This is a genomic window from Ruegeria sp. CDSA077 (assembly GCF_059612265.1).
On sequence record NZ_JBXWQG010000006.1, the window covers coordinates 109582 to 165263 of the forward strand.

Annotated in this window: 57 protein-coding genes, 1 other RNA gene and 1 riboswitch (1 of these 59 running past the window's edge); of the genes, 31 read left to right on the forward strand and 27 right to left on the reverse strand. The window is 58.1% G+C overall.

The genetic code is table 11. From position 1 onward, the window contains the following. Positions 1-50 precede the first annotated feature (50 nt). Positions 51-953 carry an EamA family transporter RarD gene (gene rarD, locus AC2FLE_RS13500; protein ID WP_496697633.1) on the forward strand — a complete coding sequence of 301 codons (903 nt, stop codon included), beginning with the start codon at positions 51-53 and terminating at the stop codon, positions 951-953. Here the strand turns inward: rarD and AC2FLE_RS13505 are convergent. Both AC2FLE_RS13505 and AC2FLE_RS13510 read right to left on the reverse strand, forming a co-directional pair. Next, positions 944-1660, reverse strand: a complete 717-nt coding sequence (locus AC2FLE_RS13505) for an SGNH/GDSL hydrolase family protein (protein WP_496697635.1) — start codon at positions 1658-1660, stop codon at positions 944-946. The genes rarD and AC2FLE_RS13505 overlap by 10 nt on opposite strands. Next, positions 1657-2067 (reverse strand): nuclear transport factor 2 family protein, encoded by a 411-nt coding sequence (locus AC2FLE_RS13510; RefSeq protein WP_142637264.1) that lies wholly within the window; start codon positions 2065-2067, stop codon positions 1657-1659. Before AC2FLE_RS13510 ends, AC2FLE_RS13505 begins: the two co-directional genes overlap by 4 nt. A 60-nt stretch (positions 2068-2127) precedes the next feature. Between AC2FLE_RS13510 and AC2FLE_RS13515 the strand changes: the two genes are divergently transcribed. Next, positions 2128-2811, forward strand: coding sequence for an RluA family pseudouridine synthase (locus AC2FLE_RS13515; protein ID WP_496697705.1), 684 nt, complete (start codon positions 2128-2130; stop codon positions 2809-2811). Positions 2812-2813: 2 nt separating this feature from the next. Here AC2FLE_RS13515 and AC2FLE_RS13520 read toward each other — a convergent pair whose 3' ends face one another. After that, entirely contained in the window at positions 2814-2999 is a 186-nt protein-coding gene (locus AC2FLE_RS13520; RefSeq protein WP_496697636.1) for a hypothetical protein, read from the reverse strand. Positions 3000-3102: 103 nt separating this feature from the next. Between AC2FLE_RS13520 and AC2FLE_RS13525 the strand changes: the two genes are divergently transcribed. The 4 genes from AC2FLE_RS13525 (at position 3103) to AC2FLE_RS13540 (ending at position 6080) form a co-directional block, all read left to right on the forward strand. Next, a complete protein-coding gene (locus tag AC2FLE_RS13525) occupies positions 3103-3795 on the forward strand; it encodes a helix-turn-helix transcriptional regulator (protein ID WP_271949714.1) in 693 nt (230 codons plus the stop codon). Between the two features lie 117 nt (positions 3796-3912). Beyond that, positions 3913-4584, forward strand: a complete 672-nt coding sequence (locus AC2FLE_RS13530) for a YiaD family glycine zipper/OmpA-like lipoprotein (protein WP_142637036.1) — start codon at positions 3913-3915, stop codon at positions 4582-4584. A gap of 115 nt (positions 4585-4699) precedes the next feature. Beyond that, positions 4700-5242, forward strand: coding sequence for an NADPH-dependent FMN reductase (locus AC2FLE_RS13535; protein WP_496692496.1), 543 nt, complete (start codon positions 4700-4702; stop codon positions 5240-5242). A 49-nt stretch (positions 5243-5291) separates the two neighbouring features. After that, the gene (locus AC2FLE_RS13540) at positions 5292-6080 is read left to right on the forward strand and encodes an HTD2 family dehydratase (RefSeq protein ID WP_496697638.1); all 789 of its coding nucleotides are present in this window, start codon (positions 5292-5294) and stop codon (positions 6078-6080) included. On the opposite strand, the gene AC2FLE_RS13545 is transcribed toward AC2FLE_RS13540, so the two are convergent. Beyond that, complete coding sequence (locus AC2FLE_RS13545) at positions 6072-6551, reverse strand: GNAT family N-acetyltransferase (RefSeq protein WP_496697640.1); 480 nt, start codon at positions 6549-6551, stop codon at positions 6072-6074. The genes AC2FLE_RS13540 and AC2FLE_RS13545 overlap by 9 nt on opposite strands. Further along, positions 6548-7588, reverse strand: coding sequence for an NAD(P)/FAD-dependent oxidoreductase (locus AC2FLE_RS13550; protein WP_496697641.1), 1041 nt, complete (start codon positions 7586-7588; stop codon positions 6548-6550). Before AC2FLE_RS13550 ends, AC2FLE_RS13545 begins: the two co-directional genes overlap by 4 nt. Before the next feature lie 49 nt (positions 7589-7637). Between AC2FLE_RS13550 and mnmC2 the strand changes: the two genes are divergently transcribed. Next, positions 7638-8303, forward strand: coding sequence for a tRNA (5-methylaminomethyl-2-thiouridine)(34)-methyltransferase MnmC2 (mnmC2, locus tag AC2FLE_RS13555; RefSeq protein ID WP_496697643.1), 666 nt, complete (start codon positions 7638-7640; stop codon positions 8301-8303). After that, on the forward strand, positions 8300-9169 hold the full coding sequence (locus AC2FLE_RS13560; protein ID WP_496697645.1) for a DMT family transporter: 870 nt from the start codon (positions 8300-8302) through the stop codon (positions 9167-9169). Before mnmC2 ends, AC2FLE_RS13560 begins: the two co-directional genes overlap by 4 nt. On the opposite strand, the gene AC2FLE_RS13565 is transcribed toward AC2FLE_RS13560, so the two are convergent. Then, on the reverse strand, positions 9143-11107 hold the full coding sequence (locus AC2FLE_RS13565) for a lytic transglycosylase domain-containing protein (protein ID WP_496697707.1): 1965 nt from the start codon (positions 11105-11107) through the stop codon (positions 9143-9145). The genes AC2FLE_RS13560 and AC2FLE_RS13565 overlap by 27 nt on opposite strands. A gap of 133 nt (positions 11108-11240) precedes the next feature. Between AC2FLE_RS13565 and dapA the strand changes: the two genes are divergently transcribed. After that, positions 11241-12113: a 4-hydroxy-tetrahydrodipicolinate synthase gene (gene dapA / locus AC2FLE_RS13570; RefSeq protein ID WP_496697646.1), complete on the forward strand. Its 873-nt coding sequence runs from the start codon at positions 11241-11243 to the stop codon at positions 12111-12113. Between the two features lie 99 nt (positions 12114-12212). Here the strand turns inward: dapA and AC2FLE_RS13575 are convergent, their stop codons facing one another. The 6 genes from AC2FLE_RS13575 to pdxR form a co-directional block, all read right to left on the reverse strand. Beyond that, on the reverse strand, positions 12213-13085 hold the full coding sequence (locus AC2FLE_RS13575; protein WP_496697648.1) for a dimethyl sulfoxide reductase anchor subunit family protein: 873 nt from the start codon (positions 13083-13085) through the stop codon (positions 12213-12215). Then, complete coding sequence (locus tag AC2FLE_RS13580; RefSeq protein ID WP_271949727.1) at positions 13085-13834, reverse strand: 4Fe-4S dicluster domain-containing protein; 750 nt, start codon at positions 13832-13834, stop codon at positions 13085-13087. The genes AC2FLE_RS13575 and AC2FLE_RS13580 overlap by 1 nt, the downstream gene beginning before the upstream one ends. Then, positions 13831-16644 carry a molybdopterin oxidoreductase family protein gene (locus AC2FLE_RS13585; RefSeq protein WP_496697650.1) on the reverse strand — a complete coding sequence of 938 codons (2814 nt, stop codon included), beginning with the start codon at positions 16642-16644 and terminating at the stop codon, positions 13831-13833. The genes AC2FLE_RS13580 and AC2FLE_RS13585 overlap by 4 nt, the downstream gene beginning before the upstream one ends. A gap of 87 nt (positions 16645-16731) precedes the next feature. Continuing rightward, positions 16732-17745 carry a phosphate acetyltransferase gene (gene pta / locus AC2FLE_RS13590; protein WP_496697652.1) on the reverse strand — a complete coding sequence of 338 codons (1014 nt, stop codon included), beginning with the start codon at positions 17743-17745 and terminating at the stop codon, positions 16732-16734. 5 nt (positions 17746-17750) lie between these two features. Next, positions 17751-19529: a sulfoacetaldehyde acetyltransferase gene (gene xsc / locus AC2FLE_RS13595; RefSeq protein WP_142637005.1), complete on the reverse strand. Its 1779-nt coding sequence runs from the start codon at positions 19527-19529 to the stop codon at positions 17751-17753. 126 nt (positions 19530-19655) lie between these two features. After that, entirely contained in the window at positions 19656-21116 is a 1461-nt protein-coding gene (gene pdxR, locus AC2FLE_RS13600) for a MocR-like pyridoxine biosynthesis transcription factor PdxR (RefSeq protein ID WP_496697654.1), read from the reverse strand. 135 nt (positions 21117-21251) lie between these two features. Between pdxR and AC2FLE_RS13605 the strand changes: the two genes are divergently transcribed. Next, complete coding sequence (locus AC2FLE_RS13605; protein WP_142637001.1) at positions 21252-21560, forward strand: ArsR/SmtB family transcription factor; 309 nt, start codon at positions 21252-21254, stop codon at positions 21558-21560. Beyond that, positions 21553-22584: a permease gene (locus AC2FLE_RS13610; RefSeq protein WP_496697656.1), complete on the forward strand. Its 1032-nt coding sequence runs from the start codon at positions 21553-21555 to the stop codon at positions 22582-22584. The genes AC2FLE_RS13605 and AC2FLE_RS13610 overlap by 8 nt, the downstream gene beginning before the upstream one ends. A gap of 42 nt (positions 22585-22626) precedes the next feature. Here the strand turns inward: AC2FLE_RS13610 and AC2FLE_RS13615 are convergent, their stop codons facing one another. Together AC2FLE_RS13615 and AC2FLE_RS13620 are read right to left on the reverse strand one after the other, a co-directional pair. Next, positions 22627-23016 (reverse strand): hypothetical protein, encoded by a 390-nt coding sequence (locus AC2FLE_RS13615; protein WP_496697657.1) that lies wholly within the window; start codon positions 23014-23016, stop codon positions 22627-22629. Between the two features lie 51 nt (positions 23017-23067). Further along, positions 23068-23826, reverse strand: coding sequence for a DUF1013 domain-containing protein (locus tag AC2FLE_RS13620; protein ID WP_142636995.1), 759 nt, complete (start codon positions 23824-23826; stop codon positions 23068-23070). A 130-nt stretch (positions 23827-23956) separates the two neighbouring features. On the opposite strand from AC2FLE_RS13620, the gene AC2FLE_RS13625 reads away from it, so the two are divergent. Then, the gene (locus AC2FLE_RS13625; protein ID WP_496697658.1) at positions 23957-24586 is read left to right on the forward strand and encodes a ribonuclease T2 family protein; all 630 of its coding nucleotides are present in this window, start codon (positions 23957-23959) and stop codon (positions 24584-24586) included. Positions 24587-24727: 141 nt separating this feature from the next. Here AC2FLE_RS13625 and AC2FLE_RS13630 read toward each other — a convergent pair whose 3' ends face one another. The 4 genes from AC2FLE_RS13630 to AC2FLE_RS13645 all read right to left on the reverse strand — a co-directional run bounded on the left by AC2FLE_RS13630 (position 24728) and on the right by AC2FLE_RS13645 (position 28378). Then, positions 24728-25093 carry a thermonuclease family protein gene (locus tag AC2FLE_RS13630; protein WP_281995398.1) on the reverse strand — a complete coding sequence of 122 codons (366 nt, stop codon included), beginning with the start codon at positions 25091-25093 and terminating at the stop codon, positions 24728-24730. A 295-nt stretch (positions 25094-25388) separates the two neighbouring features. After that, positions 25389-25982 (reverse strand): recombination mediator RecR, encoded by a 594-nt coding sequence (recR, locus tag AC2FLE_RS13635; protein WP_142636989.1) that lies wholly within the window; start codon positions 25980-25982, stop codon positions 25389-25391. A gap of 64 nt (positions 25983-26046) precedes the next feature. Further along, entirely contained in the window at positions 26047-26391 is a 345-nt protein-coding gene (locus AC2FLE_RS13640) for a YbaB/EbfC family nucleoid-associated protein (RefSeq protein WP_142636987.1), read from the reverse strand. Between the two features lie 235 nt (positions 26392-26626). Next, positions 26627-28378: a DNA polymerase III subunit gamma/tau gene (locus AC2FLE_RS13645; RefSeq protein ID WP_496697659.1), complete on the reverse strand. Its 1752-nt coding sequence runs from the start codon at positions 28376-28378 to the stop codon at positions 26627-26629. 156 nt (positions 28379-28534) lie between these two features. On the opposite strand from AC2FLE_RS13645, the gene AC2FLE_RS13650 reads away from it, so the two are divergent. After that, a complete protein-coding gene (locus AC2FLE_RS13650) occupies positions 28535-29035 on the forward strand; it encodes a protein-tyrosine phosphatase family protein (RefSeq protein WP_496697660.1) in 501 nt (166 codons plus the stop codon). 1 nt (position 29036) lies between these two features. Here the strand turns inward: AC2FLE_RS13650 and AC2FLE_RS13655 are convergent, their stop codons facing one another. After that, positions 29037-29441, reverse strand: coding sequence for a hypothetical protein (locus AC2FLE_RS13655; RefSeq protein ID WP_496697661.1), 405 nt, complete (start codon positions 29439-29441; stop codon positions 29037-29039). Between the two features lie 83 nt (positions 29442-29524). Next, positions 29525-29744, reverse strand: a riboswitch (cobalamin riboswitch). 139 nt (positions 29745-29883) lie between these two features. Here AC2FLE_RS13655 and AC2FLE_RS13660 point away from each other — a divergent pair. Beyond that, the gene (locus AC2FLE_RS13660) at positions 29884-30741 is read left to right on the forward strand and encodes an alpha/beta hydrolase family protein (RefSeq protein ID WP_496697663.1); all 858 of its coding nucleotides are present in this window, start codon (positions 29884-29886) and stop codon (positions 30739-30741) included. Positions 30742-30765: 24 nt separating this feature from the next. Here the strand turns inward: AC2FLE_RS13660 and rsgA are convergent, their stop codons facing one another. The 3 genes from rsgA to AC2FLE_RS13675 all read right to left on the reverse strand — a co-directional run bounded on the left by rsgA (position 30766) and on the right by AC2FLE_RS13675 (position 33950). Beyond that, a complete protein-coding gene (gene rsgA / locus AC2FLE_RS13665) occupies positions 30766-31794 on the reverse strand; it encodes a ribosome small subunit-dependent GTPase A (protein WP_496697665.1) in 1029 nt (342 codons plus the stop codon). Between the two features lie 158 nt (positions 31795-31952). Beyond that, positions 31953-32051, reverse strand: an RNA gene (gene ffs / locus AC2FLE_RS13670) — signal recognition particle sRNA small type. A gap of 39 nt (positions 32052-32090) precedes the next feature. Continuing rightward, positions 32091-33950 carry a 5'-nucleotidase C-terminal domain-containing protein gene (locus tag AC2FLE_RS13675; RefSeq protein ID WP_496697666.1) on the reverse strand — a complete coding sequence of 620 codons (1860 nt, stop codon included), beginning with the start codon at positions 33948-33950 and terminating at the stop codon, positions 32091-32093. Between the two features lie 177 nt (positions 33951-34127). On the opposite strand from AC2FLE_RS13675, the gene nudC reads away from it, so the two are divergent. Genes nudC through AC2FLE_RS13690 form a run of 3 tightly spaced genes read left to right on the forward strand, consistent with a single transcriptional unit; the run spans position 34128 to position 36108 of the window. After that, complete coding sequence (gene nudC, locus AC2FLE_RS13680; RefSeq protein WP_496697668.1) at positions 34128-35108, forward strand: NAD(+) diphosphatase; 981 nt, start codon at positions 34128-34130, stop codon at positions 35106-35108. Positions 35109-35148: 40 nt separating this feature from the next. Continuing rightward, positions 35149-35616: an SRPBCC family protein gene (locus AC2FLE_RS13685; RefSeq protein WP_142636970.1), complete on the forward strand. Its 468-nt coding sequence runs from the start codon at positions 35149-35151 to the stop codon at positions 35614-35616. A gap of 24 nt (positions 35617-35640) precedes the next feature. Next, the gene (locus tag AC2FLE_RS13690) at positions 35641-36108 is read left to right on the forward strand and encodes a GNAT family N-acetyltransferase (RefSeq protein WP_496697670.1); all 468 of its coding nucleotides are present in this window, start codon (positions 35641-35643) and stop codon (positions 36106-36108) included. A 1-nt stretch (position 36109) separates the two neighbouring features. Here AC2FLE_RS13690 and AC2FLE_RS13695 read toward each other — a convergent pair whose 3' ends face one another. Continuing rightward, complete coding sequence (locus tag AC2FLE_RS13695) at positions 36110-36943, reverse strand: prephenate dehydratase (RefSeq protein ID WP_271949791.1); 834 nt, start codon at positions 36941-36943, stop codon at positions 36110-36112. A gap of 119 nt (positions 36944-37062) precedes the next feature. On the opposite strand from AC2FLE_RS13695, the gene AC2FLE_RS13700 reads away from it, so the two are divergent. The 5 genes from AC2FLE_RS13700 (at position 37063) to AC2FLE_RS13720 (ending at position 43427) form a co-directional block, all read left to right on the forward strand. Continuing rightward, positions 37063-37572 (forward strand): c-type cytochrome, encoded by a 510-nt coding sequence (locus AC2FLE_RS13700; RefSeq protein ID WP_496697708.1) that lies wholly within the window; start codon positions 37063-37065, stop codon positions 37570-37572. 174 nt (positions 37573-37746) lie between these two features. Next, entirely contained in the window at positions 37747-39651 is a 1905-nt protein-coding gene (locus tag AC2FLE_RS13705; RefSeq protein ID WP_496697671.1) for an extracellular solute-binding protein, read from the forward strand. Between the two features lie 9 nt (positions 39652-39660). After that, the gene (locus AC2FLE_RS13710; RefSeq protein WP_142636962.1) at positions 39661-40746 is read left to right on the forward strand and encodes a microcin C ABC transporter permease YejB; all 1086 of its coding nucleotides are present in this window, start codon (positions 39661-39663) and stop codon (positions 40744-40746) included. Then, entirely contained in the window at positions 40747-41853 is a 1107-nt protein-coding gene (locus tag AC2FLE_RS13715) for an ABC transporter permease (protein WP_142636960.1), read from the forward strand. It abuts the gene before it with no gap. Next, positions 41850-43427 (forward strand): ABC transporter ATP-binding protein, encoded by a 1578-nt coding sequence (locus AC2FLE_RS13720; RefSeq protein ID WP_496697673.1) that lies wholly within the window; start codon positions 41850-41852, stop codon positions 43425-43427. Before AC2FLE_RS13715 ends, AC2FLE_RS13720 begins: the two co-directional genes overlap by 4 nt. A gap of 19 nt (positions 43428-43446) precedes the next feature. On the opposite strand, the gene AC2FLE_RS13725 is transcribed toward AC2FLE_RS13720, so the two are convergent. Beyond that, complete coding sequence (locus AC2FLE_RS13725; RefSeq protein WP_496697674.1) at positions 43447-45375, reverse strand: elongation factor G; 1929 nt, start codon at positions 45373-45375, stop codon at positions 43447-43449. Positions 45376-45582: 207 nt separating this feature from the next. Next, a complete protein-coding gene (gene hemN / locus AC2FLE_RS13730) occupies positions 45583-46938 on the reverse strand; it encodes an oxygen-independent coproporphyrinogen III oxidase (RefSeq protein WP_496697676.1) in 1356 nt (451 codons plus the stop codon). Between the two features lie 61 nt (positions 46939-46999). Here hemN and fnrL point away from each other — a divergent pair, with 61 nt between their 5' ends. After that, positions 47000-47743 carry a transcriptional regulator FnrL gene (gene fnrL, locus AC2FLE_RS13735; protein ID WP_281973102.1) on the forward strand — a complete coding sequence of 248 codons (744 nt, stop codon included), beginning with the start codon at positions 47000-47002 and terminating at the stop codon, positions 47741-47743. 72 nt (positions 47744-47815) lie between these two features. Beyond that, complete coding sequence (locus tag AC2FLE_RS13740; RefSeq protein ID WP_142636950.1) at positions 47816-48070, forward strand: GlsB/YeaQ/YmgE family stress response membrane protein; 255 nt, start codon at positions 47816-47818, stop codon at positions 48068-48070. A gap of 28 nt (positions 48071-48098) precedes the next feature. On the opposite strand, the gene AC2FLE_RS13745 is transcribed toward AC2FLE_RS13740, so the two are convergent. Beyond that, complete coding sequence (locus AC2FLE_RS13745) at positions 48099-48938, reverse strand: universal stress protein (protein ID WP_142636947.1); 840 nt, start codon at positions 48936-48938, stop codon at positions 48099-48101. A 195-nt stretch (positions 48939-49133) separates the two neighbouring features. On the opposite strand from AC2FLE_RS13745, the gene ccoN reads away from it, so the two are divergent. Genes ccoN through ccoP form a run of 4 tightly spaced genes read left to right on the forward strand, consistent with a single transcriptional unit; the run spans position 49134 to position 52568 of the window. After that, on the forward strand, positions 49134-50741 hold the full coding sequence (ccoN, locus tag AC2FLE_RS13750) for a cytochrome-c oxidase, cbb3-type subunit I (protein WP_142636945.1): 1608 nt from the start codon (positions 49134-49136) through the stop codon (positions 50739-50741). Positions 50742-50755: 14 nt separating this feature from the next. Next, positions 50756-51484, forward strand: coding sequence for a cytochrome-c oxidase, cbb3-type subunit II (ccoO, locus tag AC2FLE_RS13755; protein WP_142636943.1), 729 nt, complete (start codon positions 50756-50758; stop codon positions 51482-51484). An 11-nt stretch (positions 51485-51495) separates the two neighbouring features. Then, complete coding sequence (locus AC2FLE_RS13760; protein WP_142636941.1) at positions 51496-51708, forward strand: cbb3-type cytochrome oxidase subunit 3; 213 nt, start codon at positions 51496-51498, stop codon at positions 51706-51708. Beyond that, positions 51705-52568: a cytochrome-c oxidase, cbb3-type subunit III gene (ccoP, locus tag AC2FLE_RS13765; protein WP_496697679.1), complete on the forward strand. Its 864-nt coding sequence runs from the start codon at positions 51705-51707 to the stop codon at positions 52566-52568. The genes AC2FLE_RS13760 and ccoP overlap by 4 nt, the downstream gene beginning before the upstream one ends. A gap of 103 nt (positions 52569-52671) precedes the next feature. Here the strand turns inward: ccoP and AC2FLE_RS13770 are convergent, their stop codons facing one another. Next, a complete protein-coding gene (locus AC2FLE_RS13770) occupies positions 52672-52854 on the reverse strand; it encodes a hypothetical protein (RefSeq protein WP_496697681.1) in 183 nt (60 codons plus the stop codon). A gap of 100 nt (positions 52855-52954) precedes the next feature. On the opposite strand from AC2FLE_RS13770, the gene AC2FLE_RS13775 reads away from it, so the two are divergent. The 3 genes from AC2FLE_RS13775 to AC2FLE_RS13785 form a co-directional block, all read left to right on the forward strand. Then, positions 52955-53830 (forward strand): LysR family transcriptional regulator, encoded by an 876-nt coding sequence (locus AC2FLE_RS13775; RefSeq protein ID WP_496697682.1) that lies wholly within the window; start codon positions 52955-52957, stop codon positions 53828-53830. 100 nt (positions 53831-53930) lie between these two features. Then, positions 53931-55358 (forward strand): cytochrome c oxidase accessory protein CcoG, encoded by a 1428-nt coding sequence (gene ccoG, locus AC2FLE_RS13780; RefSeq protein ID WP_281973105.1) that lies wholly within the window; start codon positions 53931-53933, stop codon positions 55356-55358. Between the two features lie 2 nt (positions 55359-55360). Continuing rightward, positions 55361-55682, forward strand: the 5' portion of a protein-coding gene (locus AC2FLE_RS13785; RefSeq protein ID WP_496697684.1) for a FixH family protein. The gene runs 137 nt beyond the window's last position; the window shows 322 of its 459 coding nt (coding positions 1-322); its start codon is at positions 55361-55363; the stop codon falls past the right edge of the window.

The following is a 55682-nucleotide window of genomic DNA, read 5'->3' on the forward strand; positions in this document are numbered from 1 at the left end:
AAGCATGTCTGGATTACCGTAAAGACGACCGGTACCCCCGGAGACCCGCAATGGCCAACGCAACACCCACACAGAATGCCGATACGCCAAAAGGCCTTGTTCTGGCGGTTACGGCCTATGTTTTGTGGGGCTTCTTGCCCATATACATGAAGGCGATGGCCCATATCGCGCCGGTTGAGGTTGTGGCGCATCGTATCATCTGGTCTGTACCCGTTGCCGGACTATTGCTGATCGCACTGGGGCGGACGCGGGATCTGAAGTCAGCTTTGCGCGATCCCAAGATGCTGGGCATGGCCTGTCTGACGGCTGCATTGATATCGGTGAACTGGGCGATCTATGTCTGGGCCATAGCCAGTGGGCATGCGCTGGACGCAGCGCTGGGCTATTACATAAATCCGCTGTTCAGTATCGCGCTGGGCGCGGTGCTGCTGCGCGAACCTTTGAACCGGACGCAGCTGATTGCTGTTGGGTTGGCCGCAGCCGGGGTGGTGGTTCTTGTTGTAGAGGCCGGAAGCCTGCCTTGGGCGGCGCTGGGGCTTATGTTCAGCTGGGGGTTCTACGCCTTCTTCAAACGCTCACTCCCGATCGGGCCAAATCAGGGGTTCTTGCTGGAAGTGCTGATCCTGCTGATCCCCGCATTGGTTTATGTGACTTGGCTGGGGGTCAACGGGACGGGGCATTTCGGGCTGGTCGCAACCGACACCATGCTGCTGGCCGGGGCAGGGGTGGTGACCGCAGTGCCGTTGCTGATCTATGCCAATGGTGCCAAACTGGTGCGCCTGTCGACGATGGGTATCCTGCAATACATCGCGCCGACCATGATTTTTGTGACTGCCATCGCGGTTTTTGGAGAGCAGATTGACCGTGGCCGCATGATTGCGTTTCCGCTGATCTGGGCCGCACTTGTGGTCTATTCGATCCCGATGATCCGGCAGATACGCGCTCAGGCCTGACGCAACAATTCGGCGGCCTCATGCGCCCAGATCGCATAGGCTTTGGGGCTGGGATGATAGCCGTCCGGTGCGGCCAACGCCGGGTCATCGGGTAAATCAATGGACAGATGGCGGATTTGCGGGAAGCCGGTCGCAATCTGTTGCAGGCCTTGGTCCAGGCGGGCTGCCTGACGCCCCAGCACCCAGGCAAGCGGTTGCGGCAAGGCGGGAAACCGACCCATCTGGGGAACGGCCGTTACAATGACACGCCGGGCTCCAAGCTGGTCGGTGATCAGGTGCATCAGACGGGATTGGTGTTCGACAAACCGCTTTTTAGTGACGCCACGGGTGACGTCATTGACGCCAAGCGCCGTAATGACGGCATCAAATTGATCTGTCAGACCCTCAAGGCGTTTCAGTGTATCCAGCGTTGTATGCCCTGTCGTAGCCTCGAGCCGCCATTCGACACTGTGGCTTTTTGCTAGTTGTGCGACCAACTGCCCGGACAAAGCCTGCGCCTGGGTGCCAGCGCCAACACCTGCTGCCGAGCTGTCGCCTGCGATTAGCAACCGCAAACGCGGGCCGCGCCCTTCACGGCCTTCGCGCGGCCCGGTCGGTTCGGGCAGGAACCGCGCCTTTCGTCGAACTGAAATCCCCTGTGCCGCCAATAGTGGCAACAGCGGTAATCTCAGAAACTGATCAGCTCCGATCCGGGCAGGCTTGGTCAACCCAAAGCGTCCTTGAAATTGATAAAGCGAGGGTCTTTTGCCACGCGTGCCATCATCTCGGTGCGCAGGGCTGCAATGGTTTTAAGTGGGCGCATGACCACTTCGAACTTTTCGATCAAGCCTTCATCATTCAGCCGGATCAAGTCCACACCAACCGCATCCAGATCACCAACCTTGCACTGAAATTCCAGCGCCCAGTCTTTGCCTTCACCCATGATCCGACGATAGCTGAAGTCCGAGAATACCTGCCCCACATGCCCCAGCAGAGCCGCCACGGGTTCGCGCCCGGCCCAAGTGCTGTAGTAGGTCGGTGGCAGAAAACGCACGTCTTCGGCCAGAAACTCGTGAATCAGACTTTCATCGCCTTTTGTGATGACATCTTTTAGTTGTTCGATTGTCGGGTGCATGGTTTCTCCTCCGAGTTGTCGCATGATTTGCTGAACTATTCAGTTCAGGCAAGCACGACGTTGCGGGAGGTTGTCGCTTGCGATAGGCAGACCCGCATGAGCGAGACCTACGATCCCCCGAAAACACCGCTGGATGTGCTGCACGAAGATGCGCATCTGATTGTGGTGAACAAGCCTTCGGGGCTTTTGTCCGTACCGGGTCGCGGAGAGCATCTGGCCGATTGTCTGTTGACCCGTGTGCAGGCGGCGTTCCCGCAGGCCCTGCTTGTGCACCGGTTGGACCGCGACACTTCGGGCGTGATGGTTTTTGCCCAAACCCCTCATGCGCAGCGCAATCTGAGCATGCAGTTCGAACAGCGTCAAACTCGCAAGACTTATATTGCCCGCGTCTGGGGCATAGTAGAGTCAAAGACCGGAACTGTTGATCTGCCGTTGATTGTGGATTGGCCCAACAGGCCGCTGCAAATGGTGTGCCATGAGACCGGCAAACCTGCGGTGACGGATTGGCGCGTGGTCAAATATGAAGGTAACACTACCCGCATACGCCTGTTCCCGAAAAGCGGGCGCTCGCACCAGCTGCGGGTTCACATGCTGGCGCTAGGGCATCCGATTTTGGGTGATCCGTTCTATGCAAAAGGTGAGGCACGGGCCTTCCCGCGCCTCATGCTGCATTCCGAGGAATTGCGGCTGAAAAGCCCCGATAGCGGGACGTCGATGAAGTTTCGCGCCAAGGCCGGGTTCTAGGCTCAGGCGGGATTGGTCCAAAGCAGTTTGAGATTGCCCAGCGAAAACCGTCTGGTGCGTTTCTTTGGGGCGCAAGGCTGGCGGTTGGCCATGATCTCGCGTTCGATTTCAAAGGCGCGCAGGGTATGGTCCTGGGACCAGCGTCCCAGTTGCAGTGTCATCATTACGTGATTGTCGAGGCTGGGCATCAGTAATCTCCTGTGAATTGTTGAACCAGCATCCCACATCACTCCTGACAGCGCGTTGTCAGGGGGGTGTGCTAAGGTGTCAGCAGAGAAACCGGAGTTTGCCATGCGCCGTTCGTCCCGCCTGTTTGAAATCATCCAGATTCTGCGTGCCGCCGACGCTCCGGTTACTGCTGAGATGCTGGCGCAAAAGCTCGAAGTCTCGGTGCGCACGGTGTATCGCGACATCGCGGCACTGCAGGCCCAACGCACACCGATCGAGGGCGAAGCCGGCGTCGGGTATCTGATGCGGCGGGGCTATGACTTGCCACCACTGAACTTCGACGCTGAAGAGGTCGAGGCGCTTTGGGTCGGTCTGTCAATGCTGGCACGGACCGGCGACAGTACCCTGCAGGAAGCCGCCAAACGCATTTGCCGGAAAATAGAAGGCCTGCGCGCAAGTCCCGACTGGTTGCAGGTCGCGCCTTGGGGGGCTCCGGTTGATGATCCGGCCAAGGGCTGTATCCCGGTCGTGAATTACCGCGAAGCCATCCGGGACGAGCGCAAGCTTCGCCTCACATATGTCAGCTCGCAAGACGTTCGCTCCGAACGGGTCGTCCGTCCGGTTGCCCTGATCTATCACATCGAGTGCACGATGCTGGTTGCGTGGTGCGAATTGCGCAACGGTTTTCGCCATTTTCGGACCGATCGCGTCTGGGCCTGCGAAATGGTTGACGATCATTTCTGCGGCCAAGGGCAGCCGCTGCGGGAGATCTGGCAGGAGCAGAACCAATGGGGTTCCCCTGCCGAGGCCCATTGAGCGGCGGGTATTCGCCGATATCACCTGATTGTTGCTTGAGCCTGCGGGGGGGCAGCGCGATATACTGTGCCAAATAATGGGACCCGGCAAACGGGCCTCTGAGCAGAAGGTGATATCATGACGATTTCCAAGCTTGTTGTTTCTGCTGGGCTTTGCTCGGCCTTGTTCTTGGCGGGCTGCACCGACCCCGGAACGCTGAACTTGCCCTCGGACCCCAACCAAAATACCAAACAGGGTGCGCTTTTGGGTGGGTTGGTTGGTGCCGGTGTCGGGGCCATTGCGAACGACTCGGATCCGCTTCTGGGTGCGCTGGCTGGTGGTGCAATCGGTGCAGCAGGTGGCGGCCTTATCGGCAATCAACTGGACCGCCAGGCGGCTGAGTTGCGCCAGCAGCTGGCAAATGACGGCATCACAATCGTCAACGCGGGCGACCGCCTGATTGTTACCGTCCCCAACGACATCACCTTTGACACCGACAGCTCGACCGTGCGGCCTGCATTGCGTTCTGATTTGGTCCGGGTGGGTCAGAATTTGGTGAGATATCCCAACTCGGCCGTTCAGGTCATTGGCCATACGGACAGTGATGGCGAAGCCTCTTATAATCAGGCCCTATCTGAGCGTCGGGCTAGGTCCGTGGCGGATGTTCTGCAAGCCAATGGTGTGAACGGGGCCCGTATCAGCACCATCGGATTGGGTGAGAACCGACCTGCGGCCTCGAATCTCACACCCGAAGGGAAGGCGCGGAATCGTCGGGTTGATATCGAAATCATCCCCAACGGCAACACCTGATGTGACCGGGCACCGTCTAGGTGCCCGTTATTGCACATTGACTGCGCGTCAACTGGGCTTTGGCTGGCGGTGATCAGGGGCTACCTTCTGGAAAACGCCTGAACGGAGTGCTTTTATGTCCGAACCGATCCTTCTGAGCCTGTCAGGTTCACTGCGCCAAAATGCTACCAACCGAAAACTGCTTCGCGAGGCGGCGCGGCTGTTTGAGCCGGGCACTCATATCGAGGCCGATCTGAACTTGCCATTATATGACGGTGATCTTGAAGAAGGCGAAGGGGTTCCCGAGACCGTCCAGATTTTGGCGGATCAGATTGCCCGTGCGGATGCGGTCATCATTTCGACGCCGGAATATAATAAAGCGCCGTCAGGTGTGTTGAAGAATGCGCTGGACTGGGTCAGCCGCACCAAGGACAAGCCTTGGGCGAACAAGCCGGTTGCGGTGATGTCTGCCGCTGCGGGTCGTGCCGGCGGTGAACGTGCACAGATGATACTGCGCAGCTATATGGTTCCGTTCCAGACGCGCATCTTGCAAGGGCCGGAAATTCATCTGGCCGACAGTTCGAACGAATTCGACGCGCAGGGCAAGCTGGTTAACGAACGCTATGAAAACGCCCTTCGGACCTTGATGAAGAACTTGCGGTCAGAGGCCGGTTTCTGAAACTGCCGGTTTGCTTGCCCGTAGGGGGCAGGCCGCCTAATCTTGCGCTATGTCGATGGAAATTCAGACAGATGTGATGGACGCAGCCCGTGCTGGCGCGTTGCAGGTGGCGCTTGGGAAACAGGCAACTGTGAGGGGCGGCACTGCGTTGCCGCCGTTCTTTCATCACCTGTATTTCTGGACTCCGCAGCCACCCGGCCAACTTGGGCGCGACGGACATCCCAAAGTCGGGGGCCTGATCCCCGATATGGGCCTACCCCGCAGAATGTGGGCAGGCGGGCGCTTGGAGTTTTTCGCGCCTCTGATAGCAGGTCAGTTAGCCGAACGGCGATCGCTATGTGAAAGTTCGAGTTCGAAATCGGGACGCACCGGCCCCTTGGGCTTTGTCACGTTGCGCCACGAGGTTTGGCAGGGCGGTGCGCTGCGCCTGACCGAATGGCAGGATCTGGTTTACCGCCAAGACCCCTCGGCCGATACGGCCACCCCTCCGGCACCACTGGCCAGGCAAGATGAAACCGAACATCGCGAGCTGTCCTTCGACAGCACAATGCTGTTTCGCTACTCGGCCCTGACATTTAACGGACACCGCATTCACTATGACATCGACTATGCCCGTGATGTCGAAGGATATGCCGGGCTGGTCGTGCATGGCCCGCTTTTGGCGCAGCACCTGATGTTGTTTGCGGAAGATGTGATGGGCCCATTGGCGCAGTTTTCTTTCCGCGCAACCTCGGCATTGATGCATTTCGAAACTGCGAGCCTGTGCCGGAAGGGCAATACCCTGTGGGTGCGTGCGGCAGACGGGCGCCAATGTATGATTGCCGAAGCCTCAGCCTAAATGTTTCTGCATGGTAATCGAGGTCGCCCGGGTGAACCCGGGATGCTCCGTTTCCGCCGTTTTGACAAAGCCCATCCGGGCAAAGGAGGCATGGTTTTCGAACAATTCGACCCGTGTCTTCAGTTCCAGCGTCGCAAAACCTATTTCAACCGCCCGCGCGGATGCCAGATCGACCAGACGCTGTGCCAGCCCCTGACCACGTCGGGTTTCGTCCACAGCCAGTTTGCTCAGATACAGACTGTCCTGTTTGGGTGTCAGAAAGACGACCGCATCCGGGCGATTGCCTATGATCCAAACCTCGTGGTCGCGGGCCTGTTGCCGAAGCGTTTCCTCGGTCAGGCGATGCATTGACGAGGGCGGGTCTATACGCCCCTCCATGAATGCAAAGCTGTGGCGGATCAGGAGTAACACCTGTGGCAATATCGGATCGTCTGGTTGCAGGCGAACTGGGGTGTCGTCGAGGGAGGTCACAAAGAAGCCTCGGGTTGAAAATCTGCGGGGATTTCATCGCGCCCTTCAAGCACCAGTTCGGCCATGACTTCTGCCACTTTGGGCGCCATGCCAAAGCCGATCTTGAACCCTCCATTGGCGATGAATTCTCCGGCGTGCAGCGGATGTGCACCCAGCATCGGCGCACGGCTTTTGCTGCGGGCTCGGATCCCGGCCCAGCGTTCGATCACTTCGGCACCGTGCAGGACCGGAACCGCCCGCGTGGCCCGATCCAGGACATCATCCAGCGCCGCATCGGTGCTGGTTGGGTCGTCATAGTCCCGTTCCGAGGTCGATCCGATGGCCAATGTGCCATCCGCATGCGGGACAATGTGAACGGCATCTGCAAACAGCTGGGAAACGTCCCCGGCATCGAACCGCAGCAAAGCCGCCTGTCCCTTGACGCCATTGCCGACCGTTTTGCCAAAGGCGTCGTTCAGTTCTAGCAGGCCAGAAAGCCCAGTGGCGTGAATGATCTGCCCTTGATTGGCCGCATCGGTTTTGACCTCAACCCCCATCACCGCCAGCGCCGAAACCAGTGCAGAACATGCCCGCCTTGGGTGCATCCGGGCGCTAAGCGTGTCGTGGATCACAAAGCCAGTGGGGCTGGGAGGGCACCACGACCCGACCTCATCCATTGCAAAAACGCGCCATTCGGCCCGCCCCTGCCAAAGCTCTGCGGCGGTGACCGTACGTGCATGGGCCAGATCCAGCGTGCGGCTATCTGCGATGGGCTGCAGCCTACCCAACCGGGCATATCCGGCTGAGACGCCTCCGGTCACCTCAACCTGTTTCCAGAAGGGTTCGGCCATGATCAGGCTTTCGAATTGAAAAGCTTTCTTGGCATTCCAATTCTCGGGCACATGTGGTGCCAAAGCCCCGACCAAACCGCCGCTGGACCCTGCACCGGGCCCAAAAGGGTCAATGATCTGAACTTTTGCGCCGCGTCTTGCGCAGGCCCAGGCGATCGAAAGGCCAAAAATGCCCGCGCCTCGCACCGTCACATCGACCATTGCCATTCCCCTTTTCCTTGTTCAGTGTCGCGCCGCTTAGCTACAGGATTCCCCGATGGCAGACCAGCGCGCCGAACTGACTTGGAAAGACGGGCAGATACCCGTCTCGGACCGTTTCGACGACCCCTATTTCTCGTTGCAGAACGGGCGGGAGGAGACGCGGCATGTGTTTTTGGCGGGCAATGACCTGCCCGCGCGGTTTGCGCCGGGGTTTCACATTGCCGAGCTTGGGTTTGGCACCGGTCTGAACATGCTGACCGTCTGGTCCGAATGGGAAAAGGCTGGCCAAACGACCCCGCTGACATTCACCAGTTTCGAAGCCTATCCAATGGCACCGGACGACATGGCGCGCGCTCTGGCCGCCTTTCCCGAGCTGTCCCCTTGGGCCGACCGGTTCCTGTCCCAATGGCAGGGCGGTACCTGCGATCTGGGCACCCTGCGGCTTGAGGTTATCGAGGGCGACGCGCGGTCCACCCTGTCCGCATGGTCGGGGCAGGCCGATGCCTGGTTTCTGGACGGGTTCTCTCCGGCCAAGAACCCCGAACTTTGGGGTGCGGACCTGATGCAACAGGTATCCGACCACACGGCGCCCAATGGAACCGCCGCCACCTATACCGCCGCTGGGTTCGTCCGGCGCGGGCTCCAAGACGCGGGGTTCAACGTCACCCGCGCGCCGGGCTATGGGCGCAAGCGTCACATGACGCGGGCGGTCAAGCCATGACCCAACAGAACAACACTCGCGCCGGTATCGCGCTGATGATCGCGGCGACTGTGGTTTTTGCGCTGCAGGACGGTATCTCGCGCCATCTGGCCGGGACTTATAACACCTATATGGTCGTGATGATCCGCTATTGGTTCTTCGCAGCATTTGTCGTCGCTCTGGCGCTGCGTGCACCCGGCGGTATCGCGGCCACGGCCCGCACCAGTCAGCTTGGCCTGCAGATCCTGCGCGGGGTGCTTCTGGCCGGAGAGATTTGCGTCGCGGTCTATGCCTTTACCATCCTGGGCCTGATTGAAAGCCAGGCCGTGTTCATCTGCTACCCGCTGCTGGTGGCGGCACTCAGCGGCCCGGTTTTGGGCGAGAAAGTCGGTTGGCGCCGTTGGTCCGCCATCGGCGTGGGCTGCATCGGCGTGCTGATCATCCTGCAGCCGGGAGTGGGCGTCTTTAACCCTTGGGCGGTGATCCCGCTGATCTCGGCCCTGATGTTTGCCGTCTATGGCCTGCTGACCCGCTATGCGGCGCGGCGCGACACTACCGCCACCAGTTTTTTCTGGACCGGGATCGCCGGGGCGGTTGCCATGACGGCCGTGGGCGTGTGGTTTTGGGAACCTATGCAGGGCGGTGACTGGGTTTGGATGGGCCTACTCTGCCTGACCGGAGTTCTGGGACATTGGTTGTTGATTAAGTGCTACGAAATGGCCGAGGCCAGCGCCGTGCAGCCCTTTGCCTATTTTCACCTGATGTGGAGCGCCATTCTGGGAATCTCGGTCTTTGGTGAAAGCTTGCGACCCGCGGTTGTTGCAGGGGCCACATTGGTTATTGCCGCCGGACTGTTCACTTTATGGCGCGAACGACGCCAGAGTTGACCCGATCAGTTCCTCGGAAAATGGCACCGGCAACGCCTGCTGCCCCAACCGTGCGCGATACACAGGCAGGCTTTCGGCGACGCGCATGACATAGTTGCGGGTCTCGCTGAAGGGTATGAATTCGATCCAGTCGACGATATCGGCCTCACCCCGGCGCGGGTCACCATTGCGTTTCATCCACGAGATCGGCCTGCCCGGCCCGGCATTATACCCCGCAGCCATCATCACCACATTGCCGTTGAATTCTGCTGCCAGCTCGGACAGGTAATTCGCCCCCAGCTTGGCGTTATATCGCCAGTCCGAGGTCAGTTTTCCGGTTTGGTGGCTGCTTAGGATGCCCATATTCCGAGCCACAACTTTCGCCGTTGCGGGCATCACCTGCATAAGCCCGCGCGCGCCCGCGCCGCTGATGACAACCGGGTCAAACTCGCTTTCGCGCCGGGCGATTGCTAGCGTCATTTCCTTTGCCATAGGCAGGCCTAGATCTGCCACCGGATGAACCGGGTAATACGCGGCGGGCAGGACAACGCCGGTGGTCGCGGCGCGCTTGGCGATCATCACCGCCAGATGTGGTTCGTTCAGTTCGATGACCAAATCGCCCAGTTGACTTGCCTGAACGGGGTCGAGCCCCTCAACCAGATGGGTCAGGAACCGCTCGGATAGGTTTGCCTCACCTGCGCGCAACAGCAATAGCCCCGCTTCCAGAACGCTGGAATCGGCAAACTCCGCTTGTTTCCAGTGCGGTGCCCTTCGCGGGTTTGCCAGATCGCTGTCGAAGGGGCGCCCTATCCGTTCGGCGGCAAGAAGCCCGTAGAACGAGGTCTGGTGATCAGCACCCATGGCATAGGCCTCATAAGCCTTTTCCGCATCCCCCTGCGCGGCATAGGCCCGACCTAGCCAATACCCGCCGCGTCCCTTGGAAATCGGTGACTGCACCGCGCCCGAGAAGTTCTGGAAATGCCGCACAGCCGTTGCCGGATCATTCAACCGACGCAGGGCAAGGAATCCGGAAAGCCATTCAAGATCGGCATAAGCATAGCCCATGTCCGGCGTCATATGGTGTCTAGAGGCAATCTTGTATGCGCGGCTCACATCACCGTTGCGCATCTCAAGCCGTGCCAGTCGGCGACGGCCCTCGGCCCATTTGCCTGGCTCGCCCAGAGCATCCGGGCTGGATGACCGCGCCAGCATCAGATCAATCGCACTGTCATCTAGTTCCTTTTTATCTCGCCAGACAAAGCGGTCAAAGGCAAGCCCTGCCGATCCGGCCACGGATTCGGGAACCGCCCCTACTTTGGCATCAACACCCGGCGCACGTTTTTGCAATGCAATCCGTGCCTCGGCCAGCTTGCGCTGATCGTCATTCACCAATGGCAGCATTTGTCCTGCGCTGATCAGATGACCGTCCCACAGCATCCGGTCTAACCGCGCCGCGTGGTGGGGTTTCAGCAATGTCGCGAAGTTCTCGATATAGTCTTTCTGCAGGCCCGATCCCATCGGCATCGTACGCCAGGCGGTGACGATATCCGCCTGCGCATCGCCCTGTCGCCCTTTAGCCTTCAGCGCTACGGCGAAATTCAGCGCCCCTTCCGCTGTTTGCGGGGCAGTGCCGGCGTAGAATTTCAACACCCGGTCCGGGTCAGCTCCGGTAAAGGCGGGTTCGCTTTCGCGCCGTAACCATGCCAGCCCCGGCCAATCCGGCCTGCGGTTCAGAAATACCAGCACATCGCCCGAGCTTCCGAACCCCTCGCGCAGCCAATGCCATACGATGATGTCACGTGACACAGATCCGCGCGGACCTGCCTCTTGCAGCGCGGCGTTCCAATCGCCCTTGCGCATTTCATACATGCCAGCGCGCAGATCGCCCACCGAGTCGGCTTGGGCCGGCCCGAAGGATGCCAGAATCACCGCTGTCAAAAGCGCCAGAACGCGTGTCATGCCTTGCATTTCCCAACCAACCAAGGATAGAGCCATTTAGGATAAACCTTGCGCCGGCGGGATCAACACACATTGCTAGGAATGTGATTGCCCAAGGCGCAAAAATTGCTAACCGCACAGCAAGGAGCGTGTCATGTTCAAAGGCTCGATGCCAGCCCTCGTTACCCCGTTTTCGAATGGCGAGTTGGATCTGGGCACGCTCAAACGTTTGGTGGAATGGCAAATTCAGGAAGGCTCGACCGGTTTGGTGCCGGTGGGGACCACCGGTGAAAGCCCCACCCTCAGCCATGAAGAACACGAAACGGTGGTGGCAGAAGTTGTCAGTGCCGCAGCCGGTCGTGTCCCGGTGATCGCTGGTGCGGGTTCGAACAACACGGTCGAGGCGATCCGATTCGTTCAATTTGCGCAGCAAGTCGGCGCGAATGCCGCTCTAGTGGTGACCCCGTATTACAACAAGCCGACCCAGAAGGGCCTAATTCAGCATTTCCGCACCCTACATGATTGTGCCGATATTCCGATCATCATCTACAACATTCCGGGCCGTTCCGTCATCGACATGACGCCCCAGACGATGGGTGAGCTGGCCGAGTTGCCAAGGATCGTTGGGGTTAAAGACGCAACCGGAGATTTGGGGCGTGTCAGCCAACAGCGCGCCTCCTGCGGGCCTGAGTTCTGCCAACTGTCGGGCGAAGACGCCACGGCGCTGGGTTTCAATGCGCATGGTGGTGTGGGCTGTATCTCGGTCACGGCGAATGTTGCGCCCAAGCTATGTGCCGAATTTCAGCAGGCCACCCTGCAGGGGGATTATGCCAAAGCGCTGACTTATCAGGACCGCCTGATGCCTCTGCATGAGGCGATCTTTATCGAACCCGGTCTGGTCGGGGCCAAATACGCCCTCAGCAAGCTGGGCCTGTGCAGCGAAGAAGTTCGCTCGCCCCTGACCACGCTGGACGACAGCACCAAAACAGCCATCGACGCAGCCATGAACCACGCAGGTCTGCTGTAACCAGGGGTGTTCTTGGCCTCATCCGATCTTCATCTGGCCAAAAATACCTCGGGGGATGAATTGGCCTGTTAGGGCCAAGAAGGGGGCTGTCCCCCTTCTTTACCGTTTGCCGTAATACAGACCCACGACATGCTCGGCCTGCGCAAAGAACAGCCAGCGCGAAACTGCAACGCCTGCCATATGCGACAGCGCAGCCAGAAGAGCGAAGAAGTGGTTGAACGGCAGGATCAGCAGGATGACCGGCAATAGGAAGGCCAGCACAAACGAGATGACCCGCAATTTGTCCGCATGTTTCCTGCCAACCACGTGGACAAATTCGCGCAGAAGATAGTTTGTACCTGTATGTGGAGGCTCAAACGCACGCACTGCCCCGCGCTGCCCCAAACCCGTAGCGGTGCCAAGGTTTGTTCCTGAGTTCGCAAATGCCTTATCCCCTTGCCACCAGTAAAATGTCTGCGCAACGGCAGCGACCACCAACAGAGGAACGGCAAGGCTGACCTGACCGGCCAGAAGCGAGCCACCGGCAAGGCTGAAGCTTAGAAACATGATTGGTGTCAGTTTCATGTTCCAGCGTGGGATTGTCTTGAGCTGGGTGTAGATCATTGAGGTGGTGAAAACTGTTGCCAGCGAAAACAACGCGCCAAGGACGCCCAAAACACCCCAACGCTGACCAAAGATGACAGCGCCCAGCGCGTAGAAGCCCATAAGAATCAAGGCGATCACTGCGCACCAACCCTCACGGCTGAGCCAGCTTGACCGCCATTGGGTGAATGCTTTCCACGCACGTTCAGGATGGCCCAAGTGAAAGGTCGAGGCCATCAGCCCACCCACCGACAGGCCAAAGGCCATGGCATAGAATACGAAGGCCACCCACCCGGTGACATCCGGCATCCCAAGGCCCAGAAAAAACAGTAGCCCAAAGCCCAGACCGGACAAGGTGGTGAAGATAATGACGGATGGGGCCGGATGCATCAGAGCTTCTCCAGTGTCTTGTCGAGCCAACCCAGAAAGCCCTTGGGCTCTTCGGCTACCGGGGCCAGAAGGGGCGCGAGAATGTCGATCTGGTCCTCGATCTGATCTTTAGGGCGAGGTGGCAGGTATTTGTTGACGGGCTTGGTGCCCATTTCAGGCATCAGATCCATGCCACCACGTTCGGCGACCAATTTGCTGACATCGCTATCTGCGTCGCCCAGATCACCGAAATGGCGGGCTCCGGCGGGGCAGGTCCGCACACAGGATGGCACGCGGTCCACTTCGGGTATGTTCTCGTTATAGATGCGATCCACGCAGAGGGTGCATTTCTTCATCACGCCCTCGGCCATATCCATCTCACGCGCGCCGTAAGGGCAGGACCAGGCGCAAAGCCCGCAGCCGATACAGTCGCTTTCATTGACCAATACGATACCGTCCTCGACCCGCTTATAGCTGGCCCCAGTGGGGCAGACGGTGACGCAGGGCGCGTCCTCGCAATGGAGGCAGGATTTGGGGAAGTGGATCAGCTGGGCGTGACCCTGTTCGGGTTGGACCTCGTAGGAATGTACCCGGTTCAGGAAGGTGCCGGACGGGTTGCCGCCATAAGCGTCCTGATCCGACAGGGGCGCCCCGTAGTTTTCGGTGTTCCAGCCTTTGCAGGATATCACACAGGCATGGCAGCCGACACAGGTGTCCAGGTCGATGACCAGACCCATTTTCTTGTCTGTGGATTGGGGGAGCTGGGTCATTTTCCTACCTTCCACGCCAGATCTTTTGGTCCGGTGCCGACCGGTGATTTGATCGGTTTGAATTCGGGCTGGCTTTCTGCATCCGAAGGTGGCGTTGCCTTTTCGATCCTGACCTTCAGGTCGAACCAAGCCGCTTGGCCTGTAATCGGATCAGAATTGGCCCAACGCATTCCATCGCCTTTTGACGGCAGCAGTTCGTGGATCAGGTGGTTCAGCAAAAAGCCTTTGGTGGCCTCTGGTGCGTCTTCCTGCAGGGCCCAAGCACCTTTGCGTTTGCCTATGGCATTCCAAGTCCAGACAGTATTTTCATTCAGCGCGGCCATCTCCATGACCGGAACAGTAATTTCCCCGTGCGGAGACGTGACTTTGGCCCAGTCGCCGTCCTGCATCCCGTGTTCGCGCATCAGTTTGGTTGGCACATAAAGCGGGTTGCGCCCGTGTAGCTGGCGCAGCCAGGCGTTTTGGGTGCCCCATGAGTGATACATCGCCATCGGGCGCTGAGTCAGGGCATTGATGGTGAAACCTTCATTGCCCTGCTGATCGGTTTCGTACCAGATCGGCAGCGGATCCATGGTGTCCTTGAGGCGCTGGCGCAGATTTTCCGGCGGTTGCCGGTCCCCGTGGCCTTCGGCGGCCAGCTGGAACTTGCGCATCGGTTCTGAATAGAGCTGAAACAGATAGGGTTGCGGGCTGTCGTAGATTCCCATGCCCACGGCCCAATCCTGATAGGCAGCGTTCCAGGGTTTGTAGTAATCCGCCCCTTCGGGGATATGCGCGACGTAGAAGCCGCCATTTTCGATGTAGCGATTCAGCTGGTCGGGGTTGACCTCGCCACGACCTTCTTTGTCGCCATTTTCGCCTCGAAACCCGGCCAGCGGGCCGATACCGGGCTTTCGCTGATGGTTAACGATATAGTCAGCGTAGTCTTTCCACTTCGGCGTACCGTCTTCGTTGGTAAAGCCTGGCAAGCTCATGCGGTTGGCCAGTTCCACCAGCACCGACTGAAAGCCTCGCACGTCGCGGTCGGGCTCGATCACCGGCCAGCGGATTGCGTCGGCGGCGGCGTCTGCCTCGCAGATCGGGCGGTCGAGCAGCGAGATACAGTCGTGCCGTTCAAGATAGGTGGTGTCGGGCAGGATCAAGTCGGCATAGGCCACCATTTCCGAGGAATAGGCATCGGAATAAATGATATTGGGGATGACGTATTTGCCGTCTTCGGTCTTTGCGGTCAGCATCTCCATCACACCTTTGGTGTTCATGGAGGAGTTCCACGACATATTCGCCATATACATGAACAGCGTGTCGATCTTGTAGGGATCACCGGCGGCGGCGTTTGAGATTACCATATGCATCAGCCCATGGGCTGACATCGGGTTTTCCCATGTGAATGCTTTGTCGATCCGTTGGGGAGTGCCGCAGTCGTCCAGCAACAGGTCTTCGGGCCCGCGGGGGAAGCCTAGATGCGGGCCTTCCAGGGGTCTGCCGGGGCGGCGGTCGCCATGCGGGGTTGGGTGCGCCTCGACTGGTTTGGGATAGGGCGGTTTGAAGCGGAAACCGCCCGGAACTTCGACCGTGCCGAGGATGATCTGCAGCACGTGCAGCGCGCGGCAGGTCTGGAACCCGTTAGCATGGGCCGAGATGCCACGCATGGCGTGGAAGCTGACCGGGCGACCGATCATCTTAGCATGGGTTTCGCCGCGGAAATCGGTCCATTCCTGATCCAGCTCGATCGCCTCGTCAAAGGCGACGCGGGCGATTTCCGCCGCGATGGCGCGAATGCGACTGGCTGGGATGCCACAGCGGTCAGCCACGGCCTCAGGGGCGTGCTTGTCGCTTAGGTATTTCTCGGCCATCAGGTGGAAAACCGGGCGATGGGTGACGCCGTCCTTTTCGTAAGTAGCCGACAAGTCCGGGCGCACGCCCGGCTTGTCAAACGCAGTGAGTTCGCCTGTGGCCCGGTCGATCACCAGCGGTTTGCCGTCACTATCGCGCAAGAACAGACCCTTCTCGGGGCCTTCGGATGCGTTCACCAGAACAGGCGCGTTAGTATAGCGGCTGAGGTAATCCAGGTCGATCTTGCCGGCCTTCATCAACACATGGATCAGCGATAGAATGAATAACCCATCGGTGCCGGGGGTGATCCCGACCCAGTCATCGGCCACAGCGTTATAGCCTGATCGGATCGGGTTCACACCGATCACCCGTGCGCCGCGTGCCTTGATCTTGCCGATGCCCATCTTGATCGGGTTGCTGTCGTGGTCTTCGGCCACGCCGAACAGCATGAACAACTTGGTGTGGTCCCAGTCGGGCTGGCCAAACTCCCAAAACGCACCGCCCATCGTATAGATGCCGCCTGCTGCCATGTTGACGGAACAGAACCCGCCATGGGCGGCATAGTTTGGGGTTCCAAAATTCTGTGCCCAGAAGCTGGTGAAGCTTTGGCTTTGGTCGCGTCCGGTAAAGAAGGCCAGCTTGTGCGGTGCGGTTTCGTGCAGCTCGTTCATCCAGCCGACGGCGGTGCTGATTGCCTCGTCCCATTCGATCTCGCGGAACTCGCCCGATCCGCGCGGGCCGACACGGCGCAGCGGTTTGCGTAGGCGCGACGGCGCGTTGACCTGCATAATGCCTGCGCTGCCCTTGGCGCACAGAACGCCTTTGTTCACCGGGTGGTCTCGGTTGCCCTCGATATAGGCGACCTTGCCGTCTTTCATGTGAACGTTGATGCCACAGCGACAGGCGCACATGTAACAGGTGGTCTGCCGGATCTCGTCCGAGACTTTGGGCGAGGTGTCAATCACTGGCTGGTTCATAGGCGCCCCTGTAGTTTGCAGACCGGTATTCCCCCGAGCATTGCCGGGAACCGGAATAAAATTTGTTTTTCACGGACTTGTCGAGACTTATATTCCGTTTTCGCCATGTTGCGCTTGAACAGCAGTCACGGCGATCATGTGAAGGATGTCCTCTGCCGTACAGCCGCGCGATAGATCATTTGCCGGCTTGGCCAGGCCTTGTAGGACTGGCCCGATTGCCTCAACCCCTCCGATGCGCTGTGCGATCTTATAGCCCAGATTGCCCGCATTCAGGCTGGGGAAGACAAAGACATTCGCTTCGCCCTTCAGTGGCGAATCCGTCGCCTTTTGTGCCGCAACCTCGGGGACAAAGGCGGCATCGAACTGCAGCTCTCCGTCGATCAGAAGGTTCGGATCTTTTTCGCGTGCGATCCGGGTTGCCTCGACGACCTTGGATACTTTTGGGTGTTCGGCGCTTCCCGAGGTGGAAAAAGACAGCATTGCCACACGCGCCGTGTTTCCAGTCAAAGCTGAATAGGATGCGGCCGATGCGCGGGCAATTTCCGCCATTTCTTCGGCGTTTGGATCCACCACCAGGCCACAATCGGCAAAGATGCGCGCGCCTTTGACCTCGTGATGATCCTGGCAGAACAGCATGAGAAAAAAACTGGATACCATTGTTGTACCCGGCGCTGTTCCGATGATCTGCAACGCCGCGCGAACTGTCTCAGAGGTGGTTTCAACCGCTCCGCCCACGGTGCCATCAGCGATACCCTGATGCACCAGCATGGCGGCAAAGGTCAGCCTGTTGGTGATCTGTTGCCCTGCCTCTTCAAGGGTCATGCCCTTGTGCTTGCGGCGATTAAAGAGCGCTTCAGCCAGTTCCGAGGAGATTGAGGAATGCGCCGGGTCAAGAATGTCTATCCGAGTGGGATCAAATCCTTCATGCGCATCCAGAAGGGCCGAAATTTTGGCCCCGTCGCCGATCAGGATGATCCGTGCAACGTCCTCTTTTACGGCCCTGACCGCACCTTCCACAACGCGGGGATCATCGCCCTCTGACAGGGCGATGATCTTGTCCGACGCGCTGGCCGTCCCGAGAATGGCGCGCAGCGGTTTCACGCGGATTATACCCCGGCCTGCGGTTCCATGTCGTCATTGCTGATGCCTGCCACCGCGACCGGTTTCTTCATTGCGTCCCGACGGAAGGGCTCGCCCAGTTCCTGGTTGATCATGGCTTCGATCAGCGTGGTGATCCCATTCTTCTGATCCTCAATGGCCTGATTCAGGGCTGCAGTCAGCTCATCCTGTGTGCGGGCCACGACACCTTTCAGGCCACAGGCCTGAGCGATACCGGCATAGGACACTTTGGTGTCCAGTTCGGTTCCGACAAAGTTGTCGTCGAACCACAGGGTCGAGTTGCGCTTTTCAGCACCCCACTGATAGTTGCGGAAAACGATCTGGGTGACTGCGGGCCATTCATCGCGGCCGATTGCGGTCAGTTCGGTTACAGCAATACCAAAGGCGCCGTCACCCGAGAATCCAACGACAGGCACATCCGGGCAACCGATCTTGGCACCCATGACAGATGGCAATCCGTATCCACAGGGGCCGAACAGCCCGGGGGCCAGATATTTGCGGCCCGCTTCAAAGGATGGGTAGGCGTTGCCGATGGCACAGTTATTGCCGATGTCGGACGAGATGATCGCCTCTTTCGGCAGGGCTGCCTGAATGGCGCGCCACGCCATGCGCGGGCTCATCCAGTCGGGCTTGGCTGCACGGGCGCGTTCGTTCCAGGTTGTGCCCGGATCGTCCTGCTCGTGGTCCATCGAAGTCAATTCCTGCGCCCAGCGTGACTTGGTTTCCGCGATTTTCGCTTTGCGTGCATCGCGTCCTTCGTCACCTGCGGTGTCTGACAGCTGTGCCAGGATATTGGTTGCAACGGTGGCTGCGTCGCCAACAATACCGACAGATACCTTCTTGGTCAGGCCAATGCGGTCGGGGTTAATGTCAACCTGAATGATCTTTGCATTCGCCGGCCAGTATTCCATACCATAGCCAGGAAGAGTCGAGAACGGGTTCAGGCGAGTGCCGAGACACAGAACCACGTCTGCTTCTTTTATCAGCTCCATACCGGCTTTCGAGCCATTGTAACCCAACGGGCCAGCAAACAGCGGGTGCGAGCCCGGGAAGGCGTCATTGTGCTGGTAGCCAACACAAACCGGGGCGTCCAGACGCTCGGCCAGTGCTTTCGAGGCTTCGATGCCGCCCGCAGACAGAACCGTGCCCGCTCCGTTCAGGATGACAGGGTTCTTGGCATCCGACAGCAGCGCGGCGGCTTCGGTAACGGCTGATGCGCCGCCAGAAGGCAGTTCAAATTCAACTACGGCAGGCAGTTCGATATCCACAACCTGAGTGAAGAAATCACGTGGAACATTGATCTGTGCCGGTGCCGAGGCGCGCTTGGCTTTGGTGATAACGCGACTCAGAACTTCGGCCATCCGCGAAGGGTCGCGTACTTCTTCCTGGTAGCAGACGCAGTCTGCAAACATGCGCATCTGTTCCATCTCCTGGAAACCGCCCTGACCCATGGTCTTGTTTGCGGCCTGCGGGGTCACAAGCAGCAGCGGGGTGTGGTTCCAGTAGGCGGTTTTGACGGCAGTAACAAAGTTGGTGATCCCGGGTCCGTTCTGCGCGATCATCATCGACATTTTACCGGTGGCGCGTGTGTACCCGTCAGCCATCATCCCGCCCGAGCCTTCATGTGCGCAATCCCAGAACGTAATGCCAGCTTTTCCAAAAATATCCGAGATCGGCATCATCGCCGAACCGATGATCCCAAACGCATGCTCGATCCCGTGCATCTGCAGAACTTTAACAAAGGCCTCTTCGGTGGTCATTTTCATCTGATTTGTCTCCGCGGATTTGTGGATGAAGCCGGACGATCAGCCCAGCCTTTGGGTACGGTTGTGGCCCAAGGGACGGAATGGCGTTAGGTCCAAAACGAAATGCGGATTAGGTCCAGACGCGGGCTACTGCGTTTGGATGGCATCCGCGATCAGCTTCACGCCCGGAGCGATGCGGTCGGGCGCGATGGATGAGTATCCGAGCCGGTAGAAGTTCTGTGGCCTATCCGGCCCTGCGAAAAACGGTGCACCAGGCTCGATGTGAACGCTTTGGTTTTGCAGGCTGCGCGCCAGCTGGGACATGTCGACATGTTCGGGAGCGGACATCCACATCGAAGATCCGCCCATCACACCGCGCCCCGCCACCGACAGCCCGTATTCGTCGATAGCCTTGTCCATTGCATCCCGCCGCTTGGACAGCTCTTTGGACATGCGCCTGATCTGAGCATCGTAATGACCCAGAGACAGAAAATACGCTGCAGTGCGCTGAATGTGGCCCGGCGGGTGGCGCAGCACCAAAGAGCGCAGCGCGCGCGCCTCGCGGATAAATGGCTCGGATCCAACCATGTAACCAAGGCGCAATCCAGGGAACAGCGATTTTGAGAAGCTGCCCACATAGATGACACGTCCATCCCGGTCCATGGACTTCAGCGCGGGTGAGGGCGCCCCCAGAAACGCCATTTCGAATTCATAGTCATCCTCGACCACCATTGCGTCCAGATCCCGGGCACGATCCAAAAGTTGGCGGCGACGGGTGATCGGCATGGTTGCGGTTGTCGGACTCTGATGGCTGGGTGTGGTGAAAATGACATCCGTTTTATCGGGCAGCGCCTCGGGTGGCAGGCCATCCTTGTCCACGCCAATGGGTACGACCGCGCAGTCCCAATGGTTCAACAGGCTGCGCAGCGCATAGTAACAGGGGTCTTCGATGACGGCGGTGTGATTGTGAGTCAGCAGAATGCGCGACGCCAGCCAAAGTGCGTTCTGCGCCCCCAGTGTGATCAATATTTCTTCGGGGCGGGCCGAGATTCCACGGCGGGGCAGAGTGTGGCGGGCGATGAACTCGATCAGCAACGGATCGTCCTGATCGACATAGTCGCGGGTCAGCGATTCGAAATCCTTGTGCCCCAATGCCCGCACTGCACATAGCCGCCAGTTGGCATGATCGAACAGGGTTCGGTCCGCCTGACCATAGATAAAAGGATAGGTATAGTCCCGCCAATTCCAGGGCTTGGGCAACACATCTGAATCTACAAACCGGCGGGCCAGCGCCTTGTCCCAATCCACGGTCTCAGTGCCCCGTTGGATGGGCGTGTATTTAGGCGGTACTGGCGCATTTTCCGACACATAGTACCCAGATCGGCCCCGGGCGGTCAGGTAGTCATTGGCCAACAGCTCGGTATAAGCCAATGTCACGGTGATCCGGCTGACACCCAGATGCGTGGCCAGTTTACGCGACGAGGGCAGTTTTTCTCCGACATGGAACCGGCCTGACAGGATGCCTTCTGCAATCATCTGCTGAATCTGGGCCTGCAAGGTGCCTTGCCCATTCAGCTCTAGAAAGAAGGTATCTACTGAAATCCCCATAAGACCTTATAGAGTGGCCTTATTGATTGAGCAATCTGGACTCACGATCTTTTCACGAATTCTGACCAGAAATTGTTGACGGCAGCTTTCGATATATCTATATAACTAGAAATCTAGTTTATTGGAGTTGTGGATATGTGGGAAACCGCTGCAGCAGGATTCTCGGCGATGGGGTCAGAGGCGCGACTGAAAGTCCTCAAGACACTCGTTCGCGCCGGAGAGGCCGGGCTCACCGTAGGTGAAATCCAGGAGAGAACCGGCATTGCCCCGTCGACGCTGGCCCATCACCTCCGGTTTCTTGCGGCCGGTGATGTTGTCGAACAGGAAAAGATCGGGCGCACCACGATCAACCGTGCCCGGTATGACCATCTCAGAAACCTCGCGCAGTTCATTCTGTCGGAATGTTGTGCGGACGAAACTGGAAAGGCGGCAAACGATGGCTGACCTTACTCAGAGCCCTCGGGCCCCGTTCAAAACCGTCTTCGACCTGATCAAAACCCCATGGGCGGTGATTGTCGCCATTCTGATCGCGGTGGCGATACTCGACCCAGGCAATCTAACGGAGGTGATAACATTTGCCGGTAAGGCACTGGCCCATACCGGCCAATATATTCTGTTTGCTGTGCTGCTGTTGTCATACCTCAAGGCCACCGGTGCCGAAGTCATGGTGGCCCGAGCCTTTGAAGGCCGCGAGACGCGGATGATCCTTTTGGCTGCCCTGTTTGGCGGGTTGGCCCCATTCTGTTCCTGCGAGGTCATCCCGTTCATTGCTGGTTTACTGGCGCTTGGGGCGCCACTGTCTGCGGTTATGGCGTTCTGGCTCAGCTCTCCGCTGATCGACCCGCCGACGCTATTGATTACGGCTGGCGCATTGGGATGGCCCTTTGCTATCGGAAAAGCCGTAGCCGCAGTGGCACTTGGCCTGTTTGGCGGATTCGTCGTGCGCACCATGACGCGCAGCGGTGTGTTGACCCAACCTTTGCGGAACTACCAACCAACTGGATGCGGCAGTTGTGGACCTAAGCAAGAGGACAAACCGGTCTGGAAATTCTGGCATGACCCTGCGCGCCGGAATAGATTTCGTAGCGAGTTCTTTCGAAACGGCCTGTTCTTGTTGAAATGGCTGGCGCTTGCCTATGTTCTCGAGGCGTTGCTGATCAATTATGTACCCGCTGATCTGATCGCACGCGCGGTCGGAGGAGACGGCGTGTTGCCCATAATCATCGCAGCACTTGTTGGGATGCCGGCCTATCTGAACTCATACGTCGCGCCGCCGCTATTGGCAGGTCTGATGGAGCAGGGGATGAGCGCCGGGGCAGCAATGTCCTTTATGATCGCGGGTGCGGTCAGCTCGATCCCGGCCATGGCTGCGGTATGGTCGCTGGTCAGGCCGAAAGTGTTTGCGACCTATCTGGGTCTGGGAATAATCGGCGCAGTGATCGCAGGGATCATCTTTCAGATGATCTGAAGGAAAAACCGCCCGGTGTGGACACCGGGCGGTTTTGCTTTGTCAGCTTGCTTCGCAATAACGCGGAAGTTTGAAGCGATACCTTGGTTCGCCACTTTCCACATAGACCCGCTTTTCGACACAGGCGCTTTGGCCGACGGTCTGGGAAATCGGGGCCTCGGTCGAAGTGATCGACGTCGCGGACCCGTCGGGTAAACGTACCGAGGCAATCACCCCGTTCTTGAGGTCGCCGTTGATAGCGGTGGCGGACAGAACCGGGACGGTCATGAAGGCTTCGTGTTCATGCGTGCCGTCGTCGTTCAGCAACAGCAGGGCTGCGGCAACCGCGATAACGCCTAGGACACCGAACACGAGCAGGCCCCAGGTTCTTAGGAAGGCATAGATTGTCACGGCGCGGTGTGGGCCAAAAATGGCAGACAGTATGTTCAGCATCAGAGTCTCGTCAAAAAAGCCCCGGCCAGTCTGACCGGGGCTGTCTGCGTATCAGAAACGCGGATCGCTTTCGTCTTCATCCTCGGCCTCGCCTTTGGGCAAGTTGAAGAAACTGTCGGCGTCGATGATCGGCTCTTCTTTCTCCTCGGGGGAGTCATCAGACAACGAGAAGGTCTCGAGACCCTCGATCGCCGTTGGAATTTTGGGCGCTGCGTCCATTTCCAGCGACTGCTCGGTCGAAACCAGCTTGCGGCGCTCATCATCGCTCATGACGCCACCTTCAGCGGCTTTCTTGGCGGCGGCTTTTTGCACGATTGCGTCCAGCTCGGACTGTTTACACAAGCCCAGAGCGACGGGGTCAATCGGTTGCATGTTCGAGATGTTCCAGTGCGTCCGCTCGCGGATCGACTGGATGGTCGGCTTGGTGGTGCCGACCAGCTTGGCAATCTGACCGTCGCTGAGTTCGGGGTGGAACTTGACCAGCCACAGAATCGAGTTCGGACGGTCCTGACGCTTGGACAGCGGGGTATAGCGCGGGCCACGACGTTTTTCCTCGCCACTGGCAGCGGGGTTGAACTTGAGCTTCAGCTTGTGCAGTGGGTTGCCCTGCGCCACGTCAATCTCTTCCTGCGTAAGCTGGTTGTTGGCGATCGGGTCGAACCCTTTGACGCCAGCGGCCACATCGCCATCGGCGATGCCCTGCACTTCCAACTCGTGCATTCCTACGAAATCCGCGATCTGCTTGAAGCTGATCGTTGTGTTGTCTACTAGCCATACGGCTGTTGCCTTGGCCATAAGCGGTTTTGCCATCAGCCCGTCTCCTATGCATACATCTTTCCCGTCGCCGGAATTCGGCGGCCCCGTGATCTTGGGGCAGGTTTCCGTTGTCGGGGAACTTGGGCTGTATATAGTCGCGGCAGGGCAAGAAGGGAAGAGGCGAATGCGCTGGCTGGTTCTATGGGTTTTCAGTGCAATGACGGCGCTTGCCGAGGGTGAAAAGTCGGGCGCGTTCGACTACTATGTCCTGGCACTTAGCTGGTCGCCGAACTGGTGCGCGCGCGAAGGCGACGCGCGTGGGTCCGATCAATGCGATGTACGGCATGATCACGGCTGGATTCTACACGGGCTTTGGCCGCAATTCCATCAGGGCTGGCCATCTTATTGCCGTACGGCGGAGGCCCCGCCGACGCGGACCATGACCCGTGAAATGGAAGATATTCAGGGCAGTTCCGGCCTTGCCTGGCATCAGTGGAAGAAGCACGGCACCTGCTCGGGCCTCAGCGCTTCGGACTATTACATCTTGTCGCGGCAGGCCTATGGGTCGGTCGAGCGTCCAAAGGTGTTCCGCCAGTTGGACACATCTGTAAAACTGCCCGCATCTGTCGTGGAAGAAGCGTTTCTAAAGGTCAATCCGGGGCTGGAGCGCGACATGATCACCGTCACCTGCAAACAAGGCTATATCGAAGAGGTGCGCCTGTGCCTGTCCCGCGATCTTGAACCGGTGCCTTGTGGCCGGGATGTGATCAAGGACTGCGCGGCCAAAGACGCGCTTTTTGATCCGATTCGTTAGGGTTTGCGGTAAAGGCGAGATGGTGGGTAATCGCAACTTCTACGTTGTTGCCACCGCATCCTGTTCAATAGCCAGATCGTGCCGAGGCTAAGGCCTACCTTGCTATTCCAAAGTCCTCAGGGCCACTGCGATACCATAAAGCTAGTCGGAATTGCGTTTCGGTTTTACTTCGGAATGGAACGCGCGCATGTTTCCCTTTTGGCGTGCGGCTGCCCGCCAGAGTTTCTTTCGCGCATCGCCCGGCTCTAGATGCGCGTATTCACCGCCGGAAAACTTGGGCCAGTCCAGAGCCAGTCCAAGTTTAACCAATTCTGCGGCGACATCAGTACCATCTGGAAGCGTGCACTTGGCGACGATCCGATCGTAGGAAACCTCTTCTTTGATTTCGGCTGTGATCACCATGCCTTTGCACATCTTGATCAGCGCAAACTTGGATTTCTTGCCCCAGGGATGCTCAAGCTCGGGCGCATCGATTCCGGCAACCCTGATCTTGGTGCCGCTTATCACGATCGTGTCGCCGTCGATTACGTGGCACTTGCCTTTGAGAGTCCGTGTGGTTGGATAAGCCGAGGGCGGCTGCTTTGACGGAACCGGTCGTGCTCTGGTGATCGCCGGTCTTTTAGTTGGCTGGAAGGGCACCACCCTGGATCGTTTGCGCGATGATCCGAACAGGGTCCTCAATATATAACTCAACATATGAAAAACGCATTCTAAATCTGCTTAATCGATGCGTAGAATGTTAGGCTGGATACAGTATTTGTGTAAACTTGATATTTGAATTCGACCAAGTGTCGAAGCTCAACTACAACTCCTTCCGCGCCCTCAGCGCCGCCGTAATCGTCCCGTCATCCAGGTAGTCCAACTCGCCGCCAATCGGCACGCCCTGCGCCAGCGAGGTCAGGCGCACCTGCCCGTCCAGTTGATCGGCTATATAGTGCGCGGTGGTCTGGCCATCGACAGTGGCGTTCAGCGCCAGAATGACTTCGGTGATCCCCTCGGCTGTGACCCGATCCTTGAGGCGAGGAATGCGCAGCTCATCCGGGCCGACTCCATCTAATGCCGACAAGGTGCCACCCAGAACATGATAGCGGCCTTTGAAAACTGCGGCGCGTTCCATCGCCCAAAGGTCGGCGACGTCTTCGACGACGCACAGCTCTCCGGTCGCGCGGACTTCGCTATCGCAGATGTCGCAGATATCCGAGGTGCCTACATTGCCGCAATTCAGGCACTCACGGGCAGTGATGGCAACCTGTTGCATTGCGTCCGCAAGCGGTGTCAGCAGAAGGGCGCGTTTGCGGATCAAATGCAGCACTGCGCGACGGGCCGAACGTGGGCCGAGGCCTGGCAGTTTGGCCATCAGGTCGATCAGATTGTCGATATCGCTGTTCGAACTCACTGCGCTTGCTCCTGCATAAGGGCCGGGCAGTTGGGCCCGGCCGGTATTTCGTCAGGAGTGCCTATCAGAACGGCAGCTTGATGTCTGCGGGCAGGCCCATACCTTCGGTCAGCTTAGCCATCTCAGCCTGCGACCGTTCTGCGGCCTTGGCCTGAGCATCTTTGACGGCGGCCAGGATCAGATCTTCGACCACTTCCTTGTCGTCGCCGTTAAAGATTGACGGGTCGATATCGAGACCTTTCAGCTCTCCCTTGGCCGTGGCTGTTGCCTTGACCAGCCCTGCACCGGATTCGCCGACAACCATGATGGTATTCAGCTCTTCCTGCATATCCGTCATCTTGGTCTGTAGATCCTGTGCGGATTTCATCATCTTGGCCATGTCACCCAGGCCGCCGAGTCCTTTGAGCATCGGTATTCTCCTAATATCCGGTTTGACGCCTAAATACGGGCGCGCTCGGCGCGGCACAAGGGCCGAGCTGGCTCCCGCCCGTCGTCAAGGCCTTTGGCAAGACCTTTCCTCTCGTTGGGCCCGGCAGCGCGGGCAAGCCCGCGCTGCCGGGCCCAAGGCCGCTCAGGGGTATCGGCGTCAGCCGATGGCCCGTGGCGGGCGCGGGAGGTTTCCAGTTGGGTAAGATGGGACGATTTCAGTCTTCCTCGAACGGGTCCCATTCGTCTTCGACCTCGGGCAGCGCCTCGGTTTCCACCTTGGCGGCACGTTCTTCCGGTGTTTCAATCCGCTTGATGCGAGCCTTCGGAAATTGCATGAGCACCGCCTGAACCAACGGGTGTTTCTCAGCCTCTGCTTTCAACGCCAGCTCGGCGGCGTCTCGAATCTCGGCGATGGTCGCAACCTCACCATCGGCCACAATCGACACAGCCCAGCGGTTGCCAGTCCATCGTTGCAGCGACGAACCCAGTCTCGCTGCCAGATCTGTGGGTGCGTTCTGTGTCGGGGTGAACTCGATCCGCCCCGGTTGGTAAGAAACCAGCCGCACCCCGTTTTCGACCTCGACCAGGAGTTTCACATCCCGATTGGTGCGGATCAATTCAACCACGTGGTCAAAACTCGGATACCGTGCCAGCGCCGATTGGATATCATGGGCCAGAGCGGCCGAAGGTGCGCCGGCGGGGCTGCTAGTTGCGGACACGTAAGAAGATGATGCCGCTTGTACCGGAGCCTGAGAGGGCACGGCCATACCACCGCCAGGACCGCCATTCGGAGGCGGTGGCGGGTTGTCCTGCAGGCGCTTGATCAGCTCTTCGGGGCTGGGCAAGTCGGCAACATGGGTCAGGCGGATAACGGCCATTTCAGCAGCCATCATGGCATTTGGCGCGGCCGATACCTCTTCCAGCGCTTTCAGCAACATCTGCCACATCCGGGTCAAAACGCGCATTGGCAGGGCCTCGGCCATTTGCTGACCACGAGCACGTTCATCAGGGGAAACCGTCGGGTCCTCGGCTGCGTCTGGCGTGATCTTCACAACCGAAACCCAGTGCGTGATTTCGGCCAGATCGCGCAGCACGGATAGCGGATCGGCCCCTTCGGCATATTGCCCGCCCAATTCAGTCAGCGCGTTTGCTGCATCCCCTCGCAGGATCATTTCCATCAAGTCCAATACCCGGCCCCGGTCGGCCAGACCCAGCATCGCGCGCACCTGATCGGCGCTGGTTTCACCGGCCCCATGGCTGATTGCCTGATCCAGCAGCGAAGTTGCGTCGCGCGCCGACCCTTCGGCCGCGCGGGTGATCAGCGCCAGGGCATCATCCGCGATCTGTGCCTTCTCAGCCGCTGCGATCTTATTGAGCAGGCCAATCATGTCCTCGGGTTCGATCCGGCGCAGGTCAAATCGTTGGCACCGCGACAGAACAGTCACCGGGACTTTGCGGATTTCGGTCGTGGCAAAGATGAACTTCACATGCGCAGGAGGTTCTTCCAACGTCTTGAGCAGCGCGTTGAACGCGCTGGTCGAAAGCATGTGAACCTCGTCGATGATGTAGATCTTATAGCGCGCACTGGCGGCGCGGTATCGGACCGAGTCGATGATTTCGCGGATATCATTCACGCCGGTTCGGCTGGCGGCGTCCATTTCCATCACGTCGACATGGCGACCTTCCATGATGGCGACGCAATGTTCGCACTGGCCGCAAGGCTCGGTCGTGGGCTTGCCTTGCCCATCAGGACCGATGCAGTTCATGCCCTTGGCGATGATCCGTGCCGTGGTCGTCTTACCGGTGCCGCGGATGCCAGTCATGATGAAGGCTTGTGCAATCCGGTCGGCCTCGAACGCGTTTTTCAGCGTGCGCACCATTGCGTTCTGACCGACGAGGTCAGCAAAAGTTTCCGGGCGGTATTTCCGCGCGAGAACCTGATAGGCGGGGCTGGGCGTGTCGGTCATGTCTGCTCTGTTGGATTCGTGTCAGGTTTGCAGCGTAGAGACCCCCGCCGTCCGCGTCCACCGCGCGCGAAAAGGAATTTCGTTTTGGCAAGTTGCATCAGAGCCGGTAAATCATGGGGGGCTTTAGCCCCATGTGGTGATGCAGGTAAAGGAGCTGTGTTGGAGAGTTTTGCAATTCACCCTCTTGGATTGGGCAAAGGGCAGATCGCTCTGTGCCCACTGCCGGGTGTCACGGGCGATTATGCTGGGGATTTCGCAGTAATCCGGGATTGGGCGCCGGACCTGGTCATCTCGATGACGACCTCGGATGAGTTCCAGCACTCCGGCGCGCGTTCAATCGAGGAGGACCTGCAGCGCGAACGGATTGCCTGGGTCCACCTTCCGGTCTCCGATTTCGGCGCCCCCACGCCTGAGGTTGAGGCGCTTTGGCCGCAAGCCAGCGCCGCCGCCCAACATGTCCTTGCCAGTGGCGGCAAGGTGCTGGTGCATTGCCGCGGTGGGTGCGGACGCTCGGGGATGGTTGTGATGCGGCTAATGGTGGAATGCGGCGAAGCGCCTGGCCAAGCGCTTCGGCGGTTGCGTGCGGTGCGGCCCTGCGCGGTGGAAACCGACGCGCAAAAGGACTGGGCGGGGTTGCCGGCCCGAACCCTTCCCTGAATCAGGCAGACACTTGATACGGAATACTGTCGCTGCGCGGCGGCAGGGTCGATACGTCGAGCATCGCACAGGGTGGTTCTGACAGAAAACCAGCGGATTTCTGGATGAACTCCGGCCCGAACATCATGTCGCCATAGGCGTCCAGCTTTTCTGTCGGCGTGTCCGTGCTGGTGCCGCAATAGACCCTGATCTGTTCTGACTGGGCCCGAAAGCGGGCCGTGCAGCCTTCGGTGCAATGGGTCAGATCGCTGGTGCCTTCGACCTCGAATGTTTTGGATGTCGCAGGCCTTGCCGTCGCCATCGCCTCGGCCATGGCGCGTGCCATTCGGGCAAGGGCGGGGCAGGGTTTCCCGGTCCTCTGACAGATGGTTGCGGTGAATTCGTGTGTTTTTGTCTTCCAGATCATAATGCGCCCTCCGCGCGCAGGACGAAGGGTGAGGATCAGGTGTGACAGCGCGCTGACGACCTGCCCGGACACCCCGCCCGAGTTTCGGTTTCGATACGATGGCAGGTCTCCTGACTTGCGGGTCGTCGCTTTGCCGACCTTCCCAGCCCTGGGGCCAGTGGTATTTCGGCATTGCTCACCGCTTACAGTTGCGGGGGCAGTCGCGGAGTTGGCCCTTTCCGGCATCGCCGGGGCAGACCGCACCGTGTTCCCTTTTCATCCCGCCCCAATTCCGGGGCAAGAACCATCACCACATCGCTAGCGGCTATGCAGACCCCGAGTCAAGCCACCTGTTGGGGTGCAAACCGGACGTTTGGTCATCTTGATGAAATCTTGACTCTGGTGGCCGAAATCGGGCCGATTGTTGAGTGAACCGAGTAGTTCAGAATTTGTCGGAAGCGCCATGCTTGATACCACGCCCTGCGTCCAGACTAAGGACTTTGATTTTGCCTCAGGCTCTGCCAGCCTGTCGGCGCGGTTGTATCTGCCTGAAACCGAGCCGAAGGTCGCCGTGGTGATTCACAGCGCAACTGCAGTGCCGCGCGAATATTACCAGCATTTTGCCCGTTGGCTGGCCGCCGAACAGGGTATTGCCTGTCTGACCTATGACTACAGCGATTTCGGGCATTCACTGCGCGACAAACTCAAAACCTCCGAGGTGACCATGGCGGATTGGGCCTTGGTCGACATGCCCGCCGCACGGGCTGAGATGCGCAGGCGGTTCCCGGACGCTTTGCAGTGGAGCATCGGTCATTCCCTTGGCGGCTTGCTGGGGCCGGTGCAGCCAGACATTGATCAGATCGACCGGATGATCTGTGTATGTTCGGGGCTGGTTACTCTGTCCGACCATCCCTGGCCCTATCGCGGGCTGGCGTGGTTGTTCTGGCACGGCCACGGGCGTCTGGCAGTGAATGCACTGGGGTATCTGCCGGGCAAAGCTGTGGGGATCGGTGCCGATTTGCCGGGCCCGGTCTATTGGCAATGGCGCAGCTGGTGCACGGCGCCGCAGAATTATGTGCCGCAGATCGGTGACGCTCTGCCCGAAGCGAGATGGGCGCAATCGAATACGCCGGTGGACCTGTTCGCCTTCGAGGACGACCAGATGGTGCCGCCAGACGCAGTCTGGCGGCTTGCCGATCTGTATGGGCCGAAGGCGCGGCGACATCTGTTGTCTCCGAATGAATTCGGAGCGCCTGAGATCGGTCATATTGGCGCTTTTGCCCGCAGAAACCGGGCGGTTTGGCCCCGGTTGATTGCCTGAAAACGAGGCGCCTTTTTGTCACGCTTAGTGTCTGCTGCGGGACTTTTTGTCGTGCATGACGGATCGCACCATTTTGCCAAAGGCTTTGTCACGTGCCCGTGACTGCGCGAGGGTCTCGGAATTCCTCTGATCTTCGCGCCGAAGCTTGTGCCAGCGCGCCAGCCGGTCGGGCTCAATCACGCCATTGGCAATCGCCTCCTGCACAGCACAACCGGGTTCGGCCTGGTGCTGGCAATCTGAGAACCGGCACGTTGCAGCCAATTCCAGAAGGTCGGAGAAAACCTCATCCACGCCGTCTTGGGCATCCATCAAACGCAGGGCGCGCATTCCTGGCGTATCAATCAGCCACCCCCCGTTTCGCATCGGGTGAAGCGCACGATGGGTCGTGGTGTGGCGACCCCGTGCGTCATCCTCGCGGATCCCCGCCGTTGTCCCGGCCTGACCAGTCATGGCGTTCGCCAATGTGGTTTTGCCGACACCGGATGAGCCGACCAAAGCAGCAGTTTGCCCGGCAGGGCACCAGGACAGGATCGGATCAATCTCTGACGCCTCCAGCGCGTTGACGGTTAGAACGGTCAGAAACCGAGCCAGCGAACTGGCCTGACTGGCATAGCTCTCTGGGTCAGGGCAGCTGTCGGCCTTGGTCAAGACAACAACCGGATAGCACCCGGCCTGATGCGCCAGCGCCAGATAACGCTCAAGCCGTGCCAGATTGAAATCGGCATTGCAGGAACTGACGATATACAGCACATCCACATTCGCCGCGATCAGCTGAACCTGCGCACCGGTGCCTGCGGCCCGGCGTTGCAAGAGGCTTTTGCGCTCCAAAAGATGCCGAATGCGGCTTTGATCATCCGCAAGGACCCAATCGCCAACCGCAAATTCGCCGGTTGATCGGTCAGGGGTCAGATCAGATGTGCCGCCAAGCGCATTCAGGCCGATCAGGCGATCACGATGGACGGCGTTGATGCGATGCGGTGTGCAGGTAGGGTTCACAGCATGTTGGGCTGCAAAATGAGAGGACCATCCCAGGTCCGAAAGTGTTTTGGACATTGTTCTGCCTGTGTTCAGATACAGGAAACCATCAGGGTGGCAGGCGCGCACCCATCGGTAACGTGTTCAGGCAAGAGCGGGGGTTAGTCCCGGAAACGCTCTGCCCGAAGGGTCATTGCTACAATCATAAAGTCCCTCCTGCGGCAGTCGTTGCGCGTAAGTGAGAGGTTGGACATCGACCCAAGCGGGGCTCGTTGTGGCTGCTTCCTTCCGGATCTGACCAGGTTGGCGAGGCGCTCGCCCGCGCCAACCTCTCGAGGGTGGATATAGGCAGTTGGCCGGAAAAACACAACCCGTCAGAAGGTCAGAAGAATCCGTAAAAAGCCATTTTCGTCGGTTCCAAGGACTTGTGGATCAAATTCCTGAATGTCCTGCAGATGTCGGTGGGCATTTGGACCGGTGCGTAAAATCGCCTGCGTACCCGTGTTACTGGTGATTCTGAAGGGTTCCTGGGCCTCTTCCAGCGGATCGCTGACCAAGGTGCCTGACAGATAATCCAACAGGGCATGCTGGACCGGCAGGATGGGCAAGTCGATACGTTGCGCATTACCCGCAAATGGGAAATGCCCGCCCCCGCTGGCGCGATAATTGTTAAGCGCGACGGCAAATTGCTGATCCGGTGCAATGGGGGTGGCACCGACCAGAACTTCTGAAACGCGCCGGTTTTCGGCGTTGATCAAGGTGCCCATATCGTCGAAACGCGGAGGTTGTGTCAGATCAATTCTGCAGGACAGCCCGTATAGCACATCAAAGTTGTGACCCACCCGATTTTCGCAAATAAGTTCGGATGCAGATCCGGTCGAAATCTGGTTGAAAACAGCTGCGGACATCTCAAGCCAGTCCACGATTTGGTCACCGGATACAATGACACCCTGCAATTCGTTTGGAAAAACATGCAGGTCAACCACGTTACGCAGGAATATCTCGCCAGGCTTAACATCCGTATAGAATCGCGGCCCGGCCCGACCGCCGAATTTCGAAGGTGAAACCGCCGATAAAATCGGAATGTCTACCAGGTCGGTTTCGGACATACACAGACGTAACGCGGCAGCCTGGGCGGCGGCGACCAGCCTCAGCCCACGGTCCTCGGTGCAAAAGCTGAAATAGCTGTGCAGATGGTGCGGGGTGCGGCCGACCGGCTGGCCCGCTCGCCTGCGGGTTTCGGCGTGACCAGAGGAAAACAGATGCAACAATTCCGGATCTTCGGGCGCCAGTGATACCATTTCGTCGGGACGCCCCGCAGATATCGGTCGTAGCGCCGCCCGGGCTTCGCCAACGGTCCAGCCGCCGCGCTCTGCCGAGTGAAGTTTCAGGTCGACCACCCCCAGATGTGATCCGGCCGTTCCGGGTAAGACAACTGGTTTGCCATGCACCAGAGTGTTTTCAGAGCCGGCCTTGGCAGGATAGGTCAAATGGGAATGACCAGCAATTATTGCGTCGATACCTTCGATTTCGGCCAGCGGAATAATCGCGTTTTCCATATTCCGTTGTGACGTGTCCGGTCCGAAACCGGTATGGGCCAACGCGATGATCAGGTCGCAATTTTCGTCTTGGAGCTTTCTGACTTTGTTTGCCGCACAAGTCAGGATGTCCTGAGTGGTAAGGGTGTCGTGCAGCTTGTGCGCCTCCCATTGCGCTGTCTGAGGGGGGAGGACCGAAAAAACACCAATTTTCAAGGCCATAGGTGTCGGCGAGCCAGGGATCTCTTTGTGCAAAATGACATGATCTTGCCAGATCTGTGGCCCATTCGTGCGCAAGGCATTGCTGCTGAGCACAGGGCAGGGGGCGTCAGAGATAACGTGCTGTAAGAATTGAAGCCCGAATCCGAAGTCGTGGTTTCCCAGGCCAATCGCATCATATCCCAGGCTGCCGAAGGCCTGCATCAGGATGTGCGGCGCATTGGCGGGATCGGCAGCCCAATCCCCCAACGGTGTACCCTGCAGAGCGTCTCCGTTGTCGAAGAGCAAGACGATATCTCCGTCTGCCTCAGCCTCGTTCCGCGCCTGCCGGATCAGGCTGGCCGTTCGGGTCAATCCGATCGTAGGTTCGTCTTGATCCGCGTAATAATCAAAACTGCACAGGTTCATGTGCAGATCGGTGGTCGCCAAAATCCGGATACCTACAGACTGATCAGACAAATGCGAAATTGTTTTCAATACTCTACTTTTGGCAGTTTTATGAATAACAACTTCAACAAAAAGCATAGTAAGTGCAAATTTTTTTATGCACTTGCGGTAATTTGACGGGATCGCCTCGGTTTTTGGTCGTGGAATTGTCGTTGCAACACCGAAGCTGTCATGGCAGCCCTGTGCAGGCGAACCAGAGGAACTTAAATGAAGAACGCGGAACAGGTAACGTTTGGTGGATCAGGGCTGGATCGTGCCGCACATCTTCGTGGAGACGTCGACGCGATGGCAGCAGCGCGAGCACATCCGAAAGCGAAATGCCTGTTGCTGTGGCGCGGAAAGCTGCTGGTTCAAGGAGAGGCCCTTGATCAACTCTGCTTGTTACCTGTCTTGCACGAGCTGATCGCAAATGGTCCCGGTGGGATCGTCCCAGCGCCAGTATTGCTTGGTCTCTCGGATGAGGTTCCGGTTTTTGCCTTTGATATATCCGATTGGATGCCCGAGGGCGTTGATCTGTCCGAGCTTGGGGCATTCTTTGACCGATCAGAGCAACAGCACCCGGATTTGCCTGAAGGTCAGGTTTTTGTCGAATTGCGCCGCATCATGGCGCGCCTTTCCCCACGTGATGCCGAACTTTCGGCTTCCGCCAAGGCGGTCATCGCCTGGCATGAAACCCATAGATTTTGCGCCCGTTGCGGCGCCGCCAGCGAGATGTCGCAAGCAGGATGGCAACGCAGTTGCCCGTCGTGTGGGGGGCAGCATTTCCCACGCACCGACCCGGTCGTCATCATGTTGATTACATATGGGAATTCGGTGCTGATGGGGCGATCCCCGGGATGGCCTGAAGGCATGTATTCGCTACTGGCCGGATTTGTCGAACCCGGAGAAACGCTGGAAGCGGCGGTGCGCAGAGAGGTGATGGAAGAGGCCGGTGTCCCCGTCGGGCAAGTAACCTATCTTTCCAGCCAGCCCTGGCCCTTTCCGGCGTCACTGATGTTTGGCTGTGCAGGCGAGGCATTGTCGCAAGAAATCACTATAGATCCGGTTGAAATCGAAGATGCGATATGGGTGAATAAGGCTGAAATGATGCAGGTCTTTGCTGGGGAACATCCCAGCCTTCTGCCAGCGCGCAAAGGCGCGATTGCGCATTTTCTGCTGCAAAACTGGCTTGCAGATACGCTCGACTGACAAAATACTGGTCGAATAGGCAAGAGAACGATAACCCACCATGCAATTCTCCGCACGTGAAGATATTCAGGCCCCTGTCAACGCAGTGTTCGAAATGTTTGCGGATTTCGAACGGTTCGAGCGGATGGCAATGCGCCGCGGGATCGAGGTCCGGCGTTTGTCAGGGCATATGGGCGTTGTGCCCGGTACATCCTGGGAGACCGAGTTCCGTATGCGCGGAAAGCCTCGGCGCGTGGAAATCAATATGGCCGAATGTGATCCGCCGACCCATATGCGGTTCGAGGCGGCAAGCAAGGGAATGAATGGCTCAACCAGGGTCGAGTTTCTGGCCCTGTCGCAACGTAGAACCCGGCTGACCGTGGATATGTCGCTATCGGCCAAATCCCTGCCTGCACGGCTGTTGCTGCAATCGCTCAGATTGGGTCAGTCGCGGTTCCGGCGACAGTTTCAGGCCCGCCTCAGCGAATTCGCGCGGGAAATGGAAGAACGTCATCTGCACGGTTCTTGAGAATTCCGAGACAAGAGGCCCTGAATGTCTGATGTGATATTGCGCAGCGCTGTTGTGGATGACGCCAAAGGTATTTCCGAGGTCCTGCAAGAGATCGTGACCGCCGGTAAGCGCACCAAACCCAGCGATGAGGGTTTTGCCAAAGAGCATTACATCAGCCACCACGGCAGCATCCAATGCACCGTGGCGGTGCAGGGTTCACAGGTATTGGGCTTTCAGGCGCTGAAACTGGCCGTCGACGGAAACCCTTATGGCGTAACAGCCGGTTGGGGCATCATCGGAACACATATACGTCCATCAGCCGCGCGCATGGGGGTCGGGCGGGCCCTATTTCAGGAAACGCTGCTGGCGGCCCGCGCCGCAGGTCTGCCTGCAATAGACGCGACCATTGGCGCGCAAAATGCCGAAAGCCTTGCCTATTACGCGGCCATGGGATTTGTCGATTACCGCTCACATGAAGGAGCGGTGTGCAAGAAATACCTGCTGGGTTGAGCTAGCCGCGCGGCTGGACTGCCGGATAGACGCCCAGAATCTCGACATTGGTGGTAAAATGTTCCAGCTCTTCCAGGGCCAGTTGTACATTGCGGTCATCGGGGTGTCCGACAATATCCGCATAGAACTGGGTGGCCGTAAATGACCCGTCGACCATATAGCTTTCCAGCTTGGTCATGTTGACTCCGTTGGTGGCGAACCCGCCCATCGCCTTATACAGCGCTGCTGGGATGTTACGGACCTGAAACACAAAGCTGGTGATCATCCCGTGCGCCCCGCGCCGCGACAGGTCCGCATCGCGTGACATGATCAAAAAACGCGTGGTGTTGTCGTCGCTGTCCTCGATATGGCGGGCCAGGACGTTCAGGTTATAGATCTCTCCGGCCAACTCGCTGGCCAGCGCGGCAGAATGCAGTTCGGCAGCCTCGGAAACCTCGCGCGCGGCGCGGGCATTGTCCGGGCTGACGCGTCCGTGAATGCCGTGCTGCTTCAGGAACCCAGCGCATTGTGGCAGCAGTACCAGATGCGAATGCGCTTCGGTGATGTCGCTCAGCTTGGCACCGGGGACGGCCAACAAATTGATGTGTACGCGAACAAAAGCTTCATCGATGATATGCAATCCGCTATGGGGCAGCAGGCGGTGAATATCGGCCACCCGCCCATAGGTCGTATTTTCGACCGGAAGCATCGCCAGGTCTGCTTTGCCGGACCGAACTGATTCGATCACATCCTCAAATGTGCGGCAGGGCAGGGCCTCCATATCGGGACGAGCGTTTCGGCATGCCTCGTGGCTATAGGCACCGGGTTCTCCCTGAAATGCGATACGTTTTGTCATTTGGTCGATTCCGTGCAACAAGTTCCAGAATTGGGCGTTTAGTCGCGGTGTCTATACCTTGCCTCTTGTAAGGGGAAGCCTTAGACACCCCGCAGACAGCTGAAATGGACTCGCGATCAATGTTCGACACGATGACAGTTACCAAGGCCGCAGCAGGCCTGTTTGGCACCTTCCTGGTGCTGCTTCTGGCCAAATGGGCCGCAGAAGAGCTTTACCACGCCGATGCCCATGGCGAGACGGCTTCGTACATCATCGAATCCGAAAGCGCAGGCGAAAGCGCCAACGGTGAAGAGGTAGTATTTGAAGAGCTGCTGGCCGCCGCCGACGTTGAGAAAGGTGCCAAAGTTTTCCGCAAGTGTACCGCGTGTCACAAGCTGGAAGACGGTGCAAACGGCACAGGCCCTTATCTGTATGGTGTCGTTGACCGCCCTGTTGCAACGGCCAACGGTTTTACCGGCTACTCGGCGCCGATGCAGGCCCATGGCGGCAACTGGACACCCGAAGCCCTGGATGCCTTCCTGACCCGGCCAGCCAGCTATATCTCGGGCACATCCATGAGCTTTGCTGGCCTGAAAAAACCGCAGGACCGTGCCGATCTGATTGCCTATCTGCAGACAATCGGCAACTGATGCCAGACCGGCACATCTGAAATTCAAAGCCGCTGCCCCGTGCAGCGGCTTTTTTTGTATGAAGAAACCTTCACAATGCGCTCACGCATTCTAAACTTGAATCAGTCAACGCTGGACCTTTAGCTTCGTTCAGGCGCAAGACTATAAGAAGTGACGCAACAGGGGATGAGCCAAATGGAATCCAACCGACAGATTGTTCAGGCACGTGCATTGGATTTCAGAGGTTGGTTGACCATACCGATTACCGGCTTTTTGCTGCTTACGCTCTTGACCTCTCAACTGTTTGCCGAAGAGACCATCATCAAAAGCCACGGATTCTCGGAATTTGGCGATTTGAAATACCCTGAAGGGTTTGCCCATTTCGATTATGTAAATCCTGATGCGCCGCGCGGCGGAGAGTTGTCTTATGCAGCGCAAGGGACATTTGATAGTTTCAACCCCTACACGCGGCAGGGCCGCGCGGGTGCGCGTTCTGCGGATCAGTATGAATCCCTGATGGTCGCGTCCTATGATGAAACGGCCACTTACTACGGTCTGCTGGCAGAAAGCCTTGAATACCCGGAAAGCCAGGATTGGGTCATCTTCAACATGCGACCTGAGGCGCGGTTTTCCGATGGAACCCCGGTGACTGCCGAAGATGTTGTGTTTTCGCATAATCTGCTGCTGGAACAGGGGTTAAAATCCTATGCCGACGCCGTCCGCGAGATGATTCCGCGTGCCGAAGCGCTGGATGATCATCGGGTTAAATTCTACTTCGCACCGGATATCCCGCGCCGTGGCCTAATAAGTCAGGTTGCCGGGACATCTGTGTTTTCCAAGGCCTGGTTTGAAGCAGACCCCGAAAACCGGCGGCTCGACAAATCCCGGCTTGAGCCCGGTATCGGATCCGGACCTTATGTTTTGGACAGTTATGACATCAACCGGCGCATCGTCTACAAGCGCAACCCGGACTATTGGGGCGACCACGTTAATGTGAATGTTGGCCGCAACAACTATGACTCCATCCGGATCGAATATTTCGCGGACTCGATTGCTGCGATGGAAGGGTTCAAGGCGGGCACGTTCACACTGCGCCAGGAAAACAATTCAAAAAGCTGGGCAACGGCCTATGATTTTCCTGCCATAGCAAACGGAACAGTGGTTCGGGTAGAGCTGGAAGACGGGGATGTCCCCAACGCTTCGGGCTTTGTCATGAACCTGGACCGACCGCAATTTCAGGATCCCAAGGTGCGCGAAGCCGTCCAGTTAGGGTTCAACTTCGAATGGACGAATGAAAGCTTGCAATATGGCCTGTTTCAGCAGCGCGACTCATTCTGGCAGGGAACTCACCTAGAGGCGACGGGGCTGCCCGAGGGGCGTGAACTGGAGGTTCTGCAAAGCCTGGGCGATGCGCTGGACCCTGCGGTACTGACCGACCAACCGGTCGTTGCCCATGAATCCCGCGCCGAGCGTCAGAATGATCGCCGCAATCTGCGCGCCGCGATGAAGCTGCTGGATGAGGCCGGTTGGCAGGTGGGCGAAGACGGTATCCGCCGCAATCAAAACGGTGAAGTACTGGCCATAGAATTTCTGTCAGACCAGCCGACTCTTGATCGTATCATCCAGCCATTTGTCGCTAACCTTAGGACGATGGGCATAGATGCAACCTACAATCGTGTGGACAATGCGCAATTCACCCTGCGCCGCCGTGACCGGGATTTCGACATGATTTTCGGCGGGTACCCAAGTTCGCTGCAACCTTCGACGGGACTGTACCAGCAATTCGGAACCGAGGCGGCCTCGTATTCCGTATTCAACCCGTCCGGTGCGTATGGCCCGGATATTGAACCGTTGATCGACAACATCGTGGCAGCGACCAACAGCGAAGAGTTGTTTGCCAATGTTCGCGCCCTGGACCGTGTTCTGCGGGCCAAGCGGATCATGGTGCCCACTTGGTATTTGGGCAAATACTGGGTTGCCTATTGGGACATGTATGAATACCCGGAAAACCTGCCGCCTTATTCATTGGGTGTCGAAGACCTGTGGTGGATCAACGCCGAGCAGGAAGCCCAGTTGAAATCCTCCGGCGCCTTGAGGTAATCCGCCCAAATGGGAGCATATATTCTAAGACGCCTGCTGCTGGTCATTCCCACACTGCTGGGAATCATGATCGTCAACTTCACCCTTGTGCAGTTTGTGCCAGGCGGCCCGATTGAACAGATCATCGCCCAGATGGAGGGTGGTGGAGATGTATTTGAAGGTATCGCTGGCGGTGGTGGCGATATCGAACAGCAGACCGGCGGCACAAATGACCGCTATATCGGCGGGCGTGGCTTGCCGCCTGAATTCATCGAAGAACTGGAAAAAGAATTCGGGTTCGACAAACCGCCCTTGGAACGGTTTCTGAATATGATGGGTAATTACCTGACTCTGGATTTTGGCGAGAGCTATTTCCGGTCGATCAGTGTGACCGATCTGGTGCTGGAAAAGATGCCGGTGTCTATTTCGCTAGGGCTTTGGTCGACGCTGATTGCCTATCTGGTGTCGATCCCTCTGGGTATTCGCAAGGCGATCAGGGACGGATCAAGCTTTGACACCTGGACCAGTGGCGCCATCATCGTGGCCTATGCCATCCCGGGATTTCTGTTCGCCATTTTGCTGTTGGTGCTATTTGCCGGTGGGTCCTATTGGCAGATCTTTCCGTTGCGGGGGCTTACCTCGGACAACTGGGACAGTCTGAGTGTATTTGGCAAGATTGCCGATTACTTCTGGCATATCGCGTTGCCGATCCTAGCGCTGACCATCTCGGCCTTCGCAACGCTCACCTTGCTGACCAAAAACTCGTTTCTGGACGAGATTAAAAAGCAATATGTCATGACCGCCCGCGCCAAGGGCCTGAGCGAAAGCCGGGTGCTGTACGGCCACGTGTTCCGCAATGCGATGCTGATCGTAATCGCGGGTTTTCCGGCCGTCTTCATCGGTGTTTTTTTCGGAGGGTCAATCATCATCGAAACCATCTTTTCGCTGGATGGATTGGGTCGCCTTGGGTTCGAGGCGGCGGTCGCGCGCGATTACCCGGTTATCTTTGGAACGCTGTTCATCTTTGGCCTGATGGGTTTGGTGGTCGGCATCATCAGTGATCTGATGTATGTGTTGGTTGATCCGCGCATCGACTTTGAAAAGCGGGAGGGGTAAATGGCGCTTTCCCCCCTGAATCAGCGCCGGTGGCGCAACTTCCGTCGCAATGGCCGGGCGTTCTGGTCGCTGATCATCTTCTCGATCCTGTTCGGCCTGTCGCTATTTGCTGAATTTATCGCAAATGACAAACCGATCCTCGTGAAATACCGCGGTGAGCTTTATACGCCGATCTTCAATTTCTACCCAGAGACCGAGTTTGGCGGTGATTTCCAAACCGAAGCAATCTATCGCGACCCCGAAGTGCGTTGTCTGATAGACAGTGGCGGTTTGGATCAGTGCTTTGACGATCCTGACGGCATTATCGAACAGATCGAGGCCGGATCATTTGCCGCCGACGGGTTCGAGCGCGGCTGGGCCATCTGGCCGCTGATCCCATACTCTTTCAAAACCAGCGTTGATCGGCCGGGCGCAGCCCCACTGCCGCCCAATGGCCAGAACCTGCTTGGCACCGATGACACCAAGCGCGATGTGCTTGCACGGGTGATCTATGGGTTCCGTCTGTCCATTCTGTTCACGCTGATGGTCACAGGTGTTGCCAGCCTGATCGGTATCTTCGCAGGCGCCATTCAGGGCTTTTTTGGCGGCTGGCTGGATTTGATCTTTCAACGGATCATCGAGATTTGGTCGGCCACCCCATCGCTCTATGTGATCATCATCATGTTCGCTATTCTAGGGCGCAGTTTCTGGTTGCTGGTGTTGCTTATGATCCTGTTCAGCTGGACCGGATTGGTTGGCGTTGTTCGAGCTGAGTTCCTGCGGGCGCGAAACCTTGAATATGTCCGGGCGGCACGGGCGTTGGGCGTCAGCAACAGGACGATCATGTTCCGCCACATGCTGCCCAATGCAATGGTCGCCACGCTGACCTTCATGCCCTTCATCGTCACCGGCACGATTGGCGGACTTGCCTCGCTGGATTTTCTGGGCTTCGGCCTGCCGTCCTCGGCCCCGTCACTTGGCGAGCTGACCTTGCAGGCAAAACAGAACTTGCAGGCCCCTTGGCTGGCCTTTACCGCCTTTTTCACCTTTGCCATCATGCTGTCGCTTCTGGTCTTCATTTTCGAAGGCGTCCGCGATGCGTTTGATCCCAGAAAGACCTTCTCATGAGCCTGCTGGATGTAAACAACCTCAAGGTTTCGTTCCGGCAGGACGGGCAGGTCAGTGCGGCGGTCAAGGGCGTGTCCTTCACGGTGGATCGTGGGGAAACCGTGGCTTTGGTAGGGGAATCCGGGTCCGGAAAATCTGTGACCGCCTTGTCGACCGTCTCGCTGTTGGGAGACAGCGCGATTGTCGAAGGTTCGGTGAAATATGACGGGCAAGAGATGATCGGGACGTCCGAGCAACATCTGATGGATGTGCGCGGCAACGACATCAGTTTCATCTTTCAAGAACCGATGACATCGTTGAACCCGTTGCACACGATCCAGAAGCAGATGGCAGAATCGCTGGCGCTGCATCAGGGGGTGGTGGGCGACGCGGCGCGTGATCGGATTGTCGAGTTGCTGACGAAGGTTGGCATCCGGGACCCGAAGGAACGGTTGGACAGCTATCCGCACCAACTTTCGGGCGGACAGCGGCAGCGCGTCATGATCGCCATGGCGCTGGCCAATAAGCCGGATATTCTGATTGCAGATGAACCGACCACGGCGCTGGACGTGACCATTCAGGCACAGATACTCGAGTTGCTGGCAGACCTGCAGAAAGCCGAAAACATGGGGATGCTGTTCATCACCCATGACCTTGGCATCGTGCGCCGGATCGCCGATCGAGTTTGCGTCATGAAGGACGGAGAGATTGTCGAAGCCGGTGCAACCGCGGACATCTTCGAGAACCCTCAGCATCCCTATACCCGGAAATTGCTGGCGGCCGAACCGTCGGGCCAACCCGATCCGGTCGCCGCGGATGCAGAAGAGGTCGCCCGCACTGATCATCTGAAAGTCTGGTTCCCGATCCAGCGCGGCTTTCTCAAGCGAACTGTCGGCCATGTTAAGGCGGTGAATGACGCCAGCCTCAGCGTGCGCGCCGGCGAAACCGTGGGGATCGTGGGCGAAAGCGGGTCGGGCAAGACCACGTTGGCGCTGGCCATCATGCGGCTGATCGCGTCCGAGGGTGGTATCACCTTTCGCGACCAGGATGTGCGCCGTTGGTCCACACGCGAATTGCGCCGGTTGCGCAAGGATATGCAGATTGTGTTTCAGGACCCGTTTGGCAGCCTGAGCCCGCGCATGACCTGTATGCAAATCATCGCCGAGGGTCTGGCAATCCACAAGGTTGATCCACACCGCGCCCCGCGCGATCTGGTGGCGGATGTGATGACGGAAGTGGGGTTGGACCCGGCGTCGATGGACCGGTATCCGCACGAGTTCTCGGGCGGGCAGCGGCAGCGTATCGCCATCGCACGTGCGATGGTGCTACGTCCCAAACTTCTGGTGCTGGATGAGCCGACAAGCGCGCTGGACATGACGGTTCAGGTGCAGATCGTAGACTTGCTGCGAGAACTGCAGCGGAAATACGGGTTGGCATATCTGTTCATCAGCCATGATCTAAAAGTGGTCCGGGCGATGTCACATAATGTCATCGTTATGCGGAACGGTGACGTGATTGAAATGGGCGCTGCCGAAGACCTGTTCGAAAACGCGCAGACAGATTACACCCGCGAATTGATTGCGGCAGCGGGCTGAAGCCCGCTCTCCGTGTTTTTCACGCGTTTGCGGTTTCCCGTGTTGCCGCTTTCGGTATCGGGCCGCGCAGTTCTTCATAGTGATCAAAGCTTAACTTTACCCAACCGGTGCCGCGCGTGGCGCTGGCCAGGGTGCGATGCAACTCATCCTCGGCCACGGCAGGGAGTTGGGCATTGAAAATCTCCCAGCCCGAAGCGTTGGGGTTGCCTTCGAATCCCAGCACTTGACCCTGTAAGGAACTGATCGTGGGGACAAGGTCGCCGACAAAATCGGATGGCAGGTGAATCTCTGCGTTCAGAATGGGTTGCAGGACCACCGGTTTGGCTTGAGGCAGCGCCTCGCGTACGGCGTTCTTGCCTGCGGTGCGGAAAGCATAATCGGAACTGTCCACATTGTGGTGTTTGCCGTCACTCAGCGTGATTTTTACATCAACAACAGGGAAGCCCTCGGGCCCCTGCTCCAGCGCGTCCTTGGCCCCGTGTTCAACTGAGGGAATATAGTTGCGCGGCACCGAACCGCCTTTCACGATCTCTTCGAACTGAAACCCTGATCCGCGCGGCATGGGCGTGACCGAGATCACGACATCTGCAAACTGACCCGCACCACCGGATTGCTTGCGGTGACGGTGGCGGTGTTCGATGGGCGCACGGATGGTTTCGCGATAGGCGGTCTCGATCGGGTCGGCCACGATTTCAATCCCGAAATCTTCGGCCAGTTTGGCGGTGATCCGGCGCATGTGCTGCGGGCCTTGAGAGCCCAGCACCGCATGGCCGGTCAGCTCATCCTGTTCCAGATGGAGACCGGGGTCGATCTCGACCAGACGGGTCAGAGCGTTCGACAGGCGCACGTCATCTCGCTCATGCGCGGGTGATACGATCTGACGTTGGGCGACTGGATGTGATGATGCCCATTCCGGCAACGGAGATTCGGATTTGCTGTCGTAAATATTGCCTGGGATCAGGTGATCGGATTTCACGGCCAGCCCGATCTGACCTGCCTCCAGCCCGGAAATCTGGGTCTTGGCGTCAAGTGTCGTCAGATTGCCGACTGTCTCACCTCCCAAAGCTTCATGCGCACGCACGCCATCTCCCAGGCCACGAAGGACGATGATCTTGCCGATATGTTTCTTCACGTCCGCGAATCCCGCAATGGCGCGGGCAGTCTCGGTGGCCTCATCGCGGTTGGCGGCAATGTTGAACTCAGGGGCTTCGTGCCGCAGGGCTTTCATCAGGCGGGTCAGGCCATTGCCATGGCTGGCCGCGCCCAGACAGGCGGGGATCAACTGGTGGTTCTGCAAAACCTGCGCGGCCAGATCGTAGATCTCGGCACTTGCGGGCTGTTTGTCTTCGATCAGCTGCTCCAACAGGTGATCGTCAAAATCCGACAGCGTCTCTAGCAGCTCGGTGCGGGCTTCTTGTTCGCGGTCCTCGACCGAGTGCGGCAGTTCGATCAGGGCCGAGGGCTGGCCTTCCTGATATTTCCAAGCCCGCTCCGAGATCAGATCGACCGCGCCGACTATTGTCTCGCCGTCGCGAATAGGGACCTGACGTAGGGCGATGTGGTGGGTGCAGTAGGTCTGTAACGCGGCGATGATATCCCGGATACGGCCATTTGGGGCATCCATCCGATTGATGAACAGGAAACAGGGAATGCCCGCCTCTTCAACCAGCCGCAGATAGGGCGCGCACAAGACAGCTGCGTCTGGGTCCGGCGGGACAACCACAACCGCCGCATCCGAAATCGCCATGGCTGGTCCGACATAACCCAGATTGTCGCTGCCCCCGTCCACATCGATCGCGCACCAGGGCTCGTCCAAGTAAGAAAAACCGTGCAAGTGCACGGTTCCGGAGACATCGAATGTGGTGGGTCGGTTGTCGAGGCGGCTTATGGCCTCGACCAGGGTTGTCTTGCCAGATTGGCTGGGGCCGAGGACGGTGAATACGCGCATGAGTGATGTCCCTCTTTTCAGGTTGCAGTAATACCTGCACGAAAAGGGCCGACCCACACGGCTGCGTGGGCGAGGACTGACTGCGAATTCACCTGCCTCAGGGTTCGGATCGTTCCGCCCAAGTGTGAAGACAACCAGAGGCTCGCGTCAAGCCCCTGTACTGGTATCTAAGCGGCGGGCCGCACAACCGGGCCCACCTGTAAGCGATCAGATCGCCGAGCTGTGGCCTGCCTTGCTCAGGTCATAGGCGTCAAAGCTGCGGGCAATCATTCGGGTCAGCGGCCGGGCCTCGGGTGGAATGAACAGGCCATCCTTGGTGACGTGTAGCAGATTGTTGAAGTCGGCATTGGCCCTCTGGTACATCTCGTTCAGCTCTTGGGCGGATATGTTGTGGTCACGCAGAATCTCAGCCGAATTGATCTGAAAATCACACATCAGCGCTTCGATCAGACGTGCGCGCAAAATGTCCTGCCCTTTGAACAAATGTCCGCGCGAGGTTGCAAAGCGCCCCTCGCGGATGGCTTTCGTATAGGCCGATGTTGCCGGTGCGTTCTGGGCGTAGCCCTGAGGAAATCGCGAGATCGAGCTTGCGCCCACACCGATCAGCACCTCGGCCTGATCATCCGTATAACCCTGAAAGTTCCGTTTCAGTCGCCCGGCCCTGAGCGCATGTGCCAGACCATCATCCTGCGTGGCAAAGTGGTCAATTCCGATCTCGGCGTAATCATCCCAGAGGAACAGTCGACGCGCCGTCTCGAACAGCTCCAGACGTTGCTCGGGCGTGGGCAATGCGTCCGAAGGAATCAACTGTTGCCGTTTGGCCATCCACGGCACGTGGGCGTATCCATACAGCGCAACGCGGTCGGGGTTCAGTGACAGCAGTTTCTGTACGCTTTCTGTCATCCTTGATTTGGTCTGATGCGGCAGACCGTACAGGATATCAGCGTTCAGGCTGGTAATGCCGCGGGCACGGATCATGTCCACAGCTGCGCGCGTGGTGTCATAGCTTTGGACGCGACCGATAGTTTTCTGAATCTCATCGTCGAAATCCTGCACGCCGATCGAGGCACGGTTCATGCCCGCTTCGGCCAACGCGTCCAGTCGGGCTTGGTCAATCTCGTTCGGGTCGATTTCGACCGAGAATTCAGCACCCGGGCCCAGCGGTACAACATCCAGAATGCGTGTGGCCAGATCCCGCATCAGATCGGGATTCAACAGCGTTGGTGTGCCGCCGCCCCAGTGCAGACGCGAGAGGGTGACGCCTTGAGGCAGGCACGCGGCTAGCAGATCAAGCTCGGCCTTGAGGACGTCGACATAGGCGATGACCGGGTTGTCAGTTTGAGTCCCCTGTGTTCGGCAGGCACAAAACCAACACAGCCTGCGGCAGAAGGGCACGTGTATGTACAACGAGACGGAGCTGCCGGGTTTAATGCTGGTAATCCAGTCTTCGTAAAGGTTTACCCCCACATCATTGTTGAAGTGAGGGGCTGTTGGATAGCTTGTGTAGCGCGGTACTTTCGCGTCAAATAGTCCAAGCTTTGCAAGTTGTGGTTTAACTATCATGGCGATACCGTTAGAGGACGGCACGCCTAGCAACCTTGATAGAGATCAAGTGGGAACGCGCATGACACAGATTTTCAAAATCGATCATACAAACTGTGAAGATTGTCCAATCCGCCACAGAGCAGTCTGCGCGCATTGCGATGTTCATGAGCTGGAGCTTCTTGAAGGCATCAAATATTATCGCAGCTTCGAGGCTGGGCAGACAATCATCTGGTCCGGTGATCAGATGAATTTCGTGGGCTCGGTCGTGTCGGGGATCGCTTCTTTGACTCAGACCATGGAAGATGGGCGCACGCAGATGGTTGGCCTTTTGCTGCCCAGCGATTTCGTCGGTCGTCCCGGTCGAGATTCAGCGCCTTACGACGTCGTGGCAACGACTGACATTGTCATGTGCTGTTTCCGTAAGAAGCCGTTCGAAGAACTGATGGGTGCTACTCCGCATATCGCGCATCGTTTGCTTCAGATGACATTGGATGAGCTGGACGCTGCCCGTGAATGGATGCTGGTGCTGGGGCGCAAGACTGCGCGCGAAAAAATCGCAAGCCTGTTGTCTATCATCGCGCGCCGGGATGCTTCGATTGGGCAGAACGGGAGTTCCAGCCCAATCGTTTTTGATCTTCCGCTGACGCGCGAGGCGATGGCAGACTACCTTGGCCTTACACTGGAAACCGTCAGCCGTCAGATATCCGCCTTGAAGAAAGACGAGATCATCTTGCTAGAAGGCAAGCGCCGTGTATCTGTTCCGGATATGGGCCGGTTGATGGAAGAGGCAGGCGACGATTCCGATGGCGGATATCTGGTGTGATTCACATACGGCGTGACCCGTTGTCTTAACCGTGGTTTAGTGGGACCAGTGAAACTGCGTCAGGAGTAAGTCATGGGATTCAGCAGCCTTTTGGCCATGCTGCTTATTGGTGCCATCGCGGGATGGTTGTCCGGAAAGATCATGGAAGGCCGGGGATTCGGCTTGATTGGTAACATCATCGTTGGCGTTGTCGGGGCATTTCTGGCCGGGCTAATTTTCCCAGCCCTTGGTTTTGCCGTTGGCGGCGGTCTGGTCTCGTCAATTATTTTCGCCACCATTGGGGCAATCATTCTGCTTTTCCTGATCGGCCTTGTGAAACGCGGATAAGAGCCGCCCGCTGGGCGGCTCTGCCGTTTCAATGTGCCATGAACACCGGAACAGTCGATTGTTCCAGCATATTGCGTGTCGCGCCGCCCAGGATGGCTTCTCGGAATCGGGAATGCCCATAGGCGCCCATGACGATCATATCTGTTTCGGTATCCGTCGCATGGCGGTTCAGGATGTCCGATACACGCGACATTGTTTTGCTGAGCACGTCGATTTCGCACTTAACTCCGTGGCGCGACAGCATCTGGGACAACAACCCACCGGGGTCCGAGCGATCCGGCCCATGCGTTGGTGGGTCGATCACCACGATCCGCACCTGATCGGCCCCGATCAGGAAGGGTAGGGCGCAGCGAATTGCGCGCATGGCTTCGACGCTTTCGTTCCAGCCGACCAAGACAGTACCGGGCTTGTCAAAAGGCGTCGTGTTTTCGGGTATGACCAGAACCGGAGCGTGACCTTCGAACATGGCTGCCTCGACGATAGGCTCTGCTTCGACGCTGCGGTCTTTTCCGTAAGGTTGCGGCAGAATAACAAGGTCCGAGAACCGCGCCCGATGGGCAACGTGGCGACCAATATCGGCAATCTGGGCCACGCCGCTTTCTGCAGACCAGCGTACGCCGGAACTGTTCAGATAGGTCTCTGCATAGTGCAGGGTGTCCTCCGCCTCTGCTTTGGCGCGGGACAGTGTCTCCTGCAGAATCAGCGCGTTGGCGCCAGCATAGTAATAGCCGGTCTGACTGCGATCGACCCCCAGGCACAGGGCTTCGGCATGCGCATCCTGGGCTGTGGCCAGGGCTGCCATCTGTGCCAGCGCCGGGGCCGATTGTTCCGTTTCCGTTAGAACTGTGAGAAGGGACTTATACGCCATCTTGACCTCTTGCCTCCAGGGCCGTTCCGTCCGCGACATTCCGGCCAAATCATTTCTGTAGCCTTGTCATAATATTCGCTATTCTGTCTTGATACAGATCAAAGCAGTTTGGGCTGTCCTCGGACAAAACAACGACCAGTCAAATGGGTTCCGCGACAAAAAAGAATCGCGCGGAGCATGGCAAAGGGACGCAATATGTCAAATTACATCAAGCTGATCGTGCTTGGTCTGATCGTGCTGTTTGCAGCGATCGGGACCAATTATGCACGCGATTTGGCGTATCAGGTGCATGCAATTCTGGTGATGTTGATCGCCGCGGGATTGTTCATCTGGACGCTTAGAAACACGGATGAGCCAGATATCCTCATAGATCGTTCAGGCGAATACATGGACGATGTGGTCCGTTACGGCGTAATCGCGACGGCCTTTTGGGGCGTGGTTGGTTTTCTTGCCGGGACATTCATCGCCTTTCAGCTGGCCTATCCGGTGCTGAACTTTGAATGGGCACAAGGATATCTGAATTTTGGCCGATTGCGTCCGCTACATACATCGGCGGTTATCTTTGCCTTTGGCGGCAACGCACTAATCGCAACGTCCTTCTACGTCGTCCAGCGGACCAGCGCCGCGCGCCTGTGGGGCGGCAATCTGGCATGGTTCGTTTTCTGGGGCTACCAGCTGTTCATTGTGCTGGCTGCGACCGGGTATGTGCTGGGCGGAACCCAGTCCAAGGAATACGCCGAGCCGGAGTGGTATGTCGATCTGTGGCTGACCATCGTCTGGGTGGCCTATCTTGCCGTGTTCCTGGGAACAATCGTCAGGCGGAAAGAGCCTCATATCTATGTGGCGAACTGGTTCTACCTGGCCTTTATCGTTACCGTCGCCATGCTGCATCTGGTCAACAACATGACTATCCCTGTCAGCATCTGGGGTTCGAAATCTGTCATCGTCTGGTCAGGCGTTCAGGACGCAATGATCCAGTGGTGGTACGGCCACAACGCTGTGGGCTTTTTCCTGACAGCCGGCTTTCTGGGTATGATGTACTACTTCATCCCGAAACAGGCCGAGCGACCGGTGTTCAGCTACAAGCTGTCGATCATCCACTTCTGGGCGCTCATCTTCCTGTATATCTGGGCCGGACCGCACCACTTGCACTATACCGCGCTGCCTGACTGGGCCTCGACACTGGGAATGGTGTTCTCGATCGTGCTGTGGATGCCGTCCTGGGGTGGTATGATCAACGGCCTGATGACCCTATCGGGTGCGTGGGACAAGCTGCGTACGGACCCGGTGATCCGGATGATGGTGATTTCGGTCGGCTTCTATGGCATGTCCACTTTTGAGGGCCCGATGATGTCGATCCGAGCGGTTAACTCTTTGAGCCACTATACCGACTGGACCATTGGTCACGTGCATTCGGGTGCGCTGGGTTGGAACGGCATGATCACCTTTGGTGCGCTGTACTTCCTGGTTCCTGTCTTGTGGAAGCGTGAGCGTCTGTATTCGTTGCAAATGGTCAGCTGGCACTTCTGGCTCGCCACTATCGGCATCGTGCTCTACGCCGCGTCGATGTGGGTGACAGGTATCATGGAAGGCCTGATGTGGCGCGAAGTGGATGCCAACGGTTTCCTTGTGAACTCGTTCGCCGACACCGTGGCTGCCAAGTTCCCGATGTATGTGGTGCGAGCTCTGGGTGGGGTCATGTTCCTCGCTGGGGCGCTGATCATGTGCTACAACCTGTGGATGACTGTGCGGAAAGCGCCGGCCAAAGAGGCCAGCCTGACCGTCGCGGTCCCGGCTGAATAAGGAGGGCCGGAGCAATGGCAATTCTCGACAAACATAAGATCCTCGAGACCAACGCGACCCTCCTGCTGATCTTCAGCTTTCTGGTCGTGACCATCGGTGGCATCGTGCAGATCACCCCGCTGTTCTATCTTGAGAACACCATCGAAAAAGTGGAGGGCATGCGCCCTTACACCCCCTTGGAAATGGCGGGCCGTGACATCTATATCCGCGAAGGCTGCTATGTCTGCCACAGTCAGATGATCCGCCCGATGCGGGATGAGGTCGAGCGCTATGGCCACTACTCGCTGGCGGCTGAATCAATGTATGATCATCCGTTCCAGTGGGGGTCCAAACGCACCGGCCCTGATCTGGCCCGTGTCGGTGGTCGTTATTCTGACCAGTGGCATGTGGATCACCTGCGCAACCCGCAGTCGGTGGTGCCTGAATCTGTAATGCCGAAATACGGCTTCCTCGAGCATCGCAAGATTGACGGTAAGTATATCGGTGATGTCATGAAGGCGAATGCGCTGGTAGGCACGCCCTATACCGAAGAGATGCTGGAGAACGCCGTGGCGGATTTCCGGGCGCAGGCCGATCCCGACAGTGACTATGACGGCCTGCTGGAACGCTATGGTGACAAGGTCAGCGTGCGGAACTTCGATGGTCAGCCCGAGCTGACTGAAGCGGATGCGATGGTCGCTTATCTGCAGATGCTGGGAACGCTGGTCGATTTCTCGACCTTCACCCCAGACGCGAACCGGTAAAGGAGGGTGTGATGGAAGAATATACACTCTTACGGCAATTCGCGGATAGCTGGATGTTGCTGCTGCTCTTTGTTTTCTTTGTTGGGATCATAATCTGGGTTTTCCGCCCGGGATCCAGCAAGGAATACAAGGACACCGCGAATATCCCGTTTCGGCATGATGATGCACCAGCGCCCCTGCGGGGCGACGACAATCCCGCCACATCCAAGGAGGCGCGGCAATGAGCAAGACACCTGAAAAACAGCCGGGTGATCCGAGTACAACCGGCCACAGCTGGGATGGTATCGAAGAATTCGAAAACCCGATGCCGCGCTGGTGGTTGTGGACATTCTACGCCACCATCTTCTGGGCGGTAATCTATACGATCATGTATCCCGCATGGCCCTTGGTTCAATCCGCCACTGCTGGCGTTTTGGGCTGGTCCTCTCGCGCTCTGGTACAAGAAGAGATGATTGCGTTTGAAGAGGCGAATGCCCCTTGGAACGCCAAGCTTGTGGAAACATCGCTTGAAGATATCTCGGCAGATCCCGAACTGCAGCAATACGCGGCGAATGCCGGGGGCGCGGTGTTCCGTACCTGGTGTGCGCAATGCCACGGCTCAGGCGCGCAGGGTGCACCAGGATTCCCGAACCTGCTGGATGACGCCTGGCTGTGGGGCGGTTCGCTTGAGGATATCGAGACCACAATCGCCTATGGCATTCGCAACGAGGAAAGCGACGATGCGCGCTATTCCGAAATGCCTGCATTTGGCGAAATCCTGGAACATGACCAGATCACCCAAGTGGTTCAATACGTGATGTCCCTGACCAATGCGCAGACTGATGACGTAGCTGCGCAGGCAGGCAAGGTTGTCTTCGAAGATAACTGTTCGTCCTGTCATGGCGAGGATGGCACTGGTGACGTCTTTCAGGGCGCACCCAACCTGACCGATGCGATCTGGCTCTATGGCGGCGACGCAGAGGCATTGACTGAGACCGTGACCAATAGCCGTTTCGGTGTAATGCCTGCTTGGGAAAACCGCCTTACCGAGGCGCAGATCCGCGCTGTGACGGCCTATGTCCACCAGTTGGGTGGCGGTCAGTAAGGCCAAAAGAATACCTTCGGACGGTTCGCCGCCCGAAGGTTAAGGCACCGGCTGTTCTCTCTGTTCGCGCGTTTCCTGAACAGCCGGTGCTACTATTTTCAGACTACAGGCCCCCATTGGTGCAGTCCAGATGCGCCTTTTCGCGCGGGCCAGACTTTTCAATCCACCAATGATGGTCCGGCAGCCAACTGCCGCGCGCAAGGTCGCGGCAATCTGTGCCAATGCCTTTGCCGTCAGCCTCTGTTTTGGTGGCTACCATGAAACTTCGTGCCAGTATCGCAAGCATCTGATCCCTCCTGGATTGTGTTGCCGCTGTTATCAGGATTGATCTTTAGCCTGATAAATGCGACTCAATTACCATTCCAATATGTAAGTAGGACTTACAGATGAACTGGATGGATATGCCGCCGCTTGCGGCTTTGCGCGCCTTTTCTGCCTTTGCTGAGACTGGAAATGTTGTTCAGGCAGGGGCGTCGCTGAATGTCAGTCACGCAGCGATCAGCCAGCAACTGCGTGCGCTTGAAAAACACCTGGATCTGGCCCTTCTGGACCGATCCGGTAAATCCATGACCCTGACGGCCGAGGGCAAGGTTCTGGCGCGTGCCCTGCATTTGGGATTTGGGGCCATAGGTGCGGCGGTCACTGACCTGAAGCGTGCAACCGAGGATCGCCCGGTCCACCTATCGCTGACGGCCTCTTTCGCAGCTTCGTGGCTTATGCCACGCTTGCCCGCATTTCAGGCCGAGCATCCAGGCATTCACCTTGCGCTGGACCCCTCGCCCCGGTTGGTCGATCTGCGCCCGGGCGGCGTGGATCTGGCGATCAGATATGGGGCAGGGGATTGGCCCGATGTGACGGCCGAACTGCTGTTGCAAAGTCCGATCGTGATTGTCGCCGCGCCATCCCTGTTGACTGGGCGGGCACCTGTGACACCCAAAGCACTCAGCCATCTGCCCTGGCTTGAGGAGTTCGGCACAACGGAGGCAACGCAATGGCTGGCCCGTCACGGCGTGGACCACAGCCCCGGCGCTGGCCGCATCGCCTTGCCGGGAAACCTGCTGCTTGAGGGAGTGCGCGCCGGGCAGGGTGTGACGGCCACCGTGCGGCATTTTGTCGAAGCGGATATCATTGCGGGTCGATTGGTTGAACTGTTCCGCGAACCCGACGGGCGCGGATACCATATTGTCACCGGTAATATGCCGCTTCGTCCTGGGGTGAAGATATTTATCAGGTGGCTCAGGCGGCAAGCTGGTAAGATGTGACAAAAGGTGTCTTTACGATGCGCTTTTGACCCATGTCAAAGTGGCTGCCCGTATGATCTGGAAGAAGACGCCGTAGAACAGCTACATCTGGAGCCAGCCCGTGAGCGATTCCGACCCCGCCCCCAGCCTATACGCAGCGCGCGAACCGATCTTTCCCCGCCGCGTGTCCGGCCCGTTTCGCAACCTGAAATGGTTCATCATGGCGGTCACGCTGGGGATCTACTATGTCACACCCTGGATCAGATGGGATCGCGGTCCCAGCCTTCCGGACCAGGCGGTGCTGCTGGATCTGGCCAACCGGCGCTTTTACTTTTTCTGGATCGAGATCTGGCCGCACGAGTTCTATTTCGTGGCCGGGTTGCTGATCATGGCCGGTCTGGGCCTGTTTCTGTTTACATCGGCGCTGGGGCGCGTGTGGTGCGGCTATGCCTGCCCGCAGACCGTCTGGACTGATTTGTATATCTTGGTCGAGCGCTGGATCGAAGGTGATCGAAACGCCCGTCTGCGCCTGCATCGTCAGAAAAAGATGGATTTCCACAAAGCAAGGCTGCGCGTCACCAAATGGGTCGCCTGGCTGTTTATTGGTCTGGCAACGGGTGGTGCCTGGGTGTTCTATTTCGCGGATGCGCCAACGCTTGTCCGTGATCTAGTGACCGGAAATGCACATCCGGTCGCCTATACAACCATATTGATCCTGACGGGGACGACCTTTTTGTTCGGTGGGTTCGCACGCGAGCAGATCTGTATTTACGCCTGTCCCTGGCCGCGCATTCAGGCCGCGATGATGGACGAGGATACTCTGGTGGTTGGGTATCGCGAATGGCGCGGTGAACCGCGCGGCAAAGGCAAGCGGACCGCGGATTCCGATCTTGGGGACTGCATTGATTGCATGGCCTGTGTGAATGTCTGCCCTGTCGGTATCGACATCCGCGACGGTCAGCAGCTTGAATGTATCACTTGTGCGCTGTGCATCGACGCCTGCGATGACATGATGGCCAAAATTGGCAAGCCGCGTGGCCTGATCGACTACATGGCGTTGAGCGACGAATCGAGTGAACGCGCCGGTCATCCGCCCAAGAATGTCTGGAAACACATCCTGCGGCCTCGGACCATCATGTATACGGGTATGTGGTCTGCGGTTGGCTTCGCGCTTTTGTTCGCCCTGTTCATCCGGTCTGACATTGATCTGACCGTAGCGCCGGTGCGAAACCCGACATTTGTAACCCTTTCTGACGGCACTATTCGTAACACTTATGATGTACGACTGCGGAACAAACATGGCGAGGACCGCCCATTCCAACTGACCCTGTCCGGTGATCCGGCCCTGAAGATACAGATCGAGGGGGTTGAAGGTGAGACTGTCAATGTGACGGCGGATACGGCACAGTTGACCCGTGTTTACATCGTCGCATCGGGCGACACCGGGCCAGCAACTTTGGATACGACGCCGGTCCGCATCTGGGTCGAAGACCTGCAGAGCGGTGAGCGCGCCTATAAGGACACCACGTTTAACGGACGAGGGAACTGAACATGGCTGAACGTAAATTCACCGGCAAACATGCGCTGGCTGTGTTCGTTGCATCCTTTGGCGTGATCATTACGGTGAACCTGGTTCTGGCCTATAGCGCGGTGAAGACCTTTCCGGGGCTCGAGGTCAAGAATTCCTATGTCGCCAGCCAGGAATTCAACGAACGCCTGAAGGAACATCAGGCGCTGGGCTGGTTTATCCGCGCCGAGATTTCGGGCGGCTTGCTGATCCTGCATATAACCGATCAGACGGGCGCACCGGTCAAGGTGGCTGACCTGCAGGCCGTTGTGGGCCGCGCGACCCATGTCAAAGATGATTTTGCTC

Coding starts and splice junctions, on each gene's coding strand:
- rarD (WP_496697633.1), top strand. CDS start 51: ATGGCCAACGCAACACCCACACAGAATGCCGATACGCCAAAAGGCCTT.
- AC2FLE_RS13510 (WP_142637264.1), bottom strand. CDS start 2,067: ATGCACCCGACAATCGAACAACTAAAAGATGTCATCACAAAAGGCGAT.
- AC2FLE_RS13520 (WP_496697636.1), bottom strand. CDS start 2,999: ATGCCCAGCCTCGACAATCACGTAATGATGACACTGCAACTGGGACGC.
- AC2FLE_RS13525 (WP_271949714.1), top strand. CDS start 3,103: ATGCGCCGTTCGTCCCGCCTGTTTGAAATCATCCAGATTCTGCGTGCC.
- AC2FLE_RS13530 (WP_142637036.1), top strand. CDS start 3,913: ATGACGATTTCCAAGCTTGTTGTTTCTGCTGGGCTTTGCTCGGCCTTG.
- AC2FLE_RS13535 (WP_496692496.1), top strand. CDS start 4,700: ATGTCCGAACCGATCCTTCTGAGCCTGTCAGGTTCACTGCGCCAAAAT.
- AC2FLE_RS13540 (WP_496697638.1), top strand. CDS start 5,292: ATGTCGATGGAAATTCAGACAGATGTGATGGACGCAGCCCGTGCTGGC.
- AC2FLE_RS13550 (WP_496697641.1), bottom strand. CDS start 7,588: ATGGCAATGGTCGATGTGACGGTGCGAGGCGCGGGCATTTTTGGCCTT.
- mnmC2 (WP_496697643.1), top strand. CDS start 7,638: ATGGCAGACCAGCGCGCCGAACTGACTTGGAAAGACGGGCAGATACCC.
- AC2FLE_RS13560 (WP_496697645.1), top strand. CDS start 8,300: ATGACCCAACAGAACAACACTCGCGCCGGTATCGCGCTGATGATCGCG.
- AC2FLE_RS13565 (WP_496697707.1), bottom strand. CDS start 11,107: ATGACACGCGTTCTGGCGCTTTTGACAGCGGTGATTCTGGCATCCTTC.
- dapA (WP_496697646.1), top strand. CDS start 11,241: ATGTTCAAAGGCTCGATGCCAGCCCTCGTTACCCCGTTTTCGAATGGC.
- AC2FLE_RS13575 (WP_496697648.1), bottom strand. CDS start 13,085: ATGCATCCGGCCCCATCCGTCATTATCTTCACCACCTTGTCCGGTCTG.
- AC2FLE_RS13580 (WP_271949727.1), bottom strand. CDS start 13,834: ATGACCCAGCTCCCCCAATCCACAGACAAGAAAATGGGTCTGGTCATC.
- AC2FLE_RS13585 (WP_496697650.1), bottom strand. CDS start 16,644: ATGAACCAGCCAGTGATTGACACCTCGCCCAAAGTCTCGGACGAGATC.
- xsc (WP_142637005.1), bottom strand. CDS start 19,529: ATGAAAATGACCACCGAAGAGGCCTTTGTTAAAGTTCTGCAGATGCAC.
- pdxR (WP_496697654.1), bottom strand. CDS start 21,116: ATGGGGATTTCAGTAGATACCTTCTTTCTAGAGCTGAATGGGCAAGGC.
- AC2FLE_RS13605 (WP_142637001.1), top strand. CDS start 21,252: ATGTGGGAAACCGCTGCAGCAGGATTCTCGGCGATGGGGTCAGAGGCG.
- AC2FLE_RS13610 (WP_496697656.1), top strand. CDS start 21,553: ATGGCTGACCTTACTCAGAGCCCTCGGGCCCCGTTCAAAACCGTCTTC.
- AC2FLE_RS13615 (WP_496697657.1), bottom strand. CDS start 23,016: ATGCTGAACATACTGTCTGCCATTTTTGGCCCACACCGCGCCGTGACA.
- AC2FLE_RS13620 (WP_142636995.1), bottom strand. CDS start 23,826: ATGGCAAAACCGCTTATGGCCAAGGCAACAGCCGTATGGCTAGTAGAC.
- AC2FLE_RS13625 (WP_496697658.1), top strand. CDS start 23,957: ATGCGCTGGCTGGTTCTATGGGTTTTCAGTGCAATGACGGCGCTTGCC.
- AC2FLE_RS13640 (WP_142636987.1), bottom strand. CDS start 26,391: ATGCTCAAAGGACTCGGCGGCCTGGGTGACATGGCCAAGATGATGAAA.
- AC2FLE_RS13645 (WP_496697659.1), bottom strand. CDS start 28,378: ATGACCGACACGCCCAGCCCCGCCTATCAGGTTCTCGCGCGGAAATAC.
- AC2FLE_RS13655 (WP_496697661.1), bottom strand. CDS start 29,441: ATGATCTGGAAGACAAAAACACACGAATTCACCGCAACCATCTGTCAG.
- AC2FLE_RS13660 (WP_496697663.1), top strand. CDS start 29,884: ATGCTTGATACCACGCCCTGCGTCCAGACTAAGGACTTTGATTTTGCC.
- rsgA (WP_496697665.1), bottom strand. CDS start 31,794: ATGTCCAAAACACTTTCGGACCTGGGATGGTCCTCTCATTTTGCAGCC.
- nudC (WP_496697668.1), top strand. CDS start 34,128: ATGAAGAACGCGGAACAGGTAACGTTTGGTGGATCAGGGCTGGATCGT.
- AC2FLE_RS13685 (WP_142636970.1), top strand. CDS start 35,149: ATGCAATTCTCCGCACGTGAAGATATTCAGGCCCCTGTCAACGCAGTG.
- AC2FLE_RS13690 (WP_496697670.1), top strand. CDS start 35,641: ATGTCTGATGTGATATTGCGCAGCGCTGTTGTGGATGACGCCAAAGGT.
- AC2FLE_RS13695 (WP_271949791.1), bottom strand. CDS start 36,943: ATGACAAAACGTATCGCATTTCAGGGAGAACCCGGTGCCTATAGCCAC.
- AC2FLE_RS13700 (WP_496697708.1), top strand. CDS start 37,063: ATGTTCGACACGATGACAGTTACCAAGGCCGCAGCAGGCCTGTTTGGC.
- AC2FLE_RS13705 (WP_496697671.1), top strand. CDS start 37,747: ATGGAATCCAACCGACAGATTGTTCAGGCACGTGCATTGGATTTCAGA.
- AC2FLE_RS13710 (WP_142636962.1), top strand. CDS start 39,661: ATGGGAGCATATATTCTAAGACGCCTGCTGCTGGTCATTCCCACACTG.
- AC2FLE_RS13715 (WP_142636960.1), top strand. CDS start 40,747: ATGGCGCTTTCCCCCCTGAATCAGCGCCGGTGGCGCAACTTCCGTCGC.
- AC2FLE_RS13720 (WP_496697673.1), top strand. CDS start 41,850: ATGAGCCTGCTGGATGTAAACAACCTCAAGGTTTCGTTCCGGCAGGAC.
- AC2FLE_RS13725 (WP_496697674.1), bottom strand. CDS start 45,375: ATGCGCGTATTCACCGTCCTCGGCCCCAGCCAATCTGGCAAGACAACC.
- hemN (WP_496697676.1), bottom strand. CDS start 46,938: ATGATAGTTAAACCACAACTTGCAAAGCTTGGACTATTTGACGCGAAA.
- fnrL (WP_281973102.1), top strand. CDS start 47,000: ATGACACAGATTTTCAAAATCGATCATACAAACTGTGAAGATTGTCCA.
- AC2FLE_RS13740 (WP_142636950.1), top strand. CDS start 47,816: ATGGGATTCAGCAGCCTTTTGGCCATGCTGCTTATTGGTGCCATCGCG.
- AC2FLE_RS13745 (WP_142636947.1), bottom strand. CDS start 48,938: ATGGCGTATAAGTCCCTTCTCACAGTTCTAACGGAAACGGAACAATCG.
- ccoN (WP_142636945.1), top strand. CDS start 49,134: ATGTCAAATTACATCAAGCTGATCGTGCTTGGTCTGATCGTGCTGTTT.
- ccoO (WP_142636943.1), top strand. CDS start 50,756: ATGGCAATTCTCGACAAACATAAGATCCTCGAGACCAACGCGACCCTC.
- AC2FLE_RS13760 (WP_142636941.1), top strand. CDS start 51,496: ATGGAAGAATATACACTCTTACGGCAATTCGCGGATAGCTGGATGTTG.
- ccoP (WP_496697679.1), top strand. CDS start 51,705: ATGAGCAAGACACCTGAAAAACAGCCGGGTGATCCGAGTACAACCGGC.
- AC2FLE_RS13770 (WP_496697681.1), bottom strand. CDS start 52,854: ATGCTTGCGATACTGGCACGAAGTTTCATGGTAGCCACCAAAACAGAG.
- AC2FLE_RS13775 (WP_496697682.1), top strand. CDS start 52,955: ATGAACTGGATGGATATGCCGCCGCTTGCGGCTTTGCGCGCCTTTTCT.